Source organism: Embleya sp. NPDC025285, assembly GCF_055558835.1.
In genome coordinates this window covers 55,877-112,548 of sequence record NZ_JBVHLU010000021.1, presented here as the reverse complement: position 1 = coordinate 112,548, position 56,672 = coordinate 55,877, and the positions used below count along the sequence as shown (strand labels likewise).

At 72.3% G+C, this 56,672-nt stretch carries 53 protein-coding genes and 1 riboswitch (2 of these 54 running past the window's edge); of the genes, 27 read left to right on the top strand and 26 right to left on the bottom strand.

What is annotated here, in order from left to right:
• Positions 1-826, top strand: the 3' portion of a protein-coding gene (gene glpK, locus ACZ4FV_RS16795) for a glycerol kinase GlpK (RefSeq protein ID WP_395860753.1). Its footprint begins 689 nt before the window's first position; the window shows 826 of its 1,515 coding nt (coding positions 690-1,515); the start codon falls outside the window, past its left edge; it ends in the stop codon at positions 824-826.
• 67 nt (positions 827-893) lie between these two features.
• Here glpK and ACZ4FV_RS16790 read toward each other — a convergent pair whose 3' ends face one another.
• The 3 genes from ACZ4FV_RS16790 to ACZ4FV_RS16780 form a co-directional block, all read right to left on the bottom strand.
• Positions 894-2,261 carry an NtaA/DmoA family FMN-dependent monooxygenase gene (locus ACZ4FV_RS16790; RefSeq protein ID WP_402238004.1) on the bottom strand — a complete coding sequence of 456 codons (1,368 nt, stop codon included), beginning with the start codon at positions 2,259-2,261 and terminating at the stop codon, positions 894-896.
• Positions 2,262-2,322: 61 nt separating this feature from the next.
• Positions 2,323-3,549, bottom strand: coding sequence for an LLM class flavin-dependent oxidoreductase (locus ACZ4FV_RS16785; protein WP_465322835.1), 1,227 nt, complete (start codon positions 3,547-3,549; stop codon positions 2,323-2,325).
• 383 nt (positions 3,550-3,932) lie between these two features.
• Positions 3,933-4,115 carry a hypothetical protein gene (locus ACZ4FV_RS16780; RefSeq protein ID WP_395860759.1) on the bottom strand — a complete coding sequence of 61 codons (183 nt, stop codon included), beginning with the start codon at positions 4,113-4,115 and terminating at the stop codon, positions 3,933-3,935.
• Positions 4,116-4,151: 36 nt separating this feature from the next.
• Positions 4,152-4,263: riboswitch (SAM riboswitch) on the bottom strand.
• A 230-nt stretch (positions 4,264-4,493) separates the two neighbouring features.
• On the opposite strand from ACZ4FV_RS16780, the gene ACZ4FV_RS16775 reads away from it, so the two are divergent.
• The gene (locus ACZ4FV_RS16775) at positions 4,494-4,589 is read left to right on the top strand and encodes a putative leader peptide (RefSeq protein WP_395860761.1); all 96 of its coding nucleotides are present in this window, start codon (positions 4,494-4,496) and stop codon (positions 4,587-4,589) included.
• A 221-nt stretch (positions 4,590-4,810) separates the two neighbouring features.
• Positions 4,811-5,527 (top strand): GNAT family N-acetyltransferase, encoded by a 717-nt coding sequence (locus ACZ4FV_RS16770; RefSeq protein WP_395860763.1) that lies wholly within the window; start codon positions 4,811-4,813, stop codon positions 5,525-5,527.
• 153 nt (positions 5,528-5,680) lie between these two features.
• Here the strand turns inward: ACZ4FV_RS16770 and ACZ4FV_RS16765 are convergent, their stop codons facing one another.
• The 7 genes from ACZ4FV_RS16765 to ACZ4FV_RS16735 all read right to left on the bottom strand — a co-directional run bounded on the left by ACZ4FV_RS16765 (position 5,681) and on the right by ACZ4FV_RS16735 (position 12,055).
• Entirely contained in the window at positions 5,681-5,914 is a 234-nt protein-coding gene (locus ACZ4FV_RS16765; protein ID WP_395860764.1) for a hypothetical protein, read from the bottom strand.
• A complete protein-coding gene (locus tag ACZ4FV_RS16760) occupies positions 5,911-6,327 on the bottom strand; it encodes a hypothetical protein (protein ID WP_402237995.1) in 417 nt (138 codons plus the stop codon). The genes ACZ4FV_RS16765 and ACZ4FV_RS16760 overlap by 4 nt, the downstream gene beginning before the upstream one ends.
• 206 nt (positions 6,328-6,533) lie before the next feature.
• Positions 6,534-7,994, bottom strand: coding sequence for a sensor histidine kinase (locus tag ACZ4FV_RS16755; protein WP_395860768.1), 1,461 nt, complete (start codon positions 7,992-7,994; stop codon positions 6,534-6,536).
• 44 nt (positions 7,995-8,038) lie between these two features.
• Positions 8,039-8,803, bottom strand: a complete 765-nt coding sequence (locus ACZ4FV_RS16750) for a response regulator transcription factor (RefSeq protein WP_402237992.1) — start codon at positions 8,801-8,803, stop codon at positions 8,039-8,041.
• Positions 8,804-8,985: 182 nt separating this feature from the next.
• Positions 8,986-9,498 (bottom strand): peptide-methionine (S)-S-oxide reductase MsrA, encoded by a 513-nt coding sequence (msrA, locus tag ACZ4FV_RS16745; RefSeq protein WP_395860772.1) that lies wholly within the window; start codon positions 9,496-9,498, stop codon positions 8,986-8,988.
• A 195-nt stretch (positions 9,499-9,693) separates the two neighbouring features.
• A complete protein-coding gene (locus tag ACZ4FV_RS16740) occupies positions 9,694-11,367 on the bottom strand; it encodes an alpha/beta fold hydrolase (RefSeq protein ID WP_465322834.1) in 1,674 nt (557 codons plus the stop codon).
• 301 nt (positions 11,368-11,668) lie between these two features.
• The gene (locus ACZ4FV_RS16735; RefSeq protein ID WP_395860776.1) at positions 11,669-12,055 is read right to left on the bottom strand and encodes a nuclear transport factor 2 family protein; all 387 of its coding nucleotides are present in this window, start codon (positions 12,053-12,055) and stop codon (positions 11,669-11,671) included.
• A 463-nt stretch (positions 12,056-12,518) separates the two neighbouring features.
• Here ACZ4FV_RS16735 and ACZ4FV_RS16730 point away from each other — a divergent pair, with 463 nt between their 5' ends.
• Together ACZ4FV_RS16730 and ACZ4FV_RS16725 are read left to right on the top strand one after the other, a co-directional pair.
• Complete coding sequence (locus ACZ4FV_RS16730; RefSeq protein WP_402237986.1) at positions 12,519-13,271, top strand: hypothetical protein; 753 nt, start codon at positions 12,519-12,521, stop codon at positions 13,269-13,271.
• Positions 13,264-13,977, top strand: a complete 714-nt coding sequence (locus ACZ4FV_RS16725; protein ID WP_402237984.1) for a class F sortase — start codon at positions 13,264-13,266, stop codon at positions 13,975-13,977. Before ACZ4FV_RS16730 ends, ACZ4FV_RS16725 begins: the two co-directional genes overlap by 8 nt.
• A 106-nt stretch (positions 13,978-14,083) precedes the next feature.
• Here the strand turns inward: ACZ4FV_RS16725 and ACZ4FV_RS16720 are convergent, their stop codons facing one another.
• Entirely contained in the window at positions 14,084-15,586 is a 1,503-nt protein-coding gene (locus tag ACZ4FV_RS16720) for a DUF6777 domain-containing protein (RefSeq protein WP_465322833.1), read from the bottom strand.
• Between the two features lie 147 nt (positions 15,587-15,733).
• Positions 15,734-16,495, bottom strand: coding sequence for a TetR/AcrR family transcriptional regulator (locus tag ACZ4FV_RS16715; protein ID WP_395860783.1), 762 nt, complete (start codon positions 16,493-16,495; stop codon positions 15,734-15,736).
• 117 nt (positions 16,496-16,612) lie between these two features.
• Between ACZ4FV_RS16715 and ACZ4FV_RS16710 the strand changes: the two genes are divergently transcribed.
• Positions 16,613-16,834: a hypothetical protein gene (locus tag ACZ4FV_RS16710; protein WP_395860785.1), complete on the top strand. Its 222-nt coding sequence runs from the start codon at positions 16,613-16,615 to the stop codon at positions 16,832-16,834.
• Between the two features lie 67 nt (positions 16,835-16,901).
• On the opposite strand, the gene ACZ4FV_RS16705 is transcribed toward ACZ4FV_RS16710, so the two are convergent.
• Together ACZ4FV_RS16705 and ACZ4FV_RS16700 are read right to left on the bottom strand one after the other, a co-directional pair.
• Positions 16,902-17,681, bottom strand: coding sequence for an ABC transporter permease (locus ACZ4FV_RS16705; protein WP_465322832.1), 780 nt, complete (start codon positions 17,679-17,681; stop codon positions 16,902-16,904).
• Positions 17,678-18,589: an ABC transporter ATP-binding protein gene (locus ACZ4FV_RS16700; protein ID WP_465322831.1), complete on the bottom strand. Its 912-nt coding sequence runs from the start codon at positions 18,587-18,589 to the stop codon at positions 17,678-17,680. The genes ACZ4FV_RS16705 and ACZ4FV_RS16700 overlap by 4 nt, the downstream gene beginning before the upstream one ends.
• Positions 18,590-18,690: 101 nt before the next feature.
• Between ACZ4FV_RS16700 and ACZ4FV_RS16695 the strand changes: the two genes are divergently transcribed.
• Positions 18,691-19,863 carry a sensor histidine kinase gene (locus tag ACZ4FV_RS16695; RefSeq protein WP_402237974.1) on the top strand — a complete coding sequence of 391 codons (1,173 nt, stop codon included), beginning with the start codon at positions 18,691-18,693 and terminating at the stop codon, positions 19,861-19,863.
• On the opposite strand, the gene ACZ4FV_RS16690 is transcribed toward ACZ4FV_RS16695, so the two are convergent.
• Positions 19,809-20,501 carry a response regulator gene (locus tag ACZ4FV_RS16690; RefSeq protein WP_465322830.1) on the bottom strand — a complete coding sequence of 231 codons (693 nt, stop codon included), beginning with the start codon at positions 20,499-20,501 and terminating at the stop codon, positions 19,809-19,811. The two genes, ACZ4FV_RS16695 and ACZ4FV_RS16690, sit on opposite strands and share 55 nt — an antisense overlap.
• 254 nt (positions 20,502-20,755) lie before the next feature.
• Between ACZ4FV_RS16690 and ACZ4FV_RS16685 the strand changes: the two genes are divergently transcribed.
• The 3 genes from ACZ4FV_RS16685 to ACZ4FV_RS16675 all read left to right on the top strand — a co-directional run bounded on the left by ACZ4FV_RS16685 (position 20,756) and on the right by ACZ4FV_RS16675 (position 23,635).
• Positions 20,756-22,783 carry a hypothetical protein gene (locus ACZ4FV_RS16685; protein WP_465322829.1) on the top strand — a complete coding sequence of 676 codons (2,028 nt, stop codon included), beginning with the start codon at positions 20,756-20,758 and terminating at the stop codon, positions 22,781-22,783.
• Between the two features lie 86 nt (positions 22,784-22,869).
• Positions 22,870-23,094, top strand: coding sequence for a helix-turn-helix domain-containing protein (locus tag ACZ4FV_RS16680; RefSeq protein WP_465322828.1), 225 nt, complete (start codon positions 22,870-22,872; stop codon positions 23,092-23,094).
• Positions 23,095-23,122: 28 nt separating this feature from the next.
• Entirely contained in the window at positions 23,123-23,635 is a 513-nt protein-coding gene (locus ACZ4FV_RS16675) for a Clp protease N-terminal domain-containing protein (RefSeq protein WP_395860796.1), read from the top strand.
• A gap of 75 nt (positions 23,636-23,710) precedes the next feature.
• Here ACZ4FV_RS16675 and ACZ4FV_RS16670 read toward each other — a convergent pair whose 3' ends face one another.
• Entirely contained in the window at positions 23,711-25,162 is a 1,452-nt protein-coding gene (locus ACZ4FV_RS16670; protein ID WP_395860798.1) for an aminopeptidase P family protein, read from the bottom strand.
• A 296-nt stretch (positions 25,163-25,458) separates the two neighbouring features.
• Between ACZ4FV_RS16670 and ACZ4FV_RS16665 the strand changes: the two genes are divergently transcribed.
• Positions 25,459-26,415, top strand: a complete 957-nt coding sequence (locus ACZ4FV_RS16665) for a polysaccharide deacetylase family protein (protein ID WP_465322826.1) — start codon at positions 25,459-25,461, stop codon at positions 26,413-26,415.
• A gap of 226 nt (positions 26,416-26,641) precedes the next feature.
• Here the strand turns inward: ACZ4FV_RS16665 and ACZ4FV_RS16660 are convergent, their stop codons facing one another.
• Positions 26,642-27,400, bottom strand: a complete 759-nt coding sequence (locus ACZ4FV_RS16660; RefSeq protein ID WP_395860802.1) for a DeoR/GlpR family DNA-binding transcription regulator — start codon at positions 27,398-27,400, stop codon at positions 26,642-26,644.
• Positions 27,401-27,689: 289 nt separating this feature from the next.
• Between ACZ4FV_RS16660 and ACZ4FV_RS16655 the strand changes: the two genes are divergently transcribed.
• From ACZ4FV_RS16655 to ACZ4FV_RS16590, 14 genes are all read left to right on the top strand, one after another.
• Positions 27,690-28,556 (top strand): endo alpha-1,4 polygalactosaminidase, encoded by an 867-nt coding sequence (locus ACZ4FV_RS16655; protein WP_402238045.1) that lies wholly within the window; start codon positions 27,690-27,692, stop codon positions 28,554-28,556.
• Between the two features lie 370 nt (positions 28,557-28,926).
• A complete protein-coding gene (locus ACZ4FV_RS16650; protein WP_395860987.1) occupies positions 28,927-30,195 on the top strand; it encodes an extracellular solute-binding protein in 1,269 nt (422 codons plus the stop codon).
• 9 nt (positions 30,196-30,204) lie between these two features.
• Positions 30,205-31,158: a carbohydrate ABC transporter permease gene (locus ACZ4FV_RS16645; RefSeq protein WP_465322824.1), complete on the top strand. Its 954-nt coding sequence runs from the start codon at positions 30,205-30,207 to the stop codon at positions 31,156-31,158.
• A 2-nt stretch (positions 31,159-31,160) separates the two neighbouring features.
• Positions 31,161-32,045, top strand: a complete 885-nt coding sequence (locus ACZ4FV_RS16640; protein WP_395860989.1) for a carbohydrate ABC transporter permease — start codon at positions 31,161-31,163, stop codon at positions 32,043-32,045.
• A gap of 103 nt (positions 32,046-32,148) precedes the next feature.
• A complete protein-coding gene (locus tag ACZ4FV_RS16635; protein WP_465322823.1) occupies positions 32,149-33,105 on the top strand; it encodes a carbohydrate kinase family protein in 957 nt (318 codons plus the stop codon).
• The gene (melA, locus tag ACZ4FV_RS16630) at positions 33,105-34,415 is read left to right on the top strand and encodes an alpha-galactosidase (RefSeq protein ID WP_465322822.1); all 1,311 of its coding nucleotides are present in this window, start codon (positions 33,105-33,107) and stop codon (positions 34,413-34,415) included. The genes ACZ4FV_RS16635 and melA overlap by 1 nt, the downstream gene beginning before the upstream one ends.
• A gap of 4 nt (positions 34,416-34,419) precedes the next feature.
• Positions 34,420-35,673, top strand: a complete 1,254-nt coding sequence (locus ACZ4FV_RS16625) for a Gfo/Idh/MocA family protein (RefSeq protein ID WP_465322821.1) — start codon at positions 34,420-34,422, stop codon at positions 35,671-35,673.
• A gap of 488 nt (positions 35,674-36,161) precedes the next feature.
• The gene (locus ACZ4FV_RS16620) at positions 36,162-36,476 is read left to right on the top strand and encodes a chaplin (protein ID WP_395860812.1); all 315 of its coding nucleotides are present in this window, start codon (positions 36,162-36,164) and stop codon (positions 36,474-36,476) included.
• A gap of 697 nt (positions 36,477-37,173) precedes the next feature.
• Complete coding sequence (locus tag ACZ4FV_RS16615) at positions 37,174-38,793, top strand: fumarylacetoacetate hydrolase family protein (RefSeq protein WP_402237955.1); 1,620 nt, start codon at positions 37,174-37,176, stop codon at positions 38,791-38,793.
• Positions 38,790-39,731, top strand: coding sequence for a 4-hydroxy-tetrahydrodipicolinate synthase (gene dapA / locus ACZ4FV_RS16610; RefSeq protein WP_395860816.1), 942 nt, complete (start codon positions 38,790-38,792; stop codon positions 39,729-39,731). The genes ACZ4FV_RS16615 and dapA overlap by 4 nt, the downstream gene beginning before the upstream one ends.
• Positions 39,728-41,248 carry a 5-carboxymethyl-2-hydroxymuconate semialdehyde dehydrogenase gene (gene hpaE / locus ACZ4FV_RS16605; RefSeq protein ID WP_395860818.1) on the top strand — a complete coding sequence of 507 codons (1,521 nt, stop codon included), beginning with the start codon at positions 39,728-39,730 and terminating at the stop codon, positions 41,246-41,248. The genes dapA and hpaE overlap by 4 nt, the downstream gene beginning before the upstream one ends.
• A 163-nt stretch (positions 41,249-41,411) precedes the next feature.
• A complete protein-coding gene (gene hpaD, locus ACZ4FV_RS16600) occupies positions 41,412-42,524 on the top strand; it encodes a 3,4-dihydroxyphenylacetate 2,3-dioxygenase (RefSeq protein ID WP_395860819.1) in 1,113 nt (370 codons plus the stop codon).
• A gap of 60 nt (positions 42,525-42,584) precedes the next feature.
• Complete coding sequence (locus tag ACZ4FV_RS16595) at positions 42,585-43,328, top strand: alpha/beta fold hydrolase (RefSeq protein ID WP_402237952.1); 744 nt, start codon at positions 42,585-42,587, stop codon at positions 43,326-43,328.
• Between the two features lie 104 nt (positions 43,329-43,432).
• Positions 43,433-44,122 carry a GntR family transcriptional regulator gene (locus tag ACZ4FV_RS16590; protein WP_395860823.1) on the top strand — a complete coding sequence of 230 codons (690 nt, stop codon included), beginning with the start codon at positions 43,433-43,435 and terminating at the stop codon, positions 44,120-44,122.
• A gap of 158 nt (positions 44,123-44,280) precedes the next feature.
• Here the strand turns inward: ACZ4FV_RS16590 and ACZ4FV_RS16585 are convergent, their stop codons facing one another.
• Together ACZ4FV_RS16585 and ACZ4FV_RS16580 are read right to left on the bottom strand one after the other, a co-directional pair.
• Positions 44,281-45,018: an SDR family NAD(P)-dependent oxidoreductase gene (locus ACZ4FV_RS16585; protein WP_395860825.1), complete on the bottom strand. Its 738-nt coding sequence runs from the start codon at positions 45,016-45,018 to the stop codon at positions 44,281-44,283.
• The gene (locus ACZ4FV_RS16580) at positions 45,015-46,016 is read right to left on the bottom strand and encodes a methyltransferase (protein ID WP_395860827.1); all 1,002 of its coding nucleotides are present in this window, start codon (positions 46,014-46,016) and stop codon (positions 45,015-45,017) included. The genes ACZ4FV_RS16585 and ACZ4FV_RS16580 overlap by 4 nt, the downstream gene beginning before the upstream one ends.
• Before the next feature lie 103 nt (positions 46,017-46,119).
• Here ACZ4FV_RS16580 and ACZ4FV_RS16575 point away from each other — a divergent pair, with 103 nt between their 5' ends.
• Positions 46,120-47,106, top strand: coding sequence for an aldo/keto reductase (locus ACZ4FV_RS16575; RefSeq protein WP_465322820.1), 987 nt, complete (start codon positions 46,120-46,122; stop codon positions 47,104-47,106).
• A 191-nt stretch (positions 47,107-47,297) separates the two neighbouring features.
• Here the strand turns inward: ACZ4FV_RS16575 and ACZ4FV_RS16570 are convergent, their stop codons facing one another.
• The 7 genes from ACZ4FV_RS16570 to ACZ4FV_RS16540 all read right to left on the bottom strand — a co-directional run bounded on the left by ACZ4FV_RS16570 (position 47,298) and on the right by ACZ4FV_RS16540 (position 55,420).
• A complete protein-coding gene (locus ACZ4FV_RS16570; RefSeq protein ID WP_465322819.1) occupies positions 47,298-48,320 on the bottom strand; it encodes an aldo/keto reductase in 1,023 nt (340 codons plus the stop codon).
• A gap of 68 nt (positions 48,321-48,388) precedes the next feature.
• Positions 48,389-49,534 (bottom strand): zinc-binding dehydrogenase, encoded by a 1,146-nt coding sequence (locus ACZ4FV_RS16565; protein WP_395860832.1) that lies wholly within the window; start codon positions 49,532-49,534, stop codon positions 48,389-48,391.
• 2 nt (positions 49,535-49,536) lie between these two features.
• On the bottom strand, positions 49,537-50,409 hold the full coding sequence (locus ACZ4FV_RS16560) for a branched-chain amino acid ABC transporter permease (protein ID WP_395860834.1): 873 nt from the start codon (positions 50,407-50,409) through the stop codon (positions 49,537-49,539).
• Between the two features lie 108 nt (positions 50,410-50,517).
• Positions 50,518-51,687, bottom strand: a complete 1,170-nt coding sequence (locus ACZ4FV_RS16555) for an ABC transporter substrate-binding protein (protein WP_395860836.1) — start codon at positions 51,685-51,687, stop codon at positions 50,518-50,520.
• A gap of 159 nt (positions 51,688-51,846) precedes the next feature.
• Positions 51,847-53,697 carry a branched-chain amino acid ABC transporter ATP-binding protein/permease gene (locus tag ACZ4FV_RS16550; RefSeq protein ID WP_402237941.1) on the bottom strand — a complete coding sequence of 617 codons (1,851 nt, stop codon included), beginning with the start codon at positions 53,695-53,697 and terminating at the stop codon, positions 51,847-51,849.
• A complete protein-coding gene (locus tag ACZ4FV_RS16545; protein WP_395860840.1) occupies positions 53,694-54,473 on the bottom strand; it encodes an ABC transporter ATP-binding protein in 780 nt (259 codons plus the stop codon). Before ACZ4FV_RS16545 ends, ACZ4FV_RS16550 begins: the two co-directional genes overlap by 4 nt.
• Positions 54,470-55,420 (bottom strand): alpha/beta hydrolase, encoded by a 951-nt coding sequence (locus tag ACZ4FV_RS16540; RefSeq protein ID WP_402237939.1) that lies wholly within the window; start codon positions 55,418-55,420, stop codon positions 54,470-54,472. The genes ACZ4FV_RS16545 and ACZ4FV_RS16540 overlap by 4 nt, the downstream gene beginning before the upstream one ends.
• A gap of 91 nt (positions 55,421-55,511) precedes the next feature.
• Here ACZ4FV_RS16540 and ACZ4FV_RS16535 point away from each other — a divergent pair, with 91 nt between their 5' ends.
• Positions 55,512-56,672: the 5' portion of an amidohydrolase gene (locus ACZ4FV_RS16535; RefSeq protein WP_402237936.1), read on the top strand. The gene runs 261 nt beyond the window's last position; the window shows 1,161 of its 1,422 coding nt (coding positions 1-1,161); it begins with the start codon at positions 55,512-55,514; the stop codon falls past the right edge of the window.

Sequence of the window (56,672 nt, the reverse complement as noted above, 5' to 3'; positions counted from 1 at the left end):
GTCGCCCGACACGAGTCCGCTCGTGGGCATCCCGTTGACCGGCACGCTGGGCGATCAGCACGCGGCCACGGTGGGGCAGGTGTGTTTCGCCGAGGGCGAGGCGAAGAACACCTACGGCACCGGCAACTTCATGCTCCTCAACACCGGCAACCGGATCGTGCGCTCCGAGCACGGTCTGCTGACCACGGTCGCCTACCACTTCGCGGGGCAGGATCCGGTGTACGCCCTGGAGGGCTCGATCGCGGTGACCGGGTCGGCGGTGCAGTGGTTGCGCGACCAGTTGCACATCATCAAGAAGGCCGCGGACAGCGAGACGCTGGCCCGCCAGGTCCAGGACACGGCCGGGGTGTACTTCGTGCCGGCCTTCTCCGGTCTGTTCGCGCCGTACTGGCGCAGCGACGCGCGCGGCGCGATCGTCGGCCTGGCCCGCTATCACGACGTGGGCCACATCGCCCGGGCCACGTTGGAGGCGATCTGCTATCAGAGTCGTGACGTGGTCGACGCGATGGCCAAGGACTCGGGTGTGGGGCTGAGCGTGCTGAAGGTGGACGGCGGGGTCACCGAGAACAGCCTGTGCATGCAGATCCAGGCCGACGTGCTGGGGGTGCCGGTGATCCGGCCGACCGTCCCGGAGACCACCGCGCTGGGCGCGGCGTACGCCGCCGGTCTCTCGGTCGGTTTCTGGCGCGACACCGACGAGTTGCGGGCCAACTGGAACCAGGACGCCCGTTGGGAGCCGGAGTGGGACCGCGAGCGCCGGGAGAGCGGTTACGCGGACTGGAAGCGGGCGGTGCAGCGCACCTTGGACTGGGTGCCGAACGGGTGAGGCCGGCCGTCGGGTGGATCGCGGGGGTCGCCCGGGCGGGCGGCGCCGCGATCCACCCGACCGGGTCTCACGCCACGCGTGCCGCGGCGCCCTCCTCCCGGACCGGCCCGATGCCCAGGTTCTCGCGCAGGGTGCCGCCGGTGTACTCGGCGCGCAGCGAGCCGCGTTCCTGGAGCAGCGGCACCACCTTGTCGACGAACTCGTCGAGGCCGGTGGGGGTCAGGTGCGAGCCCAGGATGAATCCGTCCGAGCCGTCCTGCTGCACGAACGTGTCGATCCGCTCGGCCACCTGTTCCGGGGTGCCGACGAACTCGGTGCGGCCGAACACGTGGATGGCCAGGTCGCGCAGCGAGTACGAGTTGGCCTCGGCCAGTGCGCGCCACTCGGCCACCCTGCGGTGGGCGTCCTCGGCGATCCGGGCGCGACCGCGGATCACCGGCGGTCCGTCGGGGTCGGGTTCCACGTCGGGCAGGGGTCCGTCCGGGTCGTAGCCGGACAGGTCGCGGTTCCAGACCGTCTCGAGCAGGATCTGCGCGGTGCGTCCGCCGATCTGGCGCCGGGTGATGTCGCGGTGCCGCTCGACGGCGTCGGCCTCGCTCTCGCCGAGCACGAAGGACGCGGACGGCAGCAGCTTGACCGAACCGGCGGGCCGGCCCAGGCGGGTGGCCCGGGCCTGTATGTCGCGGTAGAACTCCTGGGCCTCGTCCAAGCGGTGGTACGGGGAGAAGATCGCGTCCGCTCCGCCGGCGGCGAAGTCGCGACCCTGCGGCGAGACGCCGGCCTGCAGGATCACCGGCCGGCCCTGCGGGCTGCGCGGTGTGCCGAACCGGCCGGCGATGTCGAACTGCTCGCCGGTGAACGAGAATTCGCCGGCCTTGGGATCGCGCAGGAAGACGCCCGCCGCCCGGTCGGCGGCCACCGCGTCCGCCGCCCAGGAGTCCCACAGTTCGCGGGCGGCGGCCAGGAACTCGGCTGCCCGGGTGTAGCGGTCCTCGCGGTCCAGGAAGCCGCCGCGGCGGAAGTTCGCGCCGGTGAAGGCGTCGAAGGAAGTGACCACGTTCCAGCCGGCTCGGCCCCCGGAGAGGTGGTCGAGTGTGCTCAACTGGCGGGCCAGTTCGTAGGGTTCGTTGAAGGTGGCGTTGACCGTGCCGATCAGGCCCAGGTGTTCGGTGACGGCGGCGAGTGCGGTGAGCACGGGCAGGGTGTCGGGGCGTCCGACGATGTCCTGGTCGAAGATCAGGCCCAGGCGTTCGCGCAGGGCCAGGCCCTCGGCGAGGAAGAAGAAGTCGAATCGGCCGCGTTCGGCGGTCTGCGCGACGTGTTTGAAGGAGGAGAAGTCGATCTGGCTGCCGGCTTCGGGGTCGGACCACACGGTGTGGTGGTTCACGCCTCCCACGTAGGCGCCGAGGATGATCTGTTTGCGCGACGTGCTCATCGGGATGGGTCCCTTCGGACGATTGCCGGGACGGCGGTGGGGCTGGTGGACTCGGCGCGGGTCACGCCGCGGCCGTGGGCGTCGCGTAGCGGCTCGCCGGGCGCGGCAGGCCGAGTCGGGTGCGCAGCGAACCGGCCGTGTACTCGGTGCGGAAGACGCCGCGGCGTTGCAGTTCGGGCACCAACTCGCGGGTGATCGCCTGCAGATCGTGCGGCAGCGCGGCCGGGCGCAGGCGGTATCCGGTCAGGCCGGCGCGCTGCCAGTCCTGGAGGAGGTCGGCGAGTTCGGCCGCGGTGCCGGTGAACACGTGTGCGTCACTGGTGTACTCGGTGCCGTCGAGGTCGTCCAGCCGGGCCTTGCGCTCGCGGGCCGCGGTCGCGGTGTCGTCGAGGAAGACGACCAGGTCGCCGAAGACGTGCACGGTCTCCGACTCGCGTGCGGCGGCGCGTTGTTCGGTGCGGATCTCGGTGACGATGGCGAGCGCGTCGTCGTGGTCGCGCGGCGTCACGTACACGACGTCGGCCGAGCGGGCGCCGAGCCGGTACGGCACGGTGGAGTGGGCGAGCACGGTGACCGGGGGTTGGCCCTGGGGCGGGCGCGGCACGGTCGAGGGCCCGCGGACCCGGAACCTGGACCCGACGAAGTCGATGTAGTGCACCCGGTCGCGGTCGATGAACCGATCGGTGGCGGCGTCGCGGATCTCCGCGTCGTCCTCCCAACTGTCCCACAGTCGGCGTACCACCTCGACGAAGTCCTCGGCCTCGGCGAAGCTCTCCGCGACGGCCGCCTGCACCTCGGGTCGGTGGTAGTCCTCGATGGAGAACGGCGCGTGCTCGCGGCGGCCGAAGTGCGTGTTCTCGGCCGGGCGGGACACCTGGGCACGCCACCCGGCGCGGCCGAGGCCGACGTAGTCGAGCGTGGCGATCGCCTTGGAGACGTGGAAGGGCTCGGTGTGCGTCACGGTCGCCGTCGGGATCAGTCCGATGTGCTCGGTCACCGGCGCGACGCGGGAGGCGATCAGTACCGCGTCCAGCCGGCCGCGGACCTGGTCGGTGCGGGCGTCGAAGCCGTCGAAGCGGGTGGACTGGGGTGACAGCGCGTCCTCGATGGTGACGAAGTCGAGCAGGCCCGCCTCGGCCTCGGCGACCAGGTCGGTCCAGTAGCGGGCGGTGAACAACTCCTCCGGGCGGGCGTCGGGTTCGCGCCAGGCGGCGGGATGCCAACCGGCTCCGTCCAGCGCGAGGGCCAGATGCAGGGGGGTGGGGACGGGGGTGTTCGGGGTGGTCATCGGTAAATCTCGCTTTCGGGTGGATGACGACGGTGGTCGGCGACAGTGAGTGGCAGCGGCGAGCGGTGACGATGGGGACGACCGCGGGTGACGACGGTGAGTCACGGGCGGGCGGCACGACGCGGCGCGGCCGATCGCCCGGCGGCCTGCTCCGTGCGATGGTCGGCCGGGAAGGGGTCTCATGGGTGCCCGGCGGCGGGTGGGCGCCCGCTCCCGAGCGTTCGGCGGGTGCCGAACACTCGGGATTTCAGGGCGGGTTCGTCCGGGAGCAGGCGTCCATGGCGGAGCCGGCTCGACGGCGGACGGGCACGGTGACGCGACCTCGGGCGGGCGGTGCCGCGGCTTCGCGGCGCGTACGGCTCGGGGTGGCGGGTGCTAGTGGATCAGTGACACAGGGAGCCGGCGGAGCGGCGCAGATCGATGAACAGGCGCCGGGTCAGCCGGGTCCGGGGCGACGTCGCGCGCCGTCCGCGGGTGCCGATCGTGCTCTCCCGGCGGCCGGCCGAAGTCGGGACGGCGGGCATGGTGGCGGCGCGGTGCTCCACCGCGATCACGCACCTGCTCATGACATCGTCCCCTTGCCCCCGGGCCCGTCGAGGCGGGCCCCGCGATTGCCCCGCGAGTGACGCGCGGCCGTGTCCTCACCCGGGGCACCCCGTCGCGAAGGAGGGTTGCCGGCCGACCAGCCGGGGCTCGATGTCGGCACTCGTGACACGTACTGCGGCGCCGACCGGTATCGGCCGACATCGCGACGCTAACGCAGCCCGCCGGGTCTTGTCCATCGACCCGGACGGTGGCAACGACGCGGCCGGGCATGCCTCTTGCCGCTCCCGGATCGGCGCCCCGAAGGGGCGGATCCGGCGCGGCCGCGGGCGACGCGGGTCGCGGTGTCACACCGTGGAAGCCCTTTGACGGGGCGCGATCAAGCTCGTAGCCTGCCGATCATGCAGGCCAGGATCCGGTTGGCGACCCGCAGGCACATCGACCTGCTGCGGGTGAGCAGTGCCGCGTGTCGCCTCGGCCTGCCCGGCTCCCGCTGAGCCGTTCCGACCGGTGCCGTGGCCGGCGGGTCCCGAGGGGATCGGCAGGTCGGTCCCTCGACGTGCCCGCAGCGGCCTTTTCCCGGCAGGGCCAAGGGTGTTCGGTGTGGCGTCGCCCGATCGGGCGCGTGGGCACCGGCCGATCCGGCCCTTCCTCCCCTGGTGACGCGAGAGCGGAGTGGATCGACGATGTCCCGAGCCCGGTCGATGATCGGCACGCCATGAACGATGTGCGCGTGCTGGACAACGTGGCCTATTCGTCCCTGACCGGCCCGCACGCCGGGCTGGCCGAACGCAAGGGCCGGGTCGTGCGCTATCGCGCCGACGTGGCGCCGTTCATGGCTCTGCCCGACGACCCCGGTCCGGCGGACTGGGCGGATCTGGCCGCGCTCGCCGGCCCGGGTGCGGTCGTACCGCTGGCCGACGGCGAGGAATTGCGGCCGCCCGCGGCGTGGGAGGTGGTGATGCGGATGCGCGGTGTGCAGTTGGTGGGTGACGCGGTCTTCGGCATACCCGACGACTCGCTCGTCCGGCTCACCGACGCCGACGTGCCCGAGATGCTCGATCTGGTCGCCCGTACCCGACCGGGCCCGTTCCTGCCGCGCACGATCGAACTGGGCACGTATCTGGGCGTTCGACACGACGGCGCGCTGGTCGCGATGGCCGGGGAACGGTTGCGCCCGCCCGGCTGGACCGAGATCAGCGCGGTGTGCACCGATCCGACCCGGCGCGGACGGGGTCTGGCCACCCGGCTGGTGCTCGCGCTGGTCGCGCACATCACCGCACGTGGCGACACACCGTTCCTGCACGCCGCGGCCGAGAACGTGAACGCCATCCGCCTGTACGAGTCCCTCGGCTTCCGACTGCGCCGCACCCCGGCCTTCGTCGCCGTGCGCGTTCCGGCCGACGAGCCGGCCGAGGGCGTGGCGCGGGGCTAGCGGCGAGGTCGTTCAGGGCCCGGCGGGCCGGCGGGCCGGCGGGCCGGCGGGCCGGCGGGCCGCCCACGATCGGGTGCGGCCCGCCGGTGTGCGTACCGCTGATGTGCGCGACGCCGGGTGCTCGAGGTCGGGTGTGCGCCCGGGCCCGCCCGGTCAGCCCGGCGGGGTCTCCGGGGCGTCGGCGTCCCGGTCGGCCCGGTCGGCCGCCTGTTCCGCCTCGGCGAGGATGGCCGCCGGGTCCGTCGGTGCGCCGGTGGGAGCGACGCGGGTGCCGGCGGGGACCGGTCCGCCGCCGCTGTCGTCCGATCCACCGCACGCGTTCAGCGCGGTGCCCAGCACGAGGACCGCGATCAGGGCGGCACCGGCCCGACGAGGTGCGCCGGTCACTTGCCGGCGGCAGGCTGCCGCGCGTCGCACCAGGTCTTCACGTTCGCCAGATCGGTCTTGCGCTGCCGCAGTTCGGGCAGCAGGCGCTGACGGGTGGTCAACCTGTCGTTCAGGTAGGTCTTCACCGCCGGGCGGTCGAGCCGGTCCGCGGTGGCGATCCGCTCTTGCAGGTGGGCGATCGACCCCTTGACCACGGCGGCGCCGTTCAGCCGCTCGATCGCCTTGTCCAGCCGGGTGTCGATCGCGGGGAGCCGCTTGCAGATGGCGGGCTTGTGCTTGTCGGCGCCGGGCATGGGGCCGGCCTGCGCGGCGGGGGCGGCGGCCAGGCCGGCGATCGTGGTCAGCGCCGCGAGGGCGCCGAGCGTCGCGAGACGGCGGGGTGCGCGGGTTCGCGCGGTGTTACGGCGAGACATGGTGCTTCTCCCGAGTTCACGGTTCACCACTCCGGTGCGAGGTGGCGTGCCGCGACGGTATGACCCTGTTCTGTGGGGTTCTTGTGGGCTGCCTGTGGGCTTCGTGTGAGGCCGGTGCGGTGGCCGGCCCGACCTTCGCCGGCGCCCGAACCCGGCGCTCGGTGACCGCTCCCGGCGCCGGTCCCACTTCCGGTTCGGCCGCGCGTTCAGCCGCCGGCCGCCCGTGCCGCCGGTTCCCGAGTCAACCAGTCGTGCCGGATCCCCCGGGTCCGGCTCGGCTCCACGTCCGGGCGCCGAAGCGGCAGCACGACCTCGACGCGGGTGCCGCGCCCGGTCGGCGGGGTCCCCACCGTGACGCGTCCCAGGTGCAGGGCCACCTGTTGGGCGACCAGGGTCAGGCCCAGACCCGCACCGGGGCTGTCGGGGCCCCGCCGGAACCGCTCGAACACCGCCTCGCGGCGCTCGACCGGTATGCCGGGTCCGTCGTCGTCCACCCGGATCCGGGCCCCGTCCACCCCGGCCTCGACCCCGATCCGGATCGAGACCGCGCCGTCCGGTCCGCGCCCATGCACCAGCGCGTTGCCGATCAGGTTGTCCAGGAGCAGCCGCAGCCCCGGTCCCAGGCCGTCGATCCGGACCTCGTCCTTCGGAGCGGACACGACCACGTCCGCGTCGGGTCGGTGGGTGCGCGCGTCGCGGGCCGCCGCGTGAGCCAGTTCGCCGAGATCGACCCGCTCGAAGGACTGGCCGTCGGCCAGATCGCCCTGCGCGAGCGCGCGCAGGGACGCGAGCAGCGACAGGATCCGCTCCTGCCCGGCCGTGAGGTCGGCGACGATCTCCGTACGCTCGGCCGGCGCCAGTTCGGGGTAGGTCGCGAGCACGTCCAGGTCGGTGCGCATGCCGGTGAGCGGTCCGCGCAGTTCGTGGTCCACCGTCGCGGCGAACGCCCGGGCCGTCTCCAGCGCCTCCCGGGTCCGGGCGGTCTGCGTGTCGTAGCGACCCAGGACCGCCGCGAGCGTGCGGCCGAGATCGTCCACCTCGGCGACCCCCGACGCGATGTGCACGTCCGGGCGCGCCGCGTCGTCCGGTTCGATCGCGGCCGCCCGCCGCCGCAGCGCCCGCAACGACCGGGTGGCGGTGCTGCCGACGGCGAGGCCGGCGAGCGCGGAGACGGGTACCGCGAATCCGGCCACCACGTACACGCGCCGGCGCAGCAGCGCGGTGCGCGCGTCGGTCTCCGAGGTGGGCTGGAACACCCGCAGCGTGCCGCTCGCGCCGAGTGGGCGGCTGACCATGCGCCACGCCTTGCCGCCGGCACGCACGGTGACCGGGCTCCGGCGCCTCGCGTCCGGCAGCGACACGCCCGCGGGCGGTTGGGGCCCGGCCGACACCGGGCCGCCGGGCAGTTCGACCCGTACGCCGAGGTCGAGCGCACCGTCCAGCAGCCGGTTCTCCCGGGCTCGTACGGCGTTCTCCCGCTCGTTCTCCACGGCACGCACCAGGGCCCGCGCGTCGGGTGCGAGATGGTCGGCGCGCTGCCGCAGGGCCACGTCCTGACGGTGGGTCACATCGGCGGTGACCCACCGGACGACCAGGGTTCCGGCGGCGATCACCAGCAGCGGGACGAGCACGCCCACCGCCAGCGCGATCCGGGTGGACAGCCGCATGGCCGGTCTACGGCGCGTTTCGCGGGCCCGGTCCGGGGCGGCGGTCACCGCCGGCCGTCCGGCACCCGCAGCACGAAGCCGACGCCGCGCACGGTGTGCAGCAGGCGCGGTCGGTCGCCGGCCTCCAGTTTGCGGCGCAGATAGCTGACGAAGGTGTCGACCACGTCGGTTCGTACTTCGAAGTCGTATCCCCAGACGCGGGCCAGCAGTTGATCGCGGGTCAGCACCTGGCCGGCGTTGCGCACGAACACGTCGAGCAGGGCGAACTCGCGGCCGGTCAGGTTCACCGGCTCGCCGTCGTGGGTGGCCAGGTGCGCGGCGCGGTCCAGCACGAGCGGGCCCGCGCGCAGCACCGAGTCCGTCGCGGCGTCCGGTGGGCGGCGGCGCAGCAGCGCCCGCAGCCGCAGGTCGAGTTCGCGCAGGTCGAAGGGTTTGACCAGGTAGTCGTCCGCGCCCGATTCCAGGCCGGTGATCCGGTCGGCCGTCTCGTCCCGGGCGGACAACATCAGGACCGGGGTCTCGATGCCTCGGGCCCGCAGCGTGGCGCAGACCTCGATGCCGGAGCGGCCGGGCATGGCCACGTCCAGCACGATCGCGTGCGGTGCCCGCGGCACGGGGCGCTCGGCGCTGCCCGTGAGGTCGAGCGCGGCGGCTCCGTCCGACGCGAGCAGCACGTGGTAGCCGGCCAAGCGCAGGCCGCGTTCGAGGGCGCGGCGAATCGCGGGGTCGTCGTCGACGACCAGGACGCGCGGCGGATCGCCCGGGTCCCGGGGCCGATGCTCGTCGTCGATACCTGGTGTCGTGGTCATCGTGTGCCGTCCCGCGTTCGCCGGCCTCCCGGAGGTGGGGAGACTCTACGTTGATCCGCACGTGGATCCGCGGTGGGGGACGCGACCGGTCGGCCGACAGTTCCACCCACCGCGCCGGGCGCGGGCCCGGCCGAACGACCTCGCGCCCCGCACCGTACGGTGCGGGGCGCGAGGATTGCGGGTCAGGCGTGCGTACGGCGCGGCAACTTCCAGCCGGGGCGGGGGAAGTGGCAGGTGTAGCCGTGCGGGTAGCGCTCCAGGTAGTCCTGGTGCTCGGGCTCGGCCTGCCAGAAGTCGCCCAGCGGCTCCACCTCGGTGACCACGTCACCCGGCCACAGGCCGCTGGCCTGCACGTCCGCGATGGTCTCGATGGCCGTCGCGCGCTGCTGCTCGTCGGCGAAATATATCGCCGAGCGGTAGCTCCGGCCGATGTCGTTGCCCTGCCGGTCCCGGGTGGTGGGGTCGTGGATCTGGAAGAAGAACTCCAGGACGTCGCGGTACGTCGTCACGGAGGGGTCGAAGAGGATCTCGATCGCCTCGGCATGGTCGCCGTGGTTGCGGTAGGTCGCGTTCGGGACGTCGCCGCCCGAGTAGCCGACCCTGGTGGCGGTGACCCCCGGCTGCTTGCGGATCAGGTCCTGCATCCCCCAGAAGCATCCGCCGGCCAGAACCGCCTTCTCCACCTGAGCACTCATGTCGCAACTCCTGACTGCCTCGACTACTCACCCGGGAAGAGAACAAGCGACGCGAGGCGGGTGTTCCCGCCGGTCGCCGGGGCCGGGGCTGGATACCTTCATCGTATCGACCCCGGCCCCGGCCCCGGGGGCTCCGATCCGGATCGACGGTCCGGTCGGCCGGGGCGGGTCGGCCGATCCGGTCGGCGATCCGGGTCAGTCGATCCGGTCGAACCCTTCGTCGCGGCCCGGTCCGGCCGCCCGCTCCGCGCGGGGCGCCGCCGCGGCGGTCGGGTCCACCTCGTCGGCACAGACCGTGCCGCGCGGTGGGAGGTCCAGATCGGTCAGGTAGGCCGTGGCCGCCGCCTTGGCACACGCACTGCGGCCGAAGGCGGTGTGCCCCTCGGCGCGGAAGGTGAGCAGCCGGCCGTTGTCCAGCCGATCCGCCAGCGCGACCGCGTCCCGGTAAGGGGTGTCGGGGTCGCCGGTGGTGCCCAGGACCAGGATCGGCGCGGAGCCCCACGCCCGGTACGAGCCCTGGTGTCGGCTGACCCGCTCACCGGTCCACTGCACACAGGCCGGGGCGTGGTTGTGGTCGTAGGTGGGCGGGCCGAAGCCGATGGCCGGGCCGAGCAGCGGCGCGTCGCGGACGTTGGCCCGCACGTTGCGCTCCAGTCGGCCCGGGTCCTTCGGGTAGACGCGGTCGACACACTCGACGGCGATGTTCGCGGTGAGGAAGTCGAAGCTCGCCGGCGACGGCGGTCGAAGCAGGAACGCCGTACCGTCGCGCAGCTCCGCCTGCCGCAGCGCCGCGCCGAACGCGGGCCAGATCGCCTTGCCCTCGTTGATGTTGAACATCAGTCGATACACCAGGGTGTAGCCGTTGGCGAGCGCTCCGGACGGGGTGACCACCGGGCGCGCGTCCAACTCGGACACCAGCCGGTCGAAGGCGCCGCGCGCGTCGCCGCCGCCGAACCCGCAGCCGGTCGGGTCGGCCGAGCACCAGTCCAGGAAGCGGCCCATCGCGCCGTCGAGGGCCAGATATTGCGGCCGGTCGTACTCGTAGGGGCGGTTCGCGTAGCGCACCGGGTCGTACCCGCCGTCCAGCACCATCGCGCGGACGCGCCCCGGGTATCGGTCCGCGTACACCGTGCCGACGAAGCTGCCGAACGAGCGTCCGTAGAAGGAGAGCCGGCGCTCGCCCAGGGCCTGTCGCAGCAGGTCCAGGTCGCGGGCGACGTAGTCGGTGCCCATGAACGGCAGTACGTCGCCGGCCTTGGCGGCGCACGCGGCGTCGAAGTCCCGCGCGGTGGTCACCGCGCGCCGGTACGCGTCGGGGCCCGGGTGTCCCGGCGAGGCCCCGATCTCCTGGGCGTAGCGGACGTCGTCCCAGCACTCGTACGGGGCGCTGCGCCCGATTCCGCGCGCGTCGAAGCCGAATACGTCGAACCGGTCCCGCAATTCGGCGGGCAGCGCGGCGTGGTTGCCGCGCACGAAGTCGACCCCGGAGTTGCCCGGTCCGCCCGGTTGCATCACCAGGGTGCCCAGCCGCCTGCTCGGATCCGCGGCCCGGTGTCGGATCACCGCGAGGGTGAGGGTACGCCCGCGGGGGTCGCGATAGTCCAGCGGCACCGCAGCGTTCGCGCACTCGAAGGTCGCGTCCTGGGCGCAGGGTGCCCAGGCCAGGGTGGGTGTGGGCGGTGCGCTCTCGGCGGTCGCGGCGGCGGCGTTCACCGAGCCGGCCCCGATCACCGACAGGCCGGCGACCACGATCGCGGCGACCCGCGTACGCAGCGCGCGCCGCCGGGTCGGGCCGGCCGGACGGTCCCGACGCACGAAGGCGCGGGTGGGGTCGTTTGCGGATGGTAAGGCGTGGCGGTCGGGTGTCATGGTTTCACCGATTCCGTTCCGGGAGTGCGCGGTCGGGCTCGTGCGAAATATCGCAGACCGGCCCGCTCCCCGTCGCCGGAACACGTGGGATCACCCGCCCACCGCCCCGGCACCAGGCCCTGTCCGGCGGATCGTGGTGGATCGGGCCGCGTCGTGAGCGCAGCAAGGAGCCCGAAGGGCGGATGCCGTGCATCGGCGTGCCGGGGAAGCAGCCGCATAGTGGTTGTATTCGGCTGTTTCTCCGGTGCGGCGAGGCGCGGTGCCAGGCGGCGCGGACCCACCAGGATCCGCCGGACAGGGCCTAAAACGCGTCGACGTCGATCGAGATATGGCCCGGGCCCATGGCGCAGACCCGCCACTTCCCGTTCTCCCGGCGCAGGTCGACGTTGTAGGGAGAGGCCGAATGGTCCTGTCCGGTGACCTTCACGTTGACCGTGGCCGTGTCGTCGGTCCGGGTGGAAGCAACGAGCGAGAAGCTGAACCCGGTCCCCTCGCCGGCCAGGATCCGATGCGCGTCCGCGCCGTTCGCACCGGCGCAGGCGCCGTAGAGCGCCGCGGGTGAACCGCCGTCGGCGACCGTACGCAGATACTCCCGCGTGACGTCGTGCTCGGCCCCGTCGAACGCGGTCGGAGCCGGGGCGCACGACACGGCCGCCAGGGCCGCCGCCACCCCCGCGACCCGAAACACCTTCCGTGATCCCGCTGTTCGCCCACCGGCGCCACGCACCACGGTCCCCCACTCGGATGTACGACCGGACGCGGTTGTACGGCCGGTGGATGGTAGCGCGGTCCGACCGCCGATTGGGGGCTTCGGGCCGACCCATCGGTCACCCCGGCCAAAGGTTGATCCGCTTCGCTGTTCGAGCGCGTGTGTTCTTCCGTCGGCCCGTCGGCACCGCCCACGGGCGCCTCATTTCACGTCCGGCCGAGAAAACCGCCGATGACGCGCAACTCACCCCAGCAATACCGGAGTTGGTCGCTTTCGACCGGCGGGATCGGCTCCCGACCCGAAGAGCGGTGATCACCCATAAGTGTTACTTAGCGCTACTAAGGGTGATTTTCGCAATATATGAGGCAACTTTCCGCAGTGCCGTCGCGTTCCCCATCGGATCGCCGATCACGCGCCGGCTGCGAAGGAGAGATCGTCCCTGATGCGTACCACTCGTGTCTTTTGCAGCACCGTAGCCGCCGGCCTGTTGGCCGTAGCCATCGGAGGCACCGCCACGGCCGCCGAGGGTCCCGGCCCGCAGACCAAGGACATCAAGGCCGAGGCGTCAGGCGCCGACAGCGGATCCGGCGCGGAGCAGGGCAAGAAGGGGAACGGTGCCCCGACTTGCCCCCGTCCGGCGCACGACTGCTCGAGCAAGCCGGCGCACAAGCCCGCCGAGAAGCCTGCGGACAAGCCCGACCACAAGCCGGCCCACAAGCCGAGCAGTAAGCCGGCGGACAAGCCCGACCACAAGTCGGAGCACAAGCCGAGCCACAAGTCGGACGGCATCGTCATCGGCCACGTGACGAACACCGTCGTCACGAACAACCACATCAGCCACACGACCAACAGCTACGTGGTGAACAACCACAAGACGGTCGTGGTGGACCACCACAAGCCTGTCAAGCACCCCGTCAAGCACCCCGTCAAGCACCCTGTCAAGCACCCCGAAGCGGTGAAGCCGGCCCCGCACAAGCCCGTGCACAAGCCCGCCGCGCCCGTCCACAAGCCCGAAGCCCGTCCGGAGGCCAGGCCGGCCGGCCAGACCAAGCTGCTGCCGGTCGGCGCGGTGGCCGGCGGCGCGGGTGGCACCACCGAGTCCGACAACAGCCTCCTGGGTCTGGGCGCCGCACTCGCCGTCGCGGGTGCCGGGGCCGGTGCGTTCGCGCTGCGCCGGGGCAACCTGCGTGGCTGACACACCTTTCGTCCATCGCGCCGGCCGCCGCCTCCTGCTGGTGGCGGCCGTCGCGGTGCTGGTCTGCGGCGTCGTGCTCGCCGTGCTCGGTTATCAGGAACGACGTCCACCCGCCGCGGCCACGGCCGCGCCCAAGGTGGTGTCCACGCACGCGCCCGCCACGACGCCCACCGGCGGCCCGGGCGGCCCGAATGGCCCTGCCGACCCCGTCCCTCCCGCCGCGCCGGCGGTCGAGGGCCCGATCCTCGCCCGCGCCGAGCCCGCCTCGGTCGACATCCAGGAGATCGGCCTGCATGCCCCCGTGACCTCGGTCGGGCTCGGTGCGGACGGCGCCGTCGAGGTTCCGCCCCCCGATCCGGAGCGTCACGCCGGCTGGTACAACCAGGGACCCACGCCGGGCGAACTCGGCCCCGCCGTAGTGGTCGGCCACCTCGACTCCGCCTCCGGCCCGGCCGTGTTCTACGACGTCGGCACCCTGCACCCGGGGTCGACCGTGGAGATCCACCGCGCGGACCGGAGCATCGCGGTGTTCACCGTCGACTCCGTGGAGCGCTTCGCCAAGGCCGAGTTCCCCACACAGCGGGTGTACGGCGACCTGAACCGGGCCGAGTTGCGCCTGATCACCTGCGGCGGCGACTACGACCCCGACAACGGGGGCTACCAGGACAACACCGTGCTGTTCGCACACCTGACCGGTTCACGCTGACTCTCCGCGTCCCCTCTTGTCCCCCACCGACAGCGGCCTCCCGCCCGGGAGTTCGGCCGGGCCCGGCGATCCGCCCGGCCCGGCCGACGCGATTTCCCGGTGCCGGTCAGACCACGCGCAGCGGGGCGCCGGCGGTGCGACCCGAGCCCAGGCCGTCGGCGTGGATGCGGTAGTCGCCGGGGGCGGCCCCTTCGCGAACCGAGATCGAGGCGGATCCGGCGGTGTCCGCCGTGACCGTGGTGATGGTCCCGGAACCGGCCCCGGTCCAGCGGAAGGTGATCCGTTCGCCGGGGCGGAATCCGGCCGCGCGCGCCGTGTAGGAGGCGCCGACCGCGACGGTGCTCGTGGAGAGCGTCAGGGTCGGCGCGGGCGCCGCCGGCGACGTGGCGGCCACCACGCGCAGCGGCGCGGCGGCGATCCGGCCGAACACGGCCCCCCGGGCCAGGATGCGGTAGTCGCCCGGAGCCGCGCCTTCGCGCACCGAGATCACCGCCGTCCCGTCGCGGTTCGCGGTGACGGTGTCGATCGTTCCGGTACTGGCTCCGGTCCATTGGAAGGTGATCCGCTCTCCGGGCTCGAAGCCGGCCGCGCGCGCGGTGTACGACGCGCCGACGGCGACCGTGTTCGTCGACAGCGTCAACGTCACCGGCGGCGCCGCGGTGCGCGAGGGGCTCGTCGGCCCGACGCTTCGACCGCCGGGGCGGTTGGTCGAGGTGGTGGGCGCGGACCGGCCGGGCGCGGGCAGCGTCGAGGTGGTGGGCGCCGATCGGCCGGGCGCGGGCAGCGTCGACGGGTGGTCCGAGGGAGGCTTCGGTCGGCGCTCGGAGGTGGTGTCGGCCTCGCCGGCGGTCCCGGTCGGCCGCACGATCGTGACGTCGGGGCGGTCGAGGTCGGTCAGCACGATGCGGGACATCGGGCCGCCGTCGCCGCCGGTGACGGCGACGACCGCGCGCTTGTCGTACACCCGCTTCCAGGCCGGGGTCAGACCGTTCGGCTTGATCCGGTCCGGCGCCTGGGCCAGGGCGGTGAGCGGGTTGCCACAGCCGCACTTGACCACCGGCCGACCCCACGGGTCGACCAGCACCGCCGTACCCGCCTGGAGCAGCGCGGGGTAGCCCTCCGCCGTGCCGCCGCGGAACCGGTGGTTGCGCACCAGCGCGTCCTGGCGCAGCAGAACGGGCGTGGTGCGGGCCACGAAGTCGTCGATCTGCGCGATCGTGATGCCCAGGGCGGCCGTCCACGCGGCGGCCTTGACCGGGTCGGCCGCCAGCAGCGCGACGAGCCTGGGCCGGTCGCAACCGGGCACGTCGCGCGCGACGCCGTACAGACCGGGGGTGTCGCCACGACGACGGCCGCCGTCCGGCGCCGGGTGCACGTCGGCCCGGTCCCGGCCCACGCGCTCGAAGAAGGCGGACGCGGTGGCCGTGACGGCCGCTTCGGCGGTCACCTCCACGGCGGCGCGGGCGAGCAGCGCGCAGCCGCCGACGGCGGATCCGAGCGTCGTCGCCGCGAGCACGCCGGCCACCGCCGTGCCCGTTCGACGCGGGAGGTGAAGCGCGGTGTGTGCGGTTCGGCGAGCGACCGAACGCGGGTGCGAGAACCGGTACATGGAGGCATCCCTTCGCCTGGGGGCCGCGCGTGACGACCCGTTCGGTGGGGATGTGCGTCCGCGCCCGGATTTCTCTCCGAATCCGCGGGAACTTCTTTTTTCGCGACCCGCCGCCCACGAGGGGCCGGGTGCGGATCCGCGTGAGGATCAGTCCGAGACGACCGCCGTCGGGAAGATCCGGGCCAGGTGGTAGTCGATGACCACCCGCACCTCCGCGAGCGAGCGGCGGTTGTGCAGAACGTCCAGACCCAGCCCGGTGACCCCCGACACCAGCAGGTCCGCCTCGTGCCCGGCGTCCAGGCCCGGCGCCACGAGCCCGGCCGTGCGACCCGTCTCGATGATGTCCGCGACCATGTGCTCCAGCGGTTGTTCGGCGGCCAGGAAGACCTCCGCGAGCTCCGGGTCGGTCAGACTACGGGCGTAGTAGGCCGCGAACACCCGCAGCGCGAAGCCGCGTTGCTCGTCCATCGGCAGGAACTCGCCCAGGATCGACCGCAACAGCCCGGGGATGTCACCCGCGTCGGTCGGAATCCGGGTCCTGGCGAGCCGACCGTTCTCCTCGTGCAGCAGGCGCAGCGCGTCGACCAGGAGGGTGTGCTTGCCGGCGAAGTGGTACTGGACCAGCCGCAGGGACACGCCGGCCTCCGTCGCGATCCGGCGCATGCTCGCCGCGTCCAGGCCCTGTTCGGCGGCGATCCGCCACACCGCCTCGGCGATCCGGCGCCGTTGCCGGGCCCGGACGTCCCTGGGCCGGGCCTCCGTCGGCGCGGTCGCGACGGGTGGCTGCTTGCGTCGACGATACGCCCGGGCCTGGCAACTCCGGGAGCAGTACAGGGCGGGACGACCGCGGTGCGACCCGGCGATGTCGGCGCCGCACATCCGACACCCCGACCCTTTTTCGTCACGCATGGTGCTCATTCTAGCGTGCGCTTTGTGTGACGAAACGTAACTATTGCTGCTTGCAAAGGCAGATTTCGGCCATCTCGCTGATACGTTCGTAACGCGGGACGTTGAAGGAGGGAGTCCATGAGACATGACGTTCGACAGATCCTGGGCATGGTCGTGATGGTGGCCTTCGGACAGGGGTTGGTCCGACTTCTCTTCGGCGACGACGAGCGCGGGCTGCTCCCGTGGCTCCCGGGTGGCTTCGCGCCGGCGCTCCTCGCCTACTCCGTGCTCACCGCCGCCGGCGCGCTCCTCGCGGCCCGCGGCTACACCCGCGCCAGGGCCCTGGGGCGCCGCGAATGACCGGGACGTGCGCAGGCCCTCGGGCGGGTTCGGGGCACCGGCTCCGCGCGCCCGATCAGCGCCTCGATCACTGGTCCCGGCGGCGGATCCGGATCGCGGCCACGGTCGGCGGCACGACCGCGTAGGCACCCATCACCGCGGCGGCGGCGATCGGCGGCAGGGTCGTGCCGTAGATGGAATAGGGGTTGCCGGTGCCCGCCAATTGACCCGGAAGGCTGTCGAGAGCGAACGAGCCGGCCCGTGCGTCCCAGGGCGCGGGCAGGTTGTGCGCGACCATCGGAACGACGTACAGGAGACCGGCCACGGCGCTGATCGTGCCCGCCGTGGACCGCAGCACCGCGCCCAGCCCGTATCCCACCAGCGCGGCCACCGTGATCGCCAGGCTCTGCGTGATCAGCAGACCGGTCGTGGGAGCACCCGCGTCGGTGTAGGCGGGGATCGGCCGGTCCCCGACCACGGCCCGGGTCAGGTAGGACGTGGCGAACACGCAGACCGATCCCAGCGCCAGGGCGAACGTGCCGACGACCGCCGCCTTCGCCCACACCACGCGTCCGCGCCTGGGCACCGCGACCAGCGTGTCCCGGATCATGCCGCCGGCGTACTCGGAGGTGATCGTCAGCGCGCCGAGCACGGCCATACTCATCTCGGCGACGGTCAGGAAGAGCGGTTCCAGGGGCGACATGGAAAAGTGCGCGCGGTCCGTCGCCGACAACCCGTCCCAGGTGTGCGCGCCGTACGCGGCGAGTGCGCAGGTGCCGGCCATGGCGACGGCGAGCGCGGCCAGGACGATGTACGTGGAGCGCACGGTGCGCAGCTTGAGCCATTCCGCGGCGAGCACGTCGGTCATCGCGCCGGCTCCGTCGACACGAATTCGAGGCGGCCCGCCGTCAGTTCGACGTACGCCTCCTCCAGCGAGGCGGTTCGCGCGCGGATTTCCCACACCGGGATGCCGCGGGTCGCGGCGAGGTCGCCGATGTCGTGCGGTTCGAGCCCGCGCACCAGGAGGCGGCCGTCCGGCTCCGACGCCACCGTCGCGCCCGCGGACACCGCGGCCGAGGCCAGTTCGCCCGCGCGCGGCGAACGCACCAGTACACCCCGGGCGAAACGATCGGTGAGCTCGCGCACGGAGGTGTCGGCGATCAGACGCCCTTCGGCGATCACGATCAGGCGATCGGCGGTCAGTTCCATCTCGCTCATCAGGTGGCTGGAGACGAAGACCGTGCGGCCCTCGCCGGCCAGGGCGCGGATCCGGTCGCGGAGTCGGCGGATGCCGTCCGGATCCAGGCCGTTGGTCGGCTCGTCCAGGATCAAGACGCCGGGATCGCCGAGCAGCGCCGCGGCCAGTCCCAGTCGCCGGCGCATGCCCAGCGAGAATCCGCCGACCCGGGTGCGACCGACCGCGGCCAGACCGACCTGTTCCAACGCCGCGTCGACGTTGCGGCGCGAAAGGGCGTTGCTGCGGGCCAGCCAGCGCAGGTGGTCGACCGCGGTCCGTCCGGCGTGCGCGGTGTCCGCGTCGAGCAGCACACCCACCTCGCGCATCGGGCGCGGCAGTTCGGCGTAGGCGCGGCCGTTGATCCGGGCGGTGCCGTGCGTGGGCGCGGCCAGGCCGAGGATCAGCCGCAGGGTGGTGGACTTGCCGGCGCCGTTGGGGCCGAGGAATCCGGTCACCACACCGGGACGCACCACGAAGGACAGCGCGTCGACGGCGACGACCCGCCCGTATCGCTTGGTCAGGTCTTCCACTTCGATCATGCGGATCACCCTCGGGTGCCCGGAGGCCTTGGCACATCGGGCGGCCGACTGACATCCCGGGGGATGAGGCGGGCCGCGGTCGCGCTCCGTAGGGTCGGGGTGTGAACGAGTTCGGCCTGCGCTCGGCGGTGACCCGACGGCTGACCCGACGGTGGTTGTTCGCGCTGGACGGCGCGGCCGCCGTGGGGTTCACGCTCGCCGCGTGGTCGGGCGGACACGGACGTCATCTGCCGTGGTGGGCACGCGGATTGTTCGCCCTGGGGATCGGGGCTCCGATCGCGGTCCGGCGCCGATGGCCGGGGCCGGTGTTCGCCGTGGTGCTCGCCGCGTGTGTCGCGGCGGAAGTCGTGGGCGCCGCACGCACGTTGTTCGTCGCCGCCGCCTTCGCGCTGTACCCGGTCGCGCTCTCCCTTCACCGCCGCCGCCTACCCACGCCGACCATCGCGGCGCTCGGCGCGGGCTCGCTGTTCGCGCTGGCCGCGTTCGGGCCCGCGTACGCGTGGCGAATCGATCCGGCGCCGGCCATGGCCGCGACCGGCGCGCTGGGCGGCGCGTGGACGATCGGCCGGGCGGTACGCGCCCGCCGCGAGTTCGCGGCACGCACCGCCCGGGAGTCGGCCGAGCGCGCGGCGGCCGACGAACGGTTGCGCATCGCACGCGAGTTGCACGACGTGGTCGGGCACACGATGGGGGTGATCGCGGTCAAGGCGTCGATCTCGGGCCACGTGGCCGAGAGTCGTCCCGGGGAGGCGGTCGAGGCGCTGCGGGTGATCGAGGCCACCAGCCGCGAGGCGTTGACCGATCTGCGCCGGATGCTCGGTGTGCTGCGCGCCGAGGAGGAGGCCGGGTCACGACCGGCTCCCGGCGTCGCCGAGTTGGGGGCACTGGTCGAACGTGCGACGCGGATGGGCGTACGGGTCACCCTGCGGGTCGCGAACGTGCGCGAGCTCCCCCAGGGTGTCGGCCTGTCCACGTTTCGCATTGTCCAGGAGGCGCTGACGAACGTGACCCGGCACGCCCCGGCCGCCCGTTGCGAGGTCTCGGTCGAGGCGGACGGCCGGCGGGTGCGGATCGAGGTGAGCGACGATGGTCCCGGCACCGCGGCCGGACCGCACGGCTATGGGCTCGTCGGGATGCGCGAACGGGTGGCGCTGCACGGCGGCACGCTCACCGCCGGTCCGCGCGCCGGGGGTGGCTTCCGCGTGGTCGCCGTGTTGCCCTACCGCCAGGATCCGGCGCCCGGGCGGGCGGGGGCGGCCAGGCCGGTGTCGTAGCAGGCGATCACCAACTGCACGCGGTCGCGGGCGCCGAGCTTGTCCAGGAGGCGGCTCACGTGCGACTTGACCGTCGGCAGGCCGACCCGCAGGCGCGCGCCGATCTCGGCGTTGGACAACCCTCGGCCGACCAGCGCCAGCACCTCGCGTTCGCGGTCGGTCAACCCGACCAACTCGCCCGGCGGCGACGCCGGTTCCCCGCTCGGGGCGGTCGGCCCGTAGCCGGCGATCAGCCGTCGTGTCACGGTCGGCGCCAGGAGCGCCTCGCCGGCCGCGATCACGCCGATCGCGGTGAGCAGTTCGGCCGGCCGGGTGTCCTTGAGCAGGAACCCGCTCGCGCCCGCGCGCAGGGCCGGATACACGTAGGCGTCCAGGTCGAACATGGTCAGGATGAGCACCCGGGTGCCGGGTACGCCCTCGGGTCCGCAGATTCGCCGGGTCGCCTCCACGCCGTCCATCTCGGGCATCCGGACATCCATCAGGACCACGTCCGGGCGTTCGCGCCGGGCCAGTTCGACCGCCTCGACGCCGGTGGCCGCCTCGCCGACCGTCGCCAGTCCCGGCGCGGTGTCCACGAGCATCGCGAAGCTGCCTCGCAACAAGGCCTGATCGTCGGCGATCAACACCCGGATCGACACCTCGGACCCCGTCCGTCACCCCCGACACCGTGCCACGACGATACCCCGCCGGCACGTGCCACACGGCGCGAGGCGCACGCCACGACGTCCGGGGCCGGCTCGGTGGCCCCCGGCCGGCCGCCGGCGCGCCCGGCGTCGATGCCAGACTGGCCCGCCGGACGACGACCCCGCGCGTCGCCGGGCGCCGGTCCAGACAGGCGTCGGGCGGCGGGACGCACACGCGACGGGGCGGTACGGGACGGAACGGGGCAGCGGTGAGCAGGGCGATCTCGATGTTGTGGAGGCACGCCGATCCGAGCCTGGTCGTGCAGCTCGTGGCGCGCTGCGATCCCAGCGGGCGCGGCCGGTTGGCGGCCCTGTTGTCCGACGTGCCCGAGGTGGTCGACCACGCGCTGACCGACGGTGATCGGGCCGTACACATCGCGCTCGCCCGATACGACCGGCTGCCTCGCTCGGTCCTGGATCGGCTGGTCGCGCTCGACGATTCCGAGATCGATCGGCACGTCTTCCTCAATCCCCGCGCCGACACCCGCATCCGCCGCCGGATCCTCGGCCGTGCCCTGGATCCCGAACTGCGCGAGACGTTGCGCACCACCCGCACCCGCACGCACGCGCTGGCCCTGGTGTACGCGCGTGACGGCCGACTGCTCCGGCACGCGCTGACCGTCCTGGGCAGGCTCGCCAACCGACCCCATGTCGAACGGGCCCGGCTGCGGGCGTTCGCCGGACTGTGGCGGGCCGAAGGGCCGGAGGCCGTGCACGCCGCGCTGTCCGTCGGCCGGTATCGCACCAAGGTGGTGGCGCCGATCGTGCGCGCGGCACTCGACGCGCCCGAGGGGTTGATGTTGCTGGAGGTCGGCGCGTGCGCCGGACCGGACGAGCGCGAACTCGTCACGCTGCTGCGAGCCGGCGGCTTGCGGCGCGGCGAGGCCCGGCACGTGCTCGCGACCTCGGACACGCCGCCGGACTGGGACACGCTCGCGCGGGCCCATCGGCGGGAGCCGTTCACGCCCGAGGTGGCCGCGGCCCTGGCCGGCACCGAGGGCTGCCCGCCGTCGGTGGTGGCCGTGCTGGACGCCGCCGCGAACCACAACCATCGCCCGCTCGAACAGGCCCTGCTGGCGGGTGTGACGACGCCCGAGGAGTTCCTGAGCGCGGGCCGGCCCGCCTGGGACGTCCTGCGCGCCATCGACGCGTTCGACGCGCGATCCGCCGGGGCCGCCGCGTTCGACCCGCTCGTGACGGCGCTCCGCCCGCTGCTGCCGAACGATGTCCCGGGCTGGCTGCGGTTGGCCCGTGCGGGACCGGGATTTCCCGGGACGGTCCACGAACTGTTGCGCCACGTCGAGCACTCGGCCGGCACTCCCGCGCCGGCCGCGGACCCGGGCCGGACCGCAGGGCCGCCCACCGCGCCGCCCGGCCCGCTCCGGTACCCGACAAGCCCGTTGTCGCTCCTGCTGACCCGCGCCGAACCGGGCCCGGCGGCCGAGGTCGTCTCCGCGCTGGACCCGGACGACCTGCACGCGTTCGGCGCCGGCCGACACGGTCTCGCCCCGGCGGTGGCGGTCGCGCTCGCCCGCCGGTGGCCCGGCGAGCTCCCGCTCGGGATCGCCCGCCGGATCACGGCCCGCCGCGACGCGATCCAGGCGCTCGCGGAGGTGGAGGACGAGCTTTCCGCCGAGGTAGTCAAGGCACTCGCCCGGACCGACGAGGGCATCTGGTCCGTCGATCCTCGGCGGGGCCGTACCCGCTACCGCATCGAGGGTCGCGCGTCGCCGGCGGACCTGGAGACCTGGCCGTCGCCCGAACCCCTGCGCGCGCTGCCCCGCCGGGTCCCCGCCGCGCTGTGGCGCCGCCTGGCCGAGGATCCCGGTGCCGACCGGATCCCCGATCCGGCGGCTGCCCTCGCGGCCTACCACCCGGACTGCCCCGAAGCCCTGCTCCACACCCTCGTCCGGCGCCATCCGCATTTCTTCTCCTACGGGTGGGTGCAGTCCCCCGCCGTCGCCCGGGCGCTGGTCGCCGACCCTCCCGTGCGCGAGTTCCCGATCCGGGAACTGGGCGACCTCCTGCGTGACGGGATGCTCACCCAGGCGGAGATCCTGGCCGGGGCCCGGCCGGCCGCATACGCCCTGATCGTGTGCCGTGAATTCGCCCGCGACACGGTGCGCCGGCGGTTGCGCGAGGACGTGGACGCCTGGGTCGTGGCGACGAGCCTGCTCCGCGACTTCCCCGGCACGCTGGAGGAACTGCTCGCCACCGCGGCGGCCGTGACCGCCTGACCGCTCCGGGCGGCGCGGCGCACGGGAGCCGTCACCGTCATCAACTTTTGTTGACGAGCCGATCCTTCATCAACTAAAGTTGATGCGTGATCGACGCCGAAGACGTCCCCTCGCCCGAGCATCCCGAGGACGCGTTCGCGGCCGTGGTCGCACTGCGCGGCCTCGCCGCGTCACTGGAGCGAGCCGCGGTGGACCACGCACTCGCCCAGGGCTGGACCTGGAACCACATCGGTCAGGCCCTGGGCATGAGCGCCCAGGCCGCCCACAAACGCCTGTCACCCTCCCGACGAACGCCACCACAGGACCGGTAGATCCACCGGACCGGCAAGGAGATCCACCATGGGCATTCGAGCCGCGATACACGACATGGGCGCGATGAAGCGCCTCCTCACCGGCGCCGAGGAGCAGGCCCGCGCGCTCGGCGAGGACACCCCCGGCCCCGAACACCTGCTCCTGGCCGCCCTCGCGCTCCCCGACGACTCCGCCCGCACGGCCCTGGCCGCGTCCGGCGTCACCGTCGAGGACGTCCGCCGCGTGCTGGCCGAATCCCATGCCGCGGCGCTGCGTTCGGTCGGCATCGACACCGACTCGATCGCCGCCGTCTCCCCCGCGCCCGCCCCGCGCGGACCGTACCGCGCCTCCGGCAGCGCGAACGAGGTGTTCCAACGGGCCGTCGCCATCGCCAAGTCCGAGCGGCCCGGGAAACTGCGCACGGCGCACGTCCTGATCGCCGTCGCCGAGCTCGAACACGGCACGGCCGCCCGCGTGTTGCGCAATCTGGAGATCGATCGCCCGACCCTGATCGCGGCGGCGCACGCGGCCGTCCGGAACGAGAACCCCACCGGTCGGTGACGACCGGCGACCCGCCGGCGCCGGAGGCCGCCGTCACCGGGACGGGGGCGGCAGCCGCCGGCGCCGGCGGGTGCGTCAGGCGCGCAGTCGCGCCATCCACGACTCGATCTCGTCCGCGCCGCGCGGCAGCGCGGCCGACAGGTTCCGGTTGCCGTCCTCGGTGACCAGGATGTCGTCCTCGATCCGCACCCCGATGCCGCGATACTCCTGGGGGACCGTCAGGTCGTCGGCCTGGAAGTACAACCCGGGCTCCACCGTCAGGCACATCCCCGGCTCCAGCGCGCCGTCCACGTACGACTCGGTCCGCGCCACCGCGCAGTCGTGCACGTCCAGGCCGAGCATGTGGCCCGTGCCGTGCAGGGTCCACCGGCGTTGCAGGCCGAGTTCGAGCACACGCTCCACCGGCCCCTCGACGATGCCCCAGGCGACCAGGTGCTCGGCGAGCACGCGCTGCGCCTCGTCGTGGAACTCGCGGTACTTGGCGCCGGGGCGCACCGCGGCGATGCCCGCCTCCTGCGCGGCGAGCACCGCGTCGTAGATCCGCCGCTGCAACTCGGTGAAGCGGCCCGCGATCGGCAGCGTCCGGGTCACGTCCGCGGTGTACAGCGTGTGCGTCTCGACGCCCGCGTCCAGGAGAAGCAGGTCGCCCGAGCGCACGGCCCCGTCGTTGCGCACCCAGTGCAGCGTGGTCGCGTGCGGTCCGGCCGCGCAGATCGAGCCGTAACCGACGTCGTTGCCCTCGACCCGGGCGCGCAGGAAGAACGTGCCCTCGAGGTAGCGCTCGCTGGTCGCCTCGGCCCGATCCAGCACCCGCACCACGTCCTCGAAGCCGCGTACGGTCGAGTCCACCGCGGCCTGGAGCTGGCGGATCTCGAACTCGTCCTTGACCAGCCGCTGCTCGGCCAGGAAGACACGCAGTTCCTCGTCCCGCTCGGCGTCGAGCCGCTCGCCCAGGGCGCTCTCCAGCCCCGCGTCGTGCCCGCGCACGATCCGCACGTCGGCGCCCGCCCGCGCCACCTCGGTCGCGGCCGCACGCACGTCCCGACAGGGCAGCCCGTACAGCGCCTCGCCCTCGGTCAGACCGGGCCGCCGGCCGACCCACAGCTCGCCCTGGCCGTCCAGCCAGAACTCGCCGTTCTCGCGGTCGGACCGGGGCAGCAGGTACAGCACCGCGTCGTGGCCGTCGGCGACCGGTTCCAGGACCAGCACGCCGTCCTGGGTCAGGTCGCCGGTCAGGTAGGCGTACTCGCTCGACGCCCGGAAGGGGTATTCGGTGTCGTTGGAGCGGGTCTTGAGGTTGCCCGCGGGAATCACCAGGCGTTCGCCCGGGAACCGGACCGACAGCGCGGCCCGGCGCCGGGCGGTGTGGGGTGCCTGTTCGATCGGCGCGAGATCCTCGCGCCCGGTGTCCGCCCAACCGGCGCGCATGTTCGCGGCCAGTTCCTCCGAGACGTCCCGGTACAGGCCGTTCTTGCGCTGCTTGATCGGCTGCGCCTGCTCTGCGGACTGCCCGTTCTCGGCATCCACGCCTGCCTCCTCGGCTCGACTCCCGGTTGCGTTTCGATCATGCGTACGCCGTGCGTACGCGCCCATTCTTCCCGACCGGTGTTCGAGGGCGGGCACGGCGTCCCGGTGCGTCGACGCAGGCGGGAGCCGGGGGTGGTGCACACTCGTTCGAGTCGGCTCCTCCGGGCGGCCGGCATTTCCTGCGTTCGGGTGACCCGTGCGACCGGGACGACCCGCGAGCCGGACTCGAAAATACGTTCTGGTTAAAATTAGGACAAAATCGGGCATCGAACGCCGCTATGGGCTGTGTTGATGTGGTGACGTCCCGTGTTCGTCGAGTTCTCCCGCGCTGGACCCTCGCGCTGGGCCTGTGTGCCTGCCTCGCCGCGTCGGCGTGCGCGGACACCGACTCCGCGCGGGTGGACAAGGCGGGTCCGGCAGTACCGCGACCGGTGGCACTCGACCGGGTCGCTCCGGACCGCGAGCTACCGGACAAGGCGGCGCCCGAGGCGCCGGGGCAGGCCGCGCGGGCCGCACTGCCGGACGAGGCCACCACCCGCCGGGAGCGCGCCGCGGTGACCGCCGCCGCGAAGAAGTGGGGCCTGGCCTCCGTCCCGATCGCCGCCCCCGCGCCGCCGGCCACTCGCCCGGCGCTGCGGTCCGGGCCCGGCGTCGTGCTGCACGGCGACCTGCCCGCGGTGGTGCACCGGGTGCCCACCCAGGACCGGGTCGTCTTCCTCACCATCGACGACGGCGCGGAGAAGGATCCGGACTTCGCCCGGATGACGCGCGAACTGCGGGTGCCCTTCAGCGCGTTCGTCAGCGGGTACCTGGCGCGCTCGGACTACGGCTACTTCCGCGGACTGCACGAGCAGGGCGTGGCGGTGAACAACCACACCGTGAACCATCCGGATCTGCGCACGCTGGGCTACCAGGGCCAGCGCAACGAGATCTGTCGCCAACAGGACGAGTTGACCCGGGAGATCGGCAGCACCCCCAGGCTGTTCCGGCCGCCCTACGGCGAGTTCGACGAGGACACCCTGCACGCCGCGCGATCGTGCGGGATCGTCGCCTTCCCGCTGTGGAACCAGGAGGCGTTCCCGGACCGGATGGAGTATCGCTACGACCACGTGTTCAAGCCGGGCGACATCATCCTGACCCACTTCCGCGGCCCCAAGGAGTGGAAGGGCGATATGACCGATATGTTGCGCCGGGTGATCGACATGGTCACCCGAGAGGGCTTCGCCCTGGCCCGACTGGACGACTACCTGTGACGCCCGCCGCACAGACCCGCCCGTGTCGGCCGTACGCCGGCTGACCGCCGCCATGCCACGCTCCCGGGCCGGCGCCGGGCCGTCTCCGGCGCGACCGTGGGCGGGGCGAGGGTGAGCGGCGCCGAAGCAAGCCGGGCGAAAGCGAGGGGCGCCGAAGCGAGCGACGCGAAAGTGACCGGGACGATCGCGGCCGGTGCCGTCGCGCGGGCCCGGGTCACACCCCCGATCACACCACCGTGACCGCGACCCCCGCCTCGGCGATCCGCGCCAGTTCCTCCTCCGGGGCGTCGCTGTCGGTGACCAGGTGGCCGATCCGGGCGAGCGGGCAGATCCTGGCCAGCGTCACCTTCCCGATCTTCGAACTGTCCGCCACCACGATGGTGCGTTGGCTGCGCTCGGTGAAGGCGCGGTCGGTGGCCGCCTCCAACTGGTCGTGGGTGGTGCAGCCGTGCGCGGCGCTGATGCCGTCCACGCCCAGGAAGGTCACGTCGGTGAAGTAGTCGGCGAGCGTCTTCTCAGCGATCGGACCGACCAGTTCGTAGCTCTCGTTGCGCGCGGTGCCACCGATCACGACGAGGGTGACGTCCTTGTGCAGGACCATCTCCGCGGCGATGTTCACCGCGTTGGTGACGATGGTGACGGGTCCGCGCTCGGCCAGGATCCGGGCGATCTCCGTGGCGGTGGAACCCCCGGTCAGGCCGACCACCGCCTTCGGCGGCACCAGCGCGGCTGCGGCCTGGGCGATCGCCACCTTCTCCGGCCGCCTGCGCTCGCTGCGGTACTGCATGGGCGTCTCGAGGCCGATGTTGCCCACGGACGCCCCGCCGTGGGTGCGGCGCAGCAGACTCATCGCGTCCAGGTGCTGGAGGTCGCGCCGCACCGTGGCTCCCGAGACCGCCAATATTTCGGACAGTTCCTCGACGCTCACGCTTCCCTTCGCACTGACATGTTCGAGGATGCGCGCGTGACGCTCGGTTCTCAGCATATGCGCAGCATATCCGTGCGCATTCGCGCAGTCACGGTTTCCCGATCGATAGCCGACCGGCGGAATTCTGCCACACGCGCGGCAACTCCCGTGCGCGTCCTGCGCAAAGACAATCCCTTGACATGACGAATGTTGCTCGATTTACTGCTGCGACGCCGAGAGCAGCGCAATCGGCGTCAAAGGTACGCCCAGCCGGTAGGCGGCGCTAAGCCGCAAGCCCGGACAAAGTCGCCAGGATGCCCGTGGACATCCGAGGCGGGGACGTATCCTCCGCATCTGGAGTTCGATGATGAACACCTTCCTCTCGCGTGGATCGGCCCGACGCGTCGCCGCGATGACGGCGACCAGCGCGGCGCTCGCGGGCACCCTGTTCCTCTCGACGTCCGCCAACGCGAGTACCGAAGCGGGCGCGGACACCGGCAGCAGCACGAACGCGAAGGCCGGCGCCGTCACGGTGCCCCCGACACACGCGAACTTCGACTACCAGATCGGCGGCGCCTACACGCCGCCCGCCGGAGTCAAGGTGGTCACCCGCGATCACGGCGCCGCTCCCGCGCCCGGGCTCTACAACATCTGTTACGTCAACGCCTTCCAGGCCCAGCCGAACGCCGAAGGCGACTGGCGCGCGGACCTGCTGTTGCGGCGGGCCGACGGCTCGATCGTCTACGACGGCGTGTGGAAGGAAGCCCTGCTCGACCTGCGCACCGCCGCCAAACGCACCGACATCGCCGCGAAGATCAACGCGCAGATCGACGAGTGCGCGAACAAGGGCTTCCAGGCCGTCGAGCCGGACAACTACGACAGCTACACCCGCTCCGAGGACCTGCTCACCGACCGGAACGCCAAGGACTACATCGCCCTGCTCTCCGCCCACGCGCACCGGCGCGGCCTGGCGATCGCGCAGAAGAACACCTCCGAGTTGGCCGCGGATCGCACCGCCCTCGGGCTCGACTTCGCCGTCGCCGAGGAGTGCGGCGAGTGGAACGAATGCGATGACTACACCAAGTACTTCGGCAACAACGTGATCGTGATCGAGTACACCGCCAAGGGCTTGTCCAACGCCTGCTCGAAGTGGGGCAACAAGCTCAGCGTGGTCCGCCGCGACGTCGGCGTCAGCCCGATCGGCGACAGCAAGTACGTGCGCAAGACCTGCTGATCCCCCTTCGCGCGGCCCGGTGCCCGGGCCCGTCGGGATCCGGTCCGTCGGCATCCGGCACCGGGCCGCGTGCGCGGCCCGTGTCGCGCCCGGTGTGTCCCTCCCCGCCACTTCGCCCGCCGACCCGTGCCCCCGCGACGGGCCCGGGGACGCGCACGCCCCCCGCGCGTCGTCCCCGGGCCCGCCCACTCGCGCCCGGTGATCGCCTGTGTGTGGCCCTTCCTCCGCCCGTCCCCGTCCCGGCGTGTGTGGCGGATCCCCGGCTCGGTGCGCCCGCGCACCCGGCCCCGTCCGCGCGTTTCGAAGTCTCCCTGGAGGTCCAGTGGTTTTCGGCCGACAGCATCCCGCCGGTCTCTCCCGTCGCGACGTGCTGCGCGCCGGCGCCGGTGTCGCGGTCGCCGCGACGTTGTCCGCGTGCGGCGGCACCGACGACGGCGTGGGTGCCGACGGGCGCGTCACGATCGAGATGTGGCACGGGCAGACCGACACCGGCCGCGAGGGCATCGAGGCCCTGGTGGAGAAGTTCCACCGGGTGCAGTCGGCGATCCGAGTCGACCTCGGCGGCGGTGTCCTGTCCGACGCGATGCTCCAGAAGATCACCGCCGCGCTCGCGTCCGGCTCCTACCCGGACATCGCCTACATCTTCGGATCCGACCTGGCCGGCGTCGCCCGCAGCCCGAAGGTGGTCGACCTGAGCGAGACGGTGCACGCGGCCCCCACGCCATGGGAGGACTACTGGGATCCGTCCCGGCAGGCCGTCACGATCAACGGCAGGGTACGGGCCTCGCCCGCCGTGCTCGACGCGTTGGCCGTGATCTGCAACAAGCGGCTCTTCGAAGAGGCCGGGATCCCGCTGCCACAGGCGGGTTGGACCTGGACGGACTTCCTGGCCACGGCACAGCGGCTGACCGACGCGCAGCGCGGCGTCTTCGGCACCGGCTGGCCGGGGGTGGGCGACGAGGACACCGTGTGGCGGCTGTGGCCGATGGTGTGGGACCTGGGCGGCGACGTGGTCGCCGAGGACGGCCGCACCATCGGCTTCAAGGACGTCGGGGTGCGCGCGCTGGAGACCGTGGAGGCACTCGCGCGGGCCAAGAGCGTCTACATCGACCCCAAGCCCGGCAGCGAGCAGATGTACCAGGTCTTCGCGTCCGGGCGGATGGGCATGGTGCTGACCGGCCCGTGGCAGATCCCGGACATCACCCAGGCGGAGATCGACTACCACGTGGTGCCGCTGCCGACCTACAGCGGCCGGCCGATGACCATCTGCGGTCCGGACACCTGGACGGTCTTCGACAACGGCAGCGCCCGGGTACGCGCCGCCCGCACATTCGTGTCCTGGCTGGCGCAGCCCGACCAGGACATCGAATGGGCCCTGACGGTCGGCAGCCTGCCGCTGGGCCGAGCCTGCGAGGCCAAGCCCGAGTGGCGCGCGCACGCCGCCGAGACCAACGGCCTGGAGGTGTTCACCCACGCCCTGGAGACCGCGCGCGTGCGCCCGGTGCATCCGGCCTATCCGCAGATCTCGATGGCGCTCGGCGAGGCCATCGTCTCCGTGCTGCTCGGCAAGAGCAGTCCGACCCGGGCGTTGAACCGCTGCGCCGCCGCGGCCAAGGCCGCCCTCGTCATACCGCGTTGAGGAGCCCCCATGTCATCACTGCCCGCTCCACTCACGCTGTCGGACCACGATCGACAACGCCGCACCCTGCGCCGCAGACGCCGGCGCGAATCGGCGACCGCCTGGGCGTACATCCTTCCGGCCGTCGTGGTCATCCTGGGCCTGAGCGTGTTGCCCTTCGTGTGGTCGCTGCTGCTGTCCTTCCGGGCCGACGACCTGGTGACGCCCAGCCGATGGGTCGGCCTGGACAACTACGACGCGCTGACCCAGGACCCGCACTTCGGCCAAGCCGTCCGCAACACCCTGCTGTACACCGCGTTGTACGTGCCGCTGAGCATGGCCTTCGGGCTGTTCCTGGCCCTGGTGTTGAACCGCAGGATCCGCCTGGTCGGGCTGTACCGCACGCTCATCTTCGTGCCGTTCGTCATCTCGGCCACGGCTCAGGGCGTGTTGTTCTCCTTCATCCTGGATCCGGAGTTCGGCGCGGCCAACTCGATTCTGCACGCGCTGGGCATCGGTCGGCAGGGATTCCTCACCGTCCCCGGTCAGGCGTTGCTCGTCCTGGTGGCGATCTCGGTGTGGAGCGGCACCGGCTTTTGCGTGGTGATCTATCTCGCGGCGCTCCAGGACGTGCCGCCGTCATTGCTGGAGGCGGCTCGCCTCGACGGCGCCGGGCGATGGCAACTGCTGCGTCACGTGGTGATGCCGACGCTCACGCCGGTCACCGTCTTCCTGTTGTTGTGGCAGACGATCAACGCGCTCCAGGTCTTCGACCTGGTCTATGTGACCACCAAGGGCGGGCCGTTGGGGTCCACCACCGTCATCGTCTACTTCATCTGGGAGCAGGCGTTCAAGAACTTCACCGCCGGGTACGGCGCGGCGGCGGCCTACGTGCTCGCCGCGGCCCTGCTGGTCATCGGGCTGGGCACGCGGTTCGTGCGCGCTCGCAAGCCCGGTGCCGTCGTCGAGGGGGCCGCCCAGTGACCGTGACCACCGCCGCAGCGATCGAGGCGGCCCGCCCGCAGGACCGGTCGCGCCCGGAGCCGCGCCGGCGCCGGTTGTTGCCGTTCAGCCCCTGGCATCTGCTGCTCGCACCGTTGTCCCTGCTGTTCGCGCTGCCGTTGGTCTGGCTCGTGCTCAGTTCGGTGATGACCAACGCGGAGATCAACCGGTTCCCACCCGCGTTGTGGCCCTCGGGAATTCACCTCGGCGGCTACCGCTACGTCCTGGGCAACGCGATGTTCCCGCGCTGGTTCATGAATTCGCTGATCGTCTCGGCGGTCGCGGTCGCCTCCAACCTGCTGTTCGGGGCGTTGGGCGGCTACGCGTTCGCCCGGATGCGGTTCGCCGGTTCGCGGGTGCTGATGGTGGCGATGCTGGCCACCATGGCGATCCCGTTCCAGCTCACCATGATCCCGACGTTCCTGATCATGAAGCGGTTGGGGCTGATCGACACGCTGGGCGCGCTGATCATCCCCTCGCTGGTGACGCCGTTCGCGGTGTTCCTGCTGCGTCAGTTCTTCCTGTCCCTGCCCCGGGAACTGGAGGAGGCCGCCTGGATCGACGGCTGCTCCAGGCTGCGGGTGCTGATCCTGATCGTGCTGCCGCTGTCCCGACCCGCGCTGAGCACCGTCGCCGTGCTCACCTTCCTGACCACCTGGAACGACCTGACCTGGCCGTTGATCGCGATCAACCACGACACCCAGTACACCCTGCAACTGGGCCTGACCACTTTCCAGGGGCAGCACCACACCCAGTGGGCCGCCGTCATGGCGGGCAACGTGATCACCGTGCTTCCGGTGCTGCTGGCCTTCCTCGGCGCGCAGAAGGCGTTCATCCAGTCCATCACCTCCAGCGGGCTCAAGGGTTAGCGGTGTCCCGGGAGTTCGACCCTCCCGGGGACACACCCCCGGCATCCCGCCCCACCTCGCGCACCGTCCGTGCCGTCCGCATCATTCGCACCCAGGAAGTTCGATGCCGCACACCTTCGACCTGCTCGTCATCGGTGACGCCAATCCCGATGTCGTCCTCGGTCCCCTCGACGAGCCGTTGGCCTTCGGTCAACGCGAACAACTCGTCCCCACCGGCCTGCTCACCCTCGGCGGCTCCGCCGCGATCACCGCCTGCGGAGCGGCCCGACTCGGGCTGCGCGTCGCGATCGCCGGCCGCGTCGGCGACGACGAGGCCGGACGCTTCGTCCGCGCCGCCCTGACCGACCGGGGCGTGGACACCGCGGCACTGCGCGTCGACCCGAACCTGTGCACGCCGCTGACCACGGTGCTCACCCGGGCCGACGGCGACCGCGCGATCCTCACCGCGGCCGGCACCCTGGACGCCACCGGACCCGAGGACGTTCCCGAGGAGTTGCTCACCCGCAGCAGGCACGTGCACGCGGCGTCCTACTTCCTGATGCCCGGACTCGCGAAGGCACTGCCCGACCTGCTGCGCACCGCCCGCGCACACGGCGCGGGCACGTCCCTGGACACCAACGACGACCCCTCCGGGCGCTGGGATCCCACCGGCCTGGCCGCCGTACTGCCCACCGTCGACGTCCTGTTGCCCAACGCGCAGGAGGCCCTGGCGCTGGCCCGGATGCCCACCGGCACCCCGGAGGCGGCGGCCGAACGGCTGGCCGCCCGGGGCCCGTTGGTGGTGGTCAAGAACGGCGGCGAGGGCGCCTTCGCGCACGACGGTCGCACCGTACTGCGCACCCGGGGCATCCCGGCGCGACCGCTGGACACGGTCGGCGCCGGCGACAGCTTCGACGCCGGGTACCTCGCCGCCCTGCTCGCCGGCGAGTCGCCCGGCCGAGCACTCGAACTCGCCGCCGCGTGCGGCGCGTTGTCCACCCGGGCGCACGGCGGCACGCCGGCCCAACCCACCTGGGACGAGGCTGTCGCAGCCCTCGCCCGCAACCGAAAGAACCAGTGATGACCCGCACCAAGATCGTCTTCGTCGGCGCCGGCAGCGTCGTGTTCACCCAGGGGTTGCTGGCCGACCTCTTCGCCTTCCCGGAGTTGCGGCAGGCGCACATCGCGCTGCACGACATCGACCCGGAGCGGCTGGCCACCGCACAGGGCGCGGCCCGCCTGATCGCGAAGGATCGCGGCGCGGACCCGGTGATCAGCACGCACATCGATCGCCGCGAGGCACTCGCCGGTGCCCACTTCGTGATCAATATCGTCCAGGTCGGCATGCGTGCGGCCACCCGGACCGACTTCGAGGTGCCCGCCGAATACGGTCTGCGCCAGACCATCGGCGACACGCTCGGCATCGGCGGCATCTTCCGCGCGCTGCGCACCTTCCCGGTGTTGCGGGCCCTCGGCGAGGACATCGCCGAGATCTGCCCGGACGCGTGGTTGCTGAACTACACCAACCCGATGGCGATGAACGTGGGATACCTCACCCGGGCCACCGGCCTGACCCGGGTGGTGGGGCTGTGCCACTCGGTCTACTGGACCATGCAGGGCCTGGCGGAACTGGTCGGGATCCCCTACGAGGAGGTCGACTACCGCGCCGCCGGCGTCAACCACCAGGCCTGGGTGCTGCGCTTCGAGCACAACGGCACCGACCTGTACCCGAAGTTGGACGCGCTCATCGCCGAGGACGCCGAACTGCGGCGCCGGGTACGGGTGGACATGTATCGCCGGCTGGGCTACTACCCGACCGAGACCAGCGAGCACTCCAGCGAGTACGTGCCCTGGTACCTGGGCCACGACAGTGAGATCGCCCGGCTCCGGCTGCCGGTCGGCGCCTATCTCGGCATCGTCGACGAGAACATGGCCGCCTACGAGGAGACCCGCCGCGCGCTGGCCGCGGGGGACCCGGTCCCGGTGGAGTCCACGATGGAGTACGCGCCGCAGATCATCCACAGCATCGTCACGGGGACCCCGCGCACCGTCTACGGCAATGTGCCCAACCACGGGTTGATCGACAACCTGCCCGCCGACGGCATCGTCGAAGTACCGTGCCTGGTGGACGCGTTGGGCGTGCAGCCCACCCGGGTGGGGGCACTGCCCGCGCAGTGCGCAGCGCTCAACCGCGCCTACCTGAGCGTGAACGACCTGGTCGTACGCGCCGCGCTGGAGGACGACCCCCGGCATATCCGGCACGCGGCGATGGCCGACCCGGCCACCGCCGCCGCGTTGCCCGTCGAGCGCATCTGGGACCTGTGCGACGACATGGCCCGCGCGCACGGGGACCTGCTCCAGCCGGCACTGCGCGCCACGCTGGGGCACTGACGCGATGAGCGAGCTACGCGTGGGCGTGGTCGGGGTCGGACAGCGCGCCGGTCTGGCCGTCGAGGCGAACCGGCCGGGCCGGGCCCGGGTGGTCTCCTGCGCCGACCCCGCCGTGCGCGGCCGGGCCGACGCCGTCGCCCTGTTCGGCCCGGACGTCGCCGTGCACACCGACCATCGACGCATGCTCGACGACCGTCTCGACGCCGTCTTCGTGCTGACCCCGGATGATCGACACGTCGAGCCCGCGCTGTCCTTCCTGACCGCCGGGGTGCCGGTGTTCGTGGAGAAGCCACTGGCCATCACGGTGCCCGACTGCGACCGCCTGCTGCGCGCCGCGCACGAGAGCGGAACCAGGTTGTACGTCGGGCACAACCTGCGTCACCTGCCGATGTTGCGGCGGATGCGCGAGTTGATCGACGAAGGCGCGATCGGCCGGGTCCGGTCGGTGTGGTGCCGGCACTTCGTCGGGCACGGCGGCGACTTCTACTTCAAGGACTGGCACGCCGAACGCGCCCGCACCACCGGCCTGTTGCTCCAGAAGGGCGCGCACGACCTGGACGTGATCCACTGGTTGGCCGGCGGCTATTCGCACGACGTGGTCGCGATGGGCGACCTGGCGGTGTACGGCGGCAACCCCCGGCGCGAGCCCGTGCTCGCCGCCGCCGGCCGGGATCCGGCGACCCGGGTCGAGGAGGAGGCCCGGGCGCGGGACGGGTTCGCCCCCCAGGTGTGGCCGCCGACGGCGATGACCGGGGTCAATCCGATCGTGGACGTGGAGGACATCAGCCTGATGCTCACCCGACTCGACAACGGTGTCCTGGCCAGCTATCAGCAGTGCCACTTCACGCCGGACTACTGGCGCAACTACACGGTGATCGGCGACGAGGGCCGGATGGAGAACTTCGGCGACGGCCTGGCGGACGACCACCCGTCGATCAAGTTGTGGAACCTGCGCCGCTCCGGCTACCGGGCCGACGCCGACCGCAGTGAGTACGTGCCCGGCGGCGGCCTGCACGGCGGCGCGGACCCGGCCCTGGTCACCGAGTTCCTGCGCTTCGCGGTCCACGGCGGACCCACCCGTACCTCGCCGATCGCCGCGCGACAGGCGGTGGCGGCGGGTGTCGCCGCCACCGCCTCGTTGCGGGCGGGCGGCGTGCGTACCGAGGTGGCGCCGCTCGACCCGGACCTGGTCCGCTACTTCGCGGCGCACCAGAGCACCGCACCCGGCCCGCCTTCGGGCGCCGCGGCGACCTCCTGACGAGGTGGTCGCCACACCCGCGGTCCGCACGGCCGATCGACACCGGCCGAGCGGACCGCGGGTGCCTTCCGCTCGGCAGTCCTCGTGGGCGAACGGGAGCAGTTCCGTACCCAGCGCCCGGTCCAATACGGCCGCCGCGCCCGGCGTGGACTCGACCACCAACCCGGCCGCGACGAGCCGGGCCATCGATGTGCCGCCCAGGTGGCACGCAGCCAGGTCGCGGACGTCCGGCACGAGATCGGCCGAAGCCCGGATCGGCGCAGCTCGCGCCCTCGGGTCCGGCGGTGAGCCGGAAACGCTCGTGATTGGCGGACACCGCCGGGTCCCGAACGTCGAGCACGAGGTCGTGGCCATCGCCCTCCCCGCGCCCGTCGCCGACCGGCGTTCGGGTGAATGTCGACACCGACCGGTTGCCCGGAGCGATTCGCCTCGTTGCATTGCACGAGCGCCGCATCCGGCGCCGTGAACGTCGATACGGAGAGACACCAGTGAACTCGTTCAAGAAGGCCACCGTGCTGGCCGCCGGCACCGCCGCCCTGGTCATGGCGGGCGCGGGTGGCGCGAGCGCCGCCGCCGAGGCCGACGGCGCCGCCGTGAACTCCCCCGGCGTGTTGTCCGGCAACAACCTGCAGGTCCCGCTCCACATCCCGATCAACATTTGCGGGAACACGGTCAACGGCCTCGCCGCCTTCAACCCGACGTTCGGAAACGTCTGCCTCAACGTCGACGGTGAGGACGAGCACGACGACTTCGCGGCCGGCAACCACACCGGGAGCCTGGTCGGCGACGGCCACCACGGCTGACCCACCATCCCCCGGTCTCGGCACCTCCTCCCCGACCGGGTGTTTCGGGGCTCCGCGAGTGCGTCCGCGGAGCCCCGACCGCCGTTTCGAAGCGAACGACGATCGGGCCGGATCGGCCCCGAGTGCGAGTCCGTCATCGACCGCGCGAGACCGAGGCCGTAGCCGTCCCGCCGCCCGCGAGAGCTACCGCTCCGCGCGTCTCGCACGGTCCCACCATCCGCCGTACCGGCCACGGCTCGGAGTACGGCCGGCACGTCTCGCCCCGTTGCCCGGGTGTGGCAACCGGGCGCCGGAGAGCGCCCGTCGAAGGCGCCCGATCCGCGCGAGTCCGGCCCGTCCCGCCCGGTACCCCGGCGTGGCCCTCCGCGCGATGCGAACGTGCACGCCCTCGCCGCGGTCACGGGTGACCGGCGACGCCCGCCGCTTCAGCCGGCCCGCCACGCCGCTTCGCCCGGTTCAACCGGACTTCCGCTTCGGCCGGCACACCGCCGCCCGGGCTCGCACCGCACCGCACGCCTTGCGCGCTCCCCGACCGTCGCGCCGATTCCTCCCGCGCCGATCGGGCGAACAAGCGTTCCCGCCACAGTGGTTGACAGTGCAACCGAGATCACCTCTATTATTCTATCCGGAATCATATATGTTTCGAGATGGCATCGCTGATCCAGGCGCAAAGGGGTGGCGAGTGACACACGACGCGGTGACCGCATCGACCGGGCGGCGGCCCGGCAAGGTGCTGGCCGTACACCTCAACTATCGCTCCCGCGCGCGTCAGCGTGGCCGCGTCCCCGACCATGCCTCGTATTTCCTCAAACCGAGCAGCTCGCTCACCGGATCCGGCCCCGTCGAGCAGCCGGCCGGCGTCGAACTGCTGGGCTTCGAAGGCGAGATCGCGCTGATCATCGGCCGCACCGCGCACCGCGTCGCGCCCGCCGACGGATGGGCGCACGTCGGCTGGGTGACCGCCGCGAACGACCTGGGCCTGTACGACCTGCGCTACGCGGACGGCGGTTCCAACGTCCGGGCCAAGGGCGGCGACGGCTTCACCCCGCTGGGGCCGACCCTGCTGCCCGCGGCCGAGTTGAGACCCGACGCGCTGCGCGTACGCACCTGGCTGGACGGGGAGTTGGTCCAAGAGGACGAGAGCTCGACGCTGCTCTTCGGCTTCGCCGAGTTGGTCGCGGACCTGTCCCGGCTGCTCACCCTGGAGGTCGGCGACGTGATCCTCACCGGCACCCCGGCCGGCGCGTCGGTGGCCGGGATCGGGCAACGCGTCGAGGTCGAGGTGGACAGCCTCCGCGACCCCGACCGCAGCACCGGCAGGCTGCGCACCGACGTGGTCGCCGGCCCGGAACTCGGGGCGTGGGGTGCACCGCCCCGGGTCGACCCGGCCACCCGGGCCGACGCCACCGGCACCCGGCCCGCGTCCACCGAGCCGCGCCGCCCCCCGAAGCCCGCCGGGCCGCCCGCGCCGGCCCCGCCCGCGGAACCCGCCGGCGCCGACACATCCCCCGTCCTCACCGACGACCTGCGGGCCCGGCTCACCCGAGTCGCCGTGGCCACACTGAGCGTGCAACTGCGCGCCCGCGGCTTCGACACCGTCTCGATCGACGGCGTCCGCGCCCTCACCCCGGGGACCCGCCTGGTCGGCACCGCCCGCACACTGCGCTATGTCCCGTTCCGCAAGGACCTGTTCGCCGAGCACGGGGGCGGCTTCAACACGCAAAAACGCGCCGTCGACTCGCTGGAACCGGGCCAGGTCCTGGTGATGGAGGCCCGCGGCGTGGCCGGCGCCGGCACCCTGGGCGACATCCTCGCGCTGCGCGCCCGCACCCTCGGTGCGGCGGGCATCGTCACCGACGGCGCCGTCCGGGACAGCGCCGCCGTGGCCGCCCTGGGCCTGCCGGTACTGGCCGCCGCCGCGCATCCCGCCGTACTCGGCCGCCGGCACGTGCCCTGGGACACCGACGTCACCATCGCGTGCGGCGGCGCCACCGTACAGGTCGGCGACATCGTGGTGGCCGACGACGACGGCGCCGTGGTGATCCCGCCCACACTGCTCGCCGATGTCCTCGCGGCCGCCGAGGAGCAGGAGTCCCGCGAACGCTTCATCACCGAACAGGTGGCCGCCGGCGTGGAGTTGGCCGGCCTGTACCCGCTCGGGCCGGACTGGGAGCCCGCCTACCGCGCGTGGGCCGCCGACCCCCCTGCCGACATTTCCACCGCCGGCCCTGCGGTCACCTCGGCAGGCATCACCACCCCCGCCGACGCCGCCCGCGAAAGCACCATCCCGACCACCACCCGCGAGGAGCACCGATGAAGTACCGCGCCGATCCGTCCCTGATCCGCGGCTCGATCGCCCCGCTGGTCACCCCCTTCACCCCTGAGGGCGCGGTCGACACCGCCGCGCTGCGCCGCCTGGTCCGCTGGCAGATCGCGGCCGGTTCGCACGGCATCTCGCTCGGCGGCTCCACCGGCGAGCCGTCCGCACAGACCCTCGCCGAGCGCGCCGAGGCGATCCGGGCGGTCGCCGCCGAGATCGACGACCGGGTGCCGTTCCTGCCGGGCACCGGATCGACCAAGCTGGACGAGACCCTGGAACTGACCGGGATAGCCCGGGAGTCCGGCGCCGACGCGGTGCTGATCATCACCCCGTACTACGCGCGCCCCACCCAGGAGGCGCTGTTCGCCTGGTATTCCACGGTCGCCCGGGAGTACCCGGACCTGCCCGTGGTGATCTACAACGTGCCCGGTCGCACCGCCGTGGAGATCGCTCCCCAGACCGTGGCCCGGCTCTTCCGGGCGCACGAGAACATCGTCGGCGTCAAGGAGACCACCAGGGACTTCGAGCACTTCTCCCGGGTGATCGAGGCCGCCGGTCCCGAACTGCTGGTCTGGTCCGGCATCGAACTGTTGTGCCTGCCGGTACTGGTCCTGGGCGGCGCGGGCTTCGTCTCCGCGCTGGCCAACATCGCACCGGCCGCGGTCGCGCGGATGTACGAGGCCTACCAGGAGGGCGACCTGGGCCGAGCCCGCGAGTTGCACTACGCCCTCCATCCCCTGGTGGACCTGCTGTTCGTGGAGACCAACCCGGCGCCGGCCAAGTGGCTGATGCACCGACGCGGCCTGATCGGCTCCGACTTCGTGCGTCCGCCGCTGCTGCCGCTGTCCGAGCGGGGCCGGGCGGACGTGACCGCCCTCGCACAGAGCCGGCTCCACCTGCTGACCGACCCCGCCCTTGGAGAAGAAGCACTATGAGTTCCACGACGACGACTCCCGTCGAGCACTCCGGGGTACCCGCCGCGCTGCCCACACGGTTGCGTCATTTCATCGACGGCCGACACGTGGACTCGCTGGACGGCGCCACCTTCGAGGTCTGCGCCCCCGCCTCCAACCTGCCCTACGCCACCGCGGCGGCGGGCAAGGCGGCCGACGTGGACGCCGCGGTGCGGGCCGCCCGGCGCGCCTTCACCTCGGGTCCGTGGCCCGGGACGCAGGCCAAGGAGCGGGCCAGGGTGCTCCGTCGCATCGCCGACGAGGTGGAGCGTCGGGACGCCCGGCTGGCCGAGTTGGAGACCTTCGACACCGGTCTGCCGATCACCCAGGCGCTGGGTCAGGCGCAGCGCGCCGCGGAGAACTTCCGCTTCTTCGCGGACCTGATCGTCGGTCAGACCGACGAGGCCTACCAGGTGCCGGGCCGCCAGCTCAACTACGTCAATCGCCGCCCGATCGGGGTCGCCGGGCTGATCACGCCGTGGAACACGCCGTTCATGCTCGAGTCGTGGAAGCTGGCGCCGGCCCTGGCGGCCGGCTGCACGGTGGTGCTCAAGCCGGCCGAGTTCACCCCGCTGTCGGCTTCGTTGTGGGCGGACATCCTCACCGAGGCGGGCCTGCCGCAGGGCGTGTTCAACCTGGTCGGCGGATTCGGCGAGCAGGCGGGCGCGGCCCTGGTCGAACATCCGCACGTGCCGCTGATCTCGTTCACCGGCGAGACCACCACCGGGCAGAGCATCTTCCGCTCCGCCGCCCGGCACCTCAAGGGGCTGTCGATGGAACTCGGCGGCAAGTCACCGGTGATCGTGTTCGCCGACGCCGACCTGGACGACGCGATCGACGCCGCGCTCTTCGGGGTGTTCTCACTCAACGGCGAACGCTGCACCGCCGGTTCGCGGATCCTGGTCGAGCAGGGGGTGTACGCCGAGTTCGTCGAGCGGTTCGCCGCGCGAGCCGAGCGGATCGTGGTCGGGCCGCCGCAGGATCCGGCCACCGAGGTGGGCGCGCTGGTGCACCCCGAGCACTACGAACGGGTGTTGGCGTACGTGGAGATCGGCCGGCGCGAGGCGCGGCTGGTCGCGGGCGGCGCCCGGCCCGCGCACCTGCCGACCGGGAACTACCTCGCGCCGACCGTCTTTTGCGACGTGCCGCCGGACGCGCGGATCTTCCAGGAGGAGATCTTCGGACCGGTGGTGGCGCTGACCCCCTTCGCGGACGAGGCGGAGGCGATCGAGTTGGCCAACGCGGTCCGCTACGGACTGGCCGGCTACGTGTGGACCAACGACATCCGCCGGGCGCACCGGGTGGCGCAGAGCGTCGAGTCCGGCATGGTGTGGATCAACTCGCACAACGTCCGCGATCTGCGCACGCCGTTCGGCGGGATCAAGGCCTCGGGGCTCGGTCACGAGGGCGGCTACCGCTCGATCGACTTCTACACGTCACAGCAGGCCGTCCACGTGGCCATGGCACCGCTGCACACCGCCCGTTTCGGCGCCGCGTGAACCCGGGACGCCGGCCGGGTGTCCGGTCCGTGCCCGCCGGATCCCCGTCCGCGCTCGACCATGGCCCCGGCCGGGGGCGGAGCGCTAGTTTCCGGATCGGGCCCGGGCGACCGGGGCCGATCGCGCCGGCCGGGTCCGGCGCCTCGAACAGGAGGAGAGTCCGATGCCAACTCCCGCCGTTCCACCCGCACCCACCGCCCGCCCCGGCGTGCCTGCCCCCGACCCGGCGACCCCGCGCTGTCCGGACATCGTTCGCGCCGCCTACGCCGAGTTGGTGGTCACCGACCTGGCCGCGTCCCGCGAGTTCTACGTCGACCTGCTGGGCCTGGTGGTCACCCACGAGGACGAGGACGCGGTGTACCTGCGCGCCTTCGAGGAGTTTCTGCACCATTCACTGGTGCTGCGGCGCGGGGCCGCCGGCGCGCTGGCCGCATTGGCCTATCGGGTGCGCGCGCCGCGGGAGGTCGACGTCGCCGAGCGCTACTACCGGGCGCTGGGGGTGCCGGTCGAGCGCCGCGCGCCCGGGGCGACCCGCGGGATCGGGCCCGCCGTACGGGTGCTGGACCCGTTGGGGTTCCCCCTGGAGTTCTTCTACGAGGCCGAGCACGTGCCGCGCCTGCATCAGCGCTACGACCTGCACGGCGCGGGCGCGATCGCGCGGCTGGACCACTTCAACATCGTGGTGCCGGATGTGGCCCGGGCCGAGCGCTGCTACCGCGATCTGGGTTTTCGGGTGACCGAGGACATCCGGGGCGAGGACGAGACGTTGTACGCCTCGTGGCTGCACCGCAAGGACACGGTGCACGACATCGCGCTGACCGGTGGCGACGGGCCGCGGCTGCACCACATCGCGTTCGGCACGCACGAGCGCGCTCAGGTGTTGCACGTGTGCGATCTGCTCGGCGCGCGGCGCCGGTCCACGCACATCGAGCGCGGTCCCGGGCGGCACGGGGTGTCCAACGCCTTCTACGTCTACGTGCGCGATCCCGATCTGCATCGGGTGGAGATCTACACGACCGACTACTACACGGGGGACCCTGACCACCCGGTGTTGTCCTGGGACGTCCGGGACAACCAGCGGCGGGACTGGTGGGGCAACCCGGTGGTGCCGTCCTGGTATGCGGAGGCCTCCCCCGTCCTGGACCTGGCCGGCCGGCCGCAGCCGGTGCTCGCCCGGCGGGAGGACCGCGAGGCGGAAGTGACCGTCGGCGCCGACGGTTTCTCGTTCGCGCGGGACGCGACCGGCGACGGATTCCGGATCGGGTCGCAGCTGTGAGTATTCGCCCCTGGTGTACGATCTGAAATCGTATCCGAAATAGTCGAGTGGAGAAGTAGGATGCGCCTGCGGCAGCCCCTCGCCGTCACCACCTATCCGAGCACGGAGCGCACCGAGCAGCCTCCGGTGCTGCTCGTACACGGGTTCTGCTCCAGCACGCGCCGCACGTGGCTGGAGACGGGCATCGTCCAGGCCCTGCTCGACGCCGGCCGCACCATGATCGCGCCGGACCTGCGCGGCCACGGCGCCAGCCCCGCACCGACGAGCGCCGAGGAAGTGGACGCGGTCGCCTCGGCTCAGGACCTGCTGGCCGTGGTCGACGCGTACGGCGCGGACCGGTTCGACGTCGTCGCACACTCGCTCGGCGCCCGACTGGTCTGGGAGCTGGCCGCGCTGGCTCCCAAGCGGATCGGCCGGGTCGTGTTCGGCGGATTGAGCCCGACCGAGCCGTTCGCCGACGTGGACGTCACGGAGCTGCGCCGGGCGGTGCGCGACGAGGCGGCCCCGCCCGCCGATCCGCTCACCGGCATGATCGCGGGCCTGATCCGCGCCGAGGGTGCGCGCGCGGACGGGTTGGTGACCTGTGTCGAGGGTCTGCGCAGGACTCCGTTCACACCCGAGCGGTGGGCCGGCGGTACACCGCCGTGGTTCCTGGTCGGCGTCGACGACACGATGGTCCACGGCACCAAGGAACTGGTCGCCCTGGTCCCGGGATCCCGAATGGTCGCCATGGCCGGCGACCACCACGGCGTTCTGGTCAACCCGTTCTTCCGCGAACTGGTTGTGCGGGTCCTCGACCGCTGACCCACCGCGGCGTACCGCCCCCACCGGACCACGCCGGAGACGCCGGGCCGGGACACCTCGTCCCGGCCCGCCACCGTGTCCGGTCCAGACTGAGGAGACCGTAGTTGAGTCCCGCAAAGGCAACCACCGCCGCGAGCAAGGCCGCCAAGGCGTCGAAATCGGAGATGTGTTACGAACTGCTGCGCGGCCGCATCCTCGACGGCACCTACGGGCCCGGGTATCGGCTGGTGTTCGACCAGCTCGCCCGTGAGGCGGGGGTCAGCACCATTCCGCTGCGCGAGGCGGTGCGCCGGCTCCAGTCCGACGGCCTGGTGGAGATCGTGCGCAACGTCGGGGCCCGGGTGGCGGTCTTCGACCGTTCGCAGGTCGAGCACTCGCTGAACGTGCTGGCCCGCCTGGAGGGTTACGCGACCGCGATCTCGGCGCCGCTGATGAGCGCCGCCGACATCGCCGAGGCCCGCGCGATCAACGACCGCATGGTCGAGGCGCTGGCGGACTTCGATCCCACCGCGTTCACCGCGCTCAACCGGAGATTTCATTTCTCGCTCTACGCGCATTGCCCCGACAGGCACCTGAACGCGCTGCTCGAGTCGGAGTGGGCGCGGCTGGACCACATGCGGCGGTCGACCTTCACCTACGTGCCCGGCCGGGCCCGTACATCGGTGCGCGAGCACGAGCATCTGCTCGACCTGATCGACGCCGGCGCCGACCCACAGGTGATCGAACAGGCCGCGTGCGCCCACAAGATCGCCACGGCGGCGGCGCTGCACCAGGCCAAGACCGGGACCCCGTAGCGGCTCGGCGACGCGACGAAGGGCGGGCTCCGGGAGCCCGCCCTTCGTCGCGTGGTACCGCTCGTGCGGCGCCGGCATCCCTGCGGTGCCGGGTTCGGGTAACGCCGGGATCGGGTGGCGCCGGGATCGGGGGGCGCCGGGATCGGGGGGCGCCGGGCTCAGACCAGGAGTTGACCGCCGTCCACCGGCACGATCGTGCCGGTGATGTGCTCGGCCGCCGGCGAGGCCAGGAACACCGCGAGCGGCGCGACGTCCTCGGGGACCGCGATGCGGCCCAGCGGGATCCGCGCCTCCCACGCCTGTCGGGCCTGCGGGTCGGACATCAGGCCGGCGGTCATCGGGGTGTGCACCGGACCGGGCGCGATCCCGTTGACCCGGATGCGGTGCGGGGCCAGTTCGATCGCACCGGTACGCGTGATCGCGTCCACCGCGGCCTTGGTGGCCTCGTAGTGGCCCAGTCCCGCGGTGGGCTGCCGGGCGCCGATCGAGCTGATGTTGACGATGGCGCCGCCTGCCTCCGCGGCGATCATCAGCCGGGCCGCGGCCGCGGTGACGGTGAAGGTGCCGCGCAGGTTGACCGCCACCACGGTGTCGAAGACCTCGATCGGCAGGTCGACGAGCAGTCCGCCGCCCGCGACCAGTCCCGCGTTGTTGACCAGGACCGCGAGCGGGCCGACCTCGGCGAGGACCCGGTCCAGGGCCGCGGCCACCGACGCGGGGTCGGTGATGTCCATCGGGATCGGAACGCCGCCGATCTCCCGGGCTGTCTTCTCGGCCGCGTCGACGTCGAGATCGGCGATCACGACCCGGTCGCCGCCCTCGGCGAAGGCGCGCGCGACGGCCGCGCCGATGCCGCTCGCCCCGCCGGTGACCACCACGACGCGTCCGGTGCTCATCGGGCCTCCGCCACGATCACCCGCGGACTGCCCGGGAGTTCGAGTATGTCCACCGGCCGCCAACCGGCGTCCGTGAGCCATTCCTCGACCTCGCCGCGCGGGTACACCGTGGTGCCGTCGATGACCAGGTACTCCCCCGCGTGCAGGGTGTCGATCAGCCGCGGCGTCCCGTTCGGCTCCAGGAAGAAGTCCAGCAACAACAGCCGGGCCCCGGGAGCCGCCGCCTTGCGCGCCGCGGCCACGATCCGCCGGTTCTGCTCGGCGTCGAAGCGGTGCACGACGTGTTCGAGGAGCACCAGGTCGAAGCCGGTGGGCACGTCGTCCGTCAGCGGGTCGCCGGTGACCACTTCGACCCGGTCTTCGACCCCGGCCGCCGCGAGAGTGTTCTCCGCGTGCCCGACCAGGTCGCCGGCGGACATGAAGGTCGCGCTCAGCTCGGGGTTCGCACGCAGTGCCTCGGCCAGGAACGACCCGGACAACCCGCCCAGATCCAGGACCCGCCGGTGCGCGCCGAAGTCGTAGGCGCCCACCAGCATGCGGGCATGCAACGCGTTGTACGTCATCACCCCGCCGAGGAAGACGCCGAGCCGATCGCCGCCCAGATCCAGCGGGGCGGGCCGCGCGGTGCGGGTGGTCTCGGCGAAGCCGAGCCAGTGCGGGTAACTGACGGTGTCCAGGAAGGTCAGGAACGGGCGCAGATCCACGTCCGATGTCGATCCCCCGAGGTAGCGCCGGGCCGCGGGCGAGCCGGTGTATCCCGCCTCGCCGCGCTCCAGCAGCCCGAGGCCGACCATCGCGTCGGCCAGGATCAGCGTGGTGCGCTCGGGAAGTCCGGTCCGGGTCGCGAGCTCGTCGAGCGGCGCGGGCCCGTCGGCGAGCGCCTCGAACAGGCCGGCCTCGTTGGCCGCGAAAAGCTGCTTGGCGGCCATGTACGCGATCGCGATTTCGATGATGCGATCGGGGCCGACCTCGGCCTGGGCGTCCGAGGGAACTGACATCGGATCTCCTCGCGGGACAGGAAGTTGGTATCTGGAATGCTATATGATTACCGATGCCGTCAACAGTGGCGATCGTGTCCGTCTCCGCTCCCTTGGAGGATCCGTGGTGCTCTCCCCCGCCGCCGGCAGCCCGGGCCCGGTGCCCCGTCGTCGACTCGGCGCACACGGCCCGGAGGTGCCCGTGCTCGGCCTGGGCTCGTGGAACACCTGGGACCGGATGAGCCGTTCGGACGCCGTCGCGCTGATCCGCGACGCATTGGCGCACGGCGTGGAGCTGTTCGACGTCGCGCACTACGACATGGGCCCGCACGCGGAGAACGCGCGCACCGACCTGATCTTCGGGCAGGCGATGCGCGACGCGGGCGTGGCCCGGGAGGACTATCTGCTGTGCGGCAAGCTGTGGTTGTGGGAGTACCCGAGGAAGGGATTCGCCGAGCAACTGACGGTCTCGCTGGACCGGATCGGCACCGACCGGGCCGACCTGGTCGTGGTCGGCGACTTCTTCGGCGAGTTGGACGTACGAGCCGTGGTCCGCGACGTCGCCGAGCAGATCGCGGCCGGCCGGTTCACCTCGTGGGGCGTCAACAACTGGTCGGCCGCGGATGTGTGGCGGGCCCGGCGGTTCGCCGCCGAGGAGGGGCTGACGCCACCGACGTTCGCGCAGCTCAAGTACAGCCTGGCGCGTCGCGCGGTGCCCGAGGGCGAGCCGTTCGCCGAACTGTTCGCCGACGGACTGGCCATGCAGGCGTCCGACGTGCTGGAAGGCGGCATCCTGGCGGGCAACCTCCGGCCGCACCGCAAGATCGGCGCCGACCCCGGCGGCATCCGCGATCGCATCCGCGACACGTACCCGCTGATCGCCCGCGTGGCCGCCGAATTCGACGCCACACCCGCGCAACTGGCCATCGCCTTCTGCCTCACCAACCCCGCAGTCGCCACGGTCCTGTTCGGCGCCAGCCGCATATCCCAATGGCAAGACAACCTCAAAGCCCTGAACCTCCTCACCCGCCACCCCGAAGACCTCCGCACCGCCCTCTCCGCCACCTGGGTCGACGCCGACACAATGAACCCGACGGGCACGGAACGCTGACAACCCAACCAACCGACAACCCCGCCGGCCCGGCCAACCCCCAACCCACCTCTCAACCCGGCCGGCCCCCGAGCCCACCCCTCAGCCGGGCCGGCGCTCGAGGCCACCCCTCAACAAACCAGCCCGGCCGGCGCTTGAGGCCACCTTCCAGCCCGGCCGGCGCTTGAGGCCACCCCAAGCCACCAAAACCCTCAAGGACCCGAAGGGTCCACCACACCCCCGTCCGCAAAGAACGGCACCAGCCGAGCCCGCAACGCACTGGCCCCGACCCGATCCAACAACCGCAACCCCCCGACGTTGTCCACCAGTTGCTCCCGGCGCGTGGCCCCGAACAACACACTCGCCGTGGCCGGATGCGACAACGCAAACGCAACGCACACCTGCGCGGCGCTCGCGTCCAGTTCCGCCGCCACCGCCGCGATCCCGGGCGCGGACGCGATGATCCGCTCCCGTACGCCCCCCGGATCCCGCCCGATCTCCCGCGTCGGCGCGACCTTGCCGGCCAGGATGCCGCCCTCCAACACATCGGACGCCTGCATCGACAGACCGGCCGAGAACAATTCGGCGAACGGCGCGCCGTCCGCGATCGCCCGCCGGCAGGGGCTGTACTTCAGTTGCGCGACCTGCGGACCGGCCGAACCCGCCTCCACCGCGTGCCGCCGAATCGTGGTGATCGCCTGCGCCGACCAGTTGTTCACACCCCAGTGCCCGATCAGCCCGCTCTCCTCCAACTCGGCCAACTCACCGGCGAGTTGCTCCAAATCCACGGCGGCACCGTCCCCAGCGCCTTGCGCGTCGTCGCGGATATCGCGGATATCGCGGATATCGCGGATATCGCCCAGGATCGCCAGATCGGCGTACTCGGTCCCGGCCCGGAACATCGCCCGTTCCACCTGCTCGCGCAACGGCCGCGCCGGATAGCCCTCCAGCCACACCTTGGTGGACAGCAGGTACTCCTCCCGAGCCAGTCCCGCCGCCCGCACGATCGCCGAGAACAGCACGTCGGTGAACACCTGCTTCTGCCCGGGGATCCCGTACACCGCGACGTCGAAGAGGTTGATCCCCAACTCGACGGCGTGCGAGACCATGTCGACCGCGTCGTGGAAGTCCATCCGGTCGTAGGTGTGCCACGACCCCAGGGAAAGCGCGGACACGTACGGGCCCTCGACCCCCAGCCGGCGGCGCGGAACGGTCATGCTGTCGATGTCACCCATCGAAGGTCCTCTCGGGAACGACTACTGCGTGCGGATGGAACCGGCGCTCGAAGAACGACGAACAACGCTTACGGCAGCCACGGATGCACCACGGCCTTGACCTGCTCCTGCCGACCCATCGCCGCCAGCGCCGCACTCGCGCCGGACAGCCCGACCGGCGCCGCGAACAGCCGGTCCCAGTCGAATCGGTCGCGGAAGTCGCGCAGGAACTCGACGGCCCGGTGGTAGTCGCCCACGTCGCCGTTGAGCGAGCCGACCACATCGAGTTCCTTGCCCATGACGGTCCCCAGCGGCAACCGCTCCGGGGTGGGACCGGTACTGCCCACGATCACGAACGTCGCACCGAACGCCGCGAGTTCGACCGCCTCCGCACCCACACCGGGCGCACCGGCCAGGTCCAGGATCAGATCCGCGCCGCGCCCGCGGGTGGCGGCCAGTACCTCCTCTCGTCGGCCCCCGGCGTCGCCGTCCAGGCCGATCGTCACGTCCGCGCCGAATTCCCGGGCCAGTTCCAGCCGGTTCTCGGGCCCGCCGATCGTGATCACCGTGCGCGCGCCGCTCGCCTTGGCCATCGCGCCGGCCACGATGCCCAGCGCTCCGGCGCCCTGCACCACGACCTCGGCGCCGGGCCGTACCCCACCCGCCCGGTCGAACGCGTGCAGCACGGTCTTGACCGCGCACCCCGCGCACGCGGCCCAGGTGTCGGGCACGTCGTCGGGTACGAGCACCTTCTCCGCACGCGGCCCGACGTAGGCGAACTCGGCCAACCCGGCCGTGGCGTACGGCCATCGGTCCGATCGTTGCCGGAAGCCGTAGCCCCGATCGACGCAACCCACCGGCCGGCGCAACACCGTGCAGGCGTGGCACGTGCCGCAGGTCGACTCGGACCAGCCGATGCGATCGCCGACCCGCAGCGTGCGCCCGAGCGCGTCGGTGGCGCCCACGCCGACCACTTCGACCACGCCGGTCATCTCGTGGCCGAGCACCATCGGCAACATGCCGGGAAAACTCATGGCGCCGCGCCACAGGTGCACGTCGGTCGCACACAGCGTGGCGCAGCCGATCCGGACCAACACCGCGCCCGGCTCGCAGCGTTCGGGCAGTGCGATGTCCTCCAGGGTGAGCGGTTCGTCGTGCGCGCGCAGCACCGCGGCGCGGGTGGAGCCGTCCGGGGCGGAGCGGGTTCCCATGATCATCTGCGAACTCCGGTTCATTGTCATCGACTGTGCGCGGTATCCCAGACCTCGTGCCGGCTGCGCCACCACAGCAGCACCAGGATCACCAGGAACGGGATCACGCCTCGGTACTCGCGCACCGCGCTCATCGCGGCGGACATGCCCTCGAGGCAGCCGAGCAGCAGGCCGCCCGCCAGGGTCAGCGGCAGGTTGCGGAACCCGCCGACCATGGCGACGGCGAGCGCGGTGACGATCAGCTTGCCCAGCGTGGAGAAGTCGCCGCCCAGGCGCGGCGCGACCAGGATGATCACCAACGCCGTGAGCGCGCCGATGGCCACCCACACCGCGGTGGCCAGCCGCGGTGCGGAGATGCCGACCACCTGTGCGGTGCCCGGCCGTTCCGACAGTGCCTGCAGGCGCAGCCCCACCAGGGTCCTGCGCAGCAGCAGTTCGACTCCGACGGTGATCGCCACCGCGAAGGCGATCGAGACCAGCACGGCCTGCGAGACCACCACGTCACCGATCCGGAACAGCGCCCCGTCGAAGGGCGCCGGGAAGCGGCGCGCGCCGGTGGAGGTGGCACCGAACAGCCGCAGCCCCACGGCCATCACCGCGACGTAGACGGCCACCGTCACGGCCGCCTTGGTGCGTTCGTTGTGCTCCCCGAACCAGCGGATCAGCACCGCGCCCAGGATGCCGGACAAGGTCGCGCCGACCGCGACCCCGAGCGGCAGCGCGAGCCATACGTTCAGTCCGTCGTCGGTCAGCGAGACCATGGTGAAGGCGCCCATCGCGCCGATCGCCGCCATCGCGAAGTTCACCACGGCGACCAGGCGATAGGTCAGCACCACGCACAGTCCCAGCAGCGCGTAGCCCCCGCCGCTGCTCAGGCCCGCGATCACAGAGTTCAGCATTCGAGCACCTCCTGCTCCGAGGCGCCGGCCGCGCCGACCGCGCGTGCGCGGTCGGCGGCGGTCACGGCGAGGTCGATCGGTCGCACCGGGATCGGACCACCGCGCGCGCTACTTCTTCCTGGTGGGCACGACGAAGCCCTCGGGCAGCACCTGCCACTTGCCGTCGACGGCCTTGACGAAGCGGCTGCCCTGGACCGGGTTGTGCTTGTCGTCGGGGCCGAAGACCCACGGGGAGCCGACCATCGGGTAGTCGATCGGGCTCATCTTCTTGAACGCCTCGGTGACCGACTTGCGGGTGATGTCGCCCTTGATGCCCTTGAGCACCTGGACGAACACGTCGGCGGACATCACCGCGCCCTGGCTGAACGCGGTGCGCTGGATGCCGTGTTTGTCCATCAGTTGCGCCCAGCGTCCGTTGCCGGGCAGGGTCACGTCGGTGTACGGCTGCCATTCGGTGCCGACATAGGCCCGCATGCCCGAGGGCACCAGCTTGGCGTTGGCGTCGGTGTAGCTGTTCGCGCCCATGATGAAGTCGACGTTGTTCATGCCCTGGGTCTGCGCCTGGGCGAACCACGGGCCGACCTGTGCGTTGTACAACACGGCCTGACAGCCCGCCTGTTTGGCGGCGATCAGGTGCGGCGTGGGGTCGCCCTCGCCGACGGCGGTGTCCTTGGCGGCCAGTTGTTTGCCGGTGAGGTCGCTCCACTCCTTGATCGCGTCGCTGATCCCGCCGCCGCTGCCGGGCAGGGTGGTGTAGTAGAGGCAGACCTTGTCGTGGTGCAGCGTCTCGGAGGCGTAGTAGAGCATCGCGGTGAGCAGCTTGAACGGTCCGGGGTTGACCGGCGCGATGTCGGGGCTGTTGAAGCACGCGGGGTCGACGCCGACGGCCGGGATGGAGACGATCCTCGCGCTCTTGTACGCGGCGCGGTTGACGCCGCAGTCGACCGCGCTGGAGGAGCCGACCAGCGCGACCACGCCCTTGGACTGTACGAGTTCCACCTCGTTCTCGGTGGAACGTTGCGGGTTCATCGCGTCGTCCTTGCTGATCAGCTCCAGCTTGCGGCCGTTGATCCCGCCGGCCGCGTTGACCTCGTCGAAGACGGCCTTGACCGCCTGCGGGACCTCCGGGGTCTGGAACAGCCCGGTGATCCCGTTGATCGAGCCGACCTTGATGGCGCCGCTGGTGGAGCCGCCGTCGCTGCCGTCGCCGGCACACGCGGTCGCGGCCAGGGCGAGCGCGGCGGTCACGGCCAACCGGCTCACGAGGGAACGCTTCATGGGGAACGTCCTTGTCATGGTGGATCGGTACGGAGTCGATCCGATCGAAGGCATGCCGGGGGAACCCGGATCGGCGCGAAGGCGAGCGCGCGACGCGGGGGTGGTGCGGGCGGGTCGGAGCGGGTCGGCCGGTGGACGGGCCGGTGGTCGGCCCGCGAGTCAGCCGGTGGGGGTGACGATCGCGGTCGGGGGGGCCGCGCCGTCGGGGGTGTCCGCGCCGCCGAGGTAGGCGGCGAGCACCGCCGGATCGCGCAGGACGTCCTCGGTGCGGCCGCTCGCGATCACTTTGCCGAAGTCCAGGACGGTGACCTCGCGGCAGGCCACGCGTACCAGTTCCATGTCGTGCTCGACCAGCAGGACGGCCACGCCGTAGCGCTCGGGCACCTGGGCGAGTCGAGCCCCCAGGCGCAGCGATTCTGCGGCGGACTGGCCCGCGGCCGGCTCGTCCAGCAGGGCCACCGCCGGCCGCGCGGCGATCGCCGCGGCCACGTCGAGCAGGCGGCGGGTGCCCGCGTCGACGATCGAGATGGGCAGGTCGCCGACGGGGCAGCCGAAGAACTCCAGGAGTTCGTCGGCCTCGGCCCGGCCCAACCGCCGCCCCGCCCCGATGTCGAGGTATTCGTACTGGGTCAACTCCGGGGCGATCAAAGTGGTTTGGAAGGTGCGGCGCAGGCCCTTGGCGGCGCGTACCTGCGGGGCGAGTCGGTCGATGGGCGCCCCGTCCAGGCGGACAGAGCCGGGCGTGCGGCCGAGGAAGCCGCCGACCGCCGAGATGAAGGTGGACTTGCCCGCGCCGTTGGGGCCGATCAGGCCCACCACGGCGCCGGCGGGGACGGTGAGGTCGACCGCGTCCAGGGCGGTGACCGGGCCGTAACGGACCGTCAGGCCCGAGACGACCAGGGCGGGTTCGGTGCCCATGGGTCGGGCGGGCGCGCCGACGGTGCGCTCGGGTGGTGGGGCCGCGTCGGCACGTTCGTGGTCGTGCGCGGGATCGGCGTCGGCGACCTTGCGGGCCTTGGCCAGGCGTTTGCGGTTGCGGGTGAAGTCGGTCTGGCTCATCCCGCTGCGCAGCGCGAGGATCGGCACGATGCCGAAGATGATCCCGCCCAGGTCCTGGGGCAGCTTGACCTTCTCCAGGAGGGTGGCCATGGTCGCGCCGAACACCCCACTCATCAGAGCCCCTTCGGGGTGATGCGGACCGATCAGGATGGCGATCGCGAAGAGCGTGACGGATTGGCCCATGGCGAAGTTGCCGGAGACGACCAGGCCGAGTTGACCGGCCATCAGGCCGCCGCCGATCCCGGCGATGAACGCGCTGATCGCGAACGCGGCGAGTTTGCTGCGGGCCACCGAGATGCCGTGCGAGGCGGCCAGCCGTTCGGAGTGCCGCAGTTCGAGCCAGGAACGGCCGAGTCGGGTCCGGTCGAGAACGGCGAGGGCGAGCGCGATCACGGTGAAGACGATGACGACCAGGACGAAGTAGTTCGCGTTGGTGGCGAAGGCGGCCGGGCGGGCGACCGTCTCGAGTTCCTCGGTGCCGGGGAACTGCTTGGCGCCCAGCACGATGTCGGTGGACACCGCCGCGCCGAAGGTGATCACGGCGAGGTTGACGCCGCGAACGCGCAGGGCGGGCAGACCGATCAGCATGCCCACCGGTGCGGCGGCCAGGCCGCCGAGGACCAGCCAGACGAGCAGCCCGCCCGGTGCGTCGGCCACGTTGAGCCGCATCACCACCCAGGCGCCGATCGCCGCGAAGGAGAGTTGGCACAACGACATGACGCCGGCGCGGCCGACGATCACGCCGTAGCTCTGCATGATCACGGCGCTGATCACGCTGGTGATGGCGAGGTAGAGCCAGTAGGGCGACAGGATGTTGGGGATCGCCGCGCAGGCCGCGACCGCGAGCACGATCGCAACGGCCGCGCCGCGCTTGTCGAGCAGGTCCATGGCGGTGGGTGTCGTGTCGGCGAGCGGGCGGCGGGCGGCCCCCGTGCGGGCGTCGGGCTTCATCGGGCGGCACCGCCGATCCGGCTGTCGAGGGAGCCGGCCGGGACCTGCTCGGCCGGGTCGGTGGTCGGCGTCGTGGTCGAGCCGAAGTAGTACTCGTGCAGGAGTTCGGCCCGGCCGCGCAGTTCCGCGCAGGGTCCGTCGTGCACGATGCGGCCCTTGCGCAGCACGTAGGAGTGTGTGCCGACGTCGAGGGCGAGGTTGGCGAACTGTTCGATCAGCAGGACGGCCAGTCCCGCACCCGCGAGTTCGCCGACCACGCGCATCAGCCGGTGCACCACCATGGGCGCGAGTCCGAGCGACATCTCGTCGACGAGGACCACCTTGGGATCGGTGACCAGGGCGCGGCCGAGCACGAGCATCTGCTGTTCGCCGCCGGAGAGATGGCCGGCCTGCAGGGTGCGGCGTCGGACCAGTTCGGGGAAGAGCCGGTAGACGGTGTCCGGGTCGCCGCCGCCGGCGCGGGCGACCAGCAGGTTCTGTTCGACGGTGAGGGTGCGGAAGATGGTGCGGGCCTGTTCGACGTAGCCGATGCCGGCCCGGGCGCGCTTGTGCACGGGCAGCCTGTGCACGGGGCGGTCGTCGAGTTCGATGCTGCCGGTGGTGGTGCGCACCAGGCCGGCGATGCCGTCCATCAGGGTGGTCTTGCCCGCACCGTTGGCGCCCAGGAGCACGGTGACCGCGCCGGGGGCCACATCCAGCGTGACGTCGCGCACCACCGGGATCTCGTCCCGGTCGATGCTCACGTCGCGTAGCCGCAGGACGGCCGGGGCGCTCACCGCGCCTTCCCCGCGAACGCGTCCCGCAGTGCCCCGACGACCAGTTCGTGCGCCCGTTCGGCGTCGCCGAGGTCGGTGGCGAGCAGTCCGAAGAAGCCGTGGATGAGCCCGTCGAAGCGCACCGCGGTGGCCGTGGTGCCGGCGTCGTTCAACGCCCGCGCGTAGTCCTCGCCTTCGTCCCGGAGCACGTCGTACTCCGCGCCCAGCACCAGCGCGGGCGGCAGCGCGGAGAGGTCGTCGGCACGGATCGGCAGCAGGTACGGGTCGGCAAGGTCGGCGGCGTCGCGTGGGTACTGGGTGAAGAACCAGTCCATGCTCGCCTTGGACAGGAAGTAGCCGTCGGCGAATTCCCGATAGGAGGGCCGCCCGTCGTCGGGGTGCCCCACCACCGGCGACACGAGCACCTGGAGTGCGATCGGCGGGCCGCCCAGGTCGCGGCTCTTCAGCGCGACCACGGCGGCCAGATTGCCGCCCGCGCTCTCCCCGCCGACCGCGATCCGCGTACCGTCCACCGCCCATCGCTCGCCGTTTTCGCGCAGCCACGCCACCACCGCGTAGCAGTCGTCGGCGGCGGCCGGATACGGATTCTCCGGCGCGAGGCGATAGTCGACCGAGACCACCGCGGTCTCGGCGCCGGCGCACACGGCCCGGCAGGCGTACTCGTTCTCGTCGAGACACCCGATGGTCCAGCCGCCGCCGTGGAACCAGACCAGGACCGGGAAGGGGCCGGGGCCTTCGGGAGCGTAGATCCGGACCGGGATGTCTCCGGCGGGTCCGGGGACGGTGGCGTCGCGGACCGATCCCACGGTCGGCAGTCGCTCCGGCATCGACCAGGTGCGGGCGAAGCCGGCACGCATGGCCCGGGCGTCCAGGGCAAGGGGGGCCGGTCCGGATTCGCCGATCCGAGTGCGCTCGATGATCTTTTGGGCCTCCGGATGCAGGGGCACCGTTGCCTCCCAATCGACTCGCAAATCGTATCTGATTGCGTGTACGGTATGGGCTCTCAGAGGACCTGTCCAGATCCCAGGAGGAAATAAAGTGCGCAACCGCGAATCGTGGGACGCCACCGGTTCGGCGGACCTGGTCCTCACCGGAGGACGCGTCCACACGTTCGACGCGCGGGACCGGATCGCGACCGCCGTCGCGGTCACCGGGGGCCGCGTCGCCCGGGTCGGCGACGACACCGAAGTGGCCCCACTGATCGGCCGCGACACCCGGGTGATCCGCCTGCGCGGCCACGCGGTCCTGCCCGGGATCAACGACTCCCACCTGCACGGTGTCTGGCTCGGCGCGATGTGGCCGCGCTTCCTGATGGAGCAACTCACCGGCGGCGCGGACGCGGGCGCGCCGGGGCCGCACGCGGGCACGCCCGCGCCCACACCCGCCCTGCGCACCGCGGCCGAGCGCCGGGACGCCATCGTGCGCACCCACGACCTGCTGGCCACGCTGGGCGTGACCAGCTACACCGAACCGGGCCTGGGTCCGGGCGAGGACGCCGGCGCGACCGGGTGCTTCGGCTCCGCCGCGCTCACCGACTACGCGGAACTGGCCGCGCACGGGCGGCTCACCGCGCGCGTCACGGCGCTGTTGCTCTTCGGCGAACTGGACGGCCCCGGTTCGGCGGACGCCTTCGCCACCGGACTACGCGAGTTCGCCGCCCCGGCCGACGTGCCGGGCTGGTTCCGGGTGGCCGGGGTAAAGATCTTCGCGGACGGCATCCCGCCGATGCGCAGCGCCTGGGTGTGCGAGCCGTACCCCGACGGGTCACACGGTTCGCTGCTGATCGACGGCGACTCGGCCGAACGACGCCGACAGCGGCTCACCGAGATGATCGACATCGCGCACGCGGCCGGACACCAGATCGGCGTGCACTCCACCGGCGACCGCAGCTCCGCCGCGGTCGTCTCCGCGCTGCGGGCGGCGCTCGCTCGCGATCCCCGCCCGGCCGCCCGGCATTACCTCATCCACGGCGACCTGCTGCATCCCACGACGCTGGCCGAGATGGCGGCGGCCGGCATCGGCCTGAACACCCAGCCCGGCATCGCGGTGGCCACCCGCAACCTGCTCCACGACACGCTGAGCCCGCAGGTTCTCGCCCGCATGTGCCCCACCCGCGACGCGCTCGACGCGGGCATCGACGTGTGCCTCAGCTCGGACTCCCCGGTACTGACCCCCGACTGGCGCCGCGGGGTGGTCGCC

Coding starts and splice junctions, on each gene's coding strand:
- ACZ4FV_RS16760 (WP_402237995.1), bottom strand. CDS start 6,327: ATGTCTCGCCGTAACACCGCGCGAACCCGCGCACCCCGCCGTCTCGCG.
- hpaE (WP_395860818.1), top strand. CDS start 39,728: ATGAGTTCCACGACGACGACTCCCGTCGAGCACTCCGGGGTACCCGCC.
- hpaD (WP_395860819.1), top strand. CDS start 41,412: ATGCCAACTCCCGCCGTTCCACCCGCACCCACCGCCCGCCCCGGCGTG.
- ACZ4FV_RS16775 (WP_395860761.1), top strand. CDS start 4,494: ATGCAGGCCAGGATCCGGTTGGCGACCCGCAGGCACATCGACCTGCTG.
- melA (WP_465322822.1), top strand. CDS start 33,105: ATGACCCGCACCAAGATCGTCTTCGTCGGCGCCGGCAGCGTCGTGTTC.
- ACZ4FV_RS16645 (WP_465322824.1), top strand. CDS start 30,205: ATGTCATCACTGCCCGCTCCACTCACGCTGTCGGACCACGATCGACAA.
- ACZ4FV_RS16625 (WP_465322821.1), top strand. CDS start 34,420: ATGAGCGAGCTACGCGTGGGCGTGGTCGGGGTCGGACAGCGCGCCGGT.
- ACZ4FV_RS16700 (WP_465322831.1), bottom strand. CDS start 18,589: ATGATCGAAGTGGAAGACCTGACCAAGCGATACGGGCGGGTCGTCGCC.
- ACZ4FV_RS16780 (WP_395860759.1), bottom strand. CDS start 4,115: ATGAGCAGGTGCGTGATCGCGGTGGAGCACCGCGCCGCCACCATGCCC.
- ACZ4FV_RS16785 (WP_465322835.1), bottom strand. CDS start 3,549: ATGACCACCCCGAACACCCCCGTCCCCACCCCCCTGCATCTGGCCCTC.
- ACZ4FV_RS16755 (WP_395860768.1), bottom strand. CDS start 7,994: ATGCGGCTGTCCACCCGGATCGCGCTGGCGGTGGGCGTGCTCGTCCCG.
- ACZ4FV_RS16555 (WP_395860836.1), bottom strand. CDS start 51,687: ATGAAGCGTTCCCTCGTGAGCCGGTTGGCCGTGACCGCCGCGCTCGCC.
- ACZ4FV_RS16570 (WP_465322819.1), bottom strand. CDS start 48,320: ATGGGTGACATCGACAGCATGACCGTTCCGCGCCGCCGGCTGGGGGTC.
- ACZ4FV_RS16675 (WP_395860796.1), top strand. CDS start 23,123: ATGGGCATTCGAGCCGCGATACACGACATGGGCGCGATGAAGCGCCTC.
- dapA (WP_395860816.1), top strand. CDS start 38,790: ATGAAGTACCGCGCCGATCCGTCCCTGATCCGCGGCTCGATCGCCCCG.
- ACZ4FV_RS16565 (WP_395860832.1), bottom strand. CDS start 49,534: ATGAACCGGAGTTCGCAGATGATCATGGGAACCCGCTCCGCCCCGGAC.
- ACZ4FV_RS16595 (WP_402237952.1), top strand. CDS start 42,585: ATGCGCCTGCGGCAGCCCCTCGCCGTCACCACCTATCCGAGCACGGAG.
- ACZ4FV_RS16660 (WP_395860802.1), bottom strand. CDS start 27,400: ATGCTGAGAACCGAGCGTCACGCGCGCATCCTCGAACATGTCAGTGCG.
- ACZ4FV_RS16715 (WP_395860783.1), bottom strand. CDS start 16,495: ATGCGTGACGAAAAAGGGTCGGGGTGTCGGATGTGCGGCGCCGACATC.
- ACZ4FV_RS16770 (WP_395860763.1), top strand. CDS start 4,811: ATGAACGATGTGCGCGTGCTGGACAACGTGGCCTATTCGTCCCTGACC.
- ACZ4FV_RS16730 (WP_402237986.1), top strand. CDS start 12,519: ATGCGTACCACTCGTGTCTTTTGCAGCACCGTAGCCGCCGGCCTGTTG.
- ACZ4FV_RS16560 (WP_395860834.1), bottom strand. CDS start 50,409: ATGCTGAACTCTGTGATCGCGGGCCTGAGCAGCGGCGGGGGCTACGCG.
- ACZ4FV_RS16705 (WP_465322832.1), bottom strand. CDS start 17,681: ATGACCGACGTGCTCGCCGCGGAATGGCTCAAGCTGCGCACCGTGCGC.
- msrA (WP_395860772.1), bottom strand. CDS start 9,498: ATGAGTGCTCAGGTGGAGAAGGCGGTTCTGGCCGGCGGATGCTTCTGG.
- ACZ4FV_RS16720 (WP_465322833.1), bottom strand. CDS start 15,586: ATGTACCGGTTCTCGCACCCGCGTTCGGTCGCTCGCCGAACCGCACAC.
- ACZ4FV_RS16710 (WP_395860785.1), top strand. CDS start 16,613: ATGAGACATGACGTTCGACAGATCCTGGGCATGGTCGTGATGGTGGCC.
- ACZ4FV_RS16580 (WP_395860827.1), bottom strand. CDS start 46,016: ATGTCAGTTCCCTCGGACGCCCAGGCCGAGGTCGGCCCCGATCGCATC.
- ACZ4FV_RS16655 (WP_402238045.1), top strand. CDS start 27,690: ATGAACACCTTCCTCTCGCGTGGATCGGCCCGACGCGTCGCCGCGATG.
- ACZ4FV_RS16750 (WP_402237992.1), bottom strand. CDS start 8,803: ATGACCACGACACCAGGTATCGACGACGAGCATCGGCCCCGGGACCCG.
- ACZ4FV_RS16790 (WP_402238004.1), bottom strand. CDS start 2,261: ATGAGCACGTCGCGCAAACAGATCATCCTCGGCGCCTACGTGGGAGGC.
- ACZ4FV_RS16635 (WP_465322823.1), top strand. CDS start 32,149: ATGCCGCACACCTTCGACCTGCTCGTCATCGGTGACGCCAATCCCGAT.
- ACZ4FV_RS16585 (WP_395860825.1), bottom strand. CDS start 45,018: ATGAGCACCGGACGCGTCGTGGTGGTCACCGGCGGGGCGAGCGGCATC.
- ACZ4FV_RS16550 (WP_402237941.1), bottom strand. CDS start 53,697: ATGAAGCCCGACGCCCGCACGGGGGCCGCCCGCCGCCCGCTCGCCGAC.
- ACZ4FV_RS16740 (WP_465322834.1), bottom strand. CDS start 11,367: ATGACACCCGACCGCCACGCCTTACCATCCGCAAACGACCCCACCCGC.